General features: G+C 54.5%; 54 protein-coding genes and 1 riboswitch (2 of these 55 only partly in view). Of the genes, 26 read left to right on the top strand and 28 right to left on the bottom strand.

The annotated features are described in order from the left end of the window. Together F3J26_RS04680 and pdeD are read left to right on the top strand one after the other, a co-directional pair. A protein-coding gene (locus tag F3J26_RS04680; protein WP_166991878.1) for a nitrilase family protein crosses the window boundary here: on the top strand, nt 1-804 show its 3' portion. The gene continues 210 nt to the left of window position 1, outside the view; the window shows 804 of its 1,014 coding nt (coding positions 211-1,014); the start codon falls outside the window, past its left edge; it ends in the stop codon at nt 802-804. Nucleotides 805-1,004: 200 nt separating this feature from the next. Continuing rightward, nucleotides 1,005-2,603: a cyclic di-3',5'-guanosine monophosphate phosphodiesterase PdeD gene (pdeD, locus tag F3J26_RS04675; RefSeq protein WP_166991875.1), complete on the top strand. Its 1,599-nt coding sequence runs from the start codon at nt 1,005-1,007 to the stop codon at nt 2,601-2,603. A 1-nt stretch (nt 2,604) separates the two neighbouring features. On the opposite strand, the gene yoaE is transcribed toward pdeD, so the two are convergent. Beyond that, nucleotides 2,605-4,167: a CNNM family cation transport protein YoaE gene (gene yoaE, locus F3J26_RS04670; RefSeq protein WP_008454039.1), complete on the bottom strand. Its 1,563-nt coding sequence runs from the start codon at nt 4,165-4,167 to the stop codon at nt 2,605-2,607. Between the two features lie 474 nt (nt 4,168-4,641). Here yoaE and manX point away from each other — a divergent pair, with 474 nt between their 5' ends. From manX to mntP, 5 genes are all read left to right on the top strand, one after another. Further along, the gene (gene manX / locus F3J26_RS04665; protein ID WP_008454037.1) at nt 4,642-5,607 is read left to right on the top strand and encodes a PTS mannose transporter subunit IIAB; all 966 of its coding nucleotides are present in this window, start codon (nt 4,642-4,644) and stop codon (nt 5,605-5,607) included. A gap of 63 nt (nt 5,608-5,670) precedes the next feature. After that, complete coding sequence (locus tag F3J26_RS04660; RefSeq protein WP_008454035.1) at nt 5,671-6,471, top strand: PTS mannose/fructose/sorbose transporter subunit IIC; 801 nt, start codon at nt 5,671-5,673, stop codon at nt 6,469-6,471. Nucleotides 6,472-6,483: 12 nt separating this feature from the next. Further along, a complete protein-coding gene (locus F3J26_RS04655) occupies nt 6,484-7,335 on the top strand; it encodes a PTS mannose transporter subunit IID (protein ID WP_008454033.1) in 852 nt (283 codons plus the stop codon). A 60-nt stretch (nt 7,336-7,395) separates the two neighbouring features. Next, a complete protein-coding gene (locus F3J26_RS04650; RefSeq protein WP_166991872.1) occupies nt 7,396-7,854 on the top strand; it encodes a DUF986 family protein in 459 nt (152 codons plus the stop codon). 198 nt (nt 7,855-8,052) lie between these two features. Further along, a riboswitch (yybP-ykoY riboswitch) is annotated at nt 8,053-8,241 on the top strand. Between the two features lie 6 nt (nt 8,242-8,247). Then, nucleotides 8,248-8,820, top strand: coding sequence for a manganese efflux pump MntP (gene mntP / locus F3J26_RS04645; RefSeq protein WP_008454030.1), 573 nt, complete (start codon nt 8,248-8,250; stop codon nt 8,818-8,820). On the opposite strand, the gene rlmA is transcribed toward mntP, so the two are convergent. The 7 genes from rlmA to mgrB form a co-directional block, all read right to left on the bottom strand. Further along, nucleotides 8,821-9,624 carry a 23S rRNA (guanine(745)-N(1))-methyltransferase gene (rlmA, locus tag F3J26_RS04640; RefSeq protein WP_008454027.1) on the bottom strand — a complete coding sequence of 268 codons (804 nt, stop codon included), beginning with the start codon at nt 9,622-9,624 and terminating at the stop codon, nt 8,821-8,823. It abuts the gene before it with no gap. 55 nt (nt 9,625-9,679) lie between these two features. Beyond that, nucleotides 9,680-11,425 (bottom strand): peptidoglycan DD-transpeptidase FtsI2/PBP3(PARA), encoded by a 1,746-nt coding sequence (gene ftsI2 / locus F3J26_RS04635; RefSeq protein ID WP_166991869.1) that lies wholly within the window; start codon nt 11,423-11,425, stop codon nt 9,680-9,682. Nucleotides 11,426-11,656: 231 nt separating this feature from the next. Continuing rightward, the gene (gene cspE, locus F3J26_RS04630; protein WP_001062678.1) at nt 11,657-11,866 is read right to left on the bottom strand and encodes a transcription antiterminator/RNA stability regulator CspE; all 210 of its coding nucleotides are present in this window, start codon (nt 11,864-11,866) and stop codon (nt 11,657-11,659) included. Between the two features lie 12 nt (nt 11,867-11,878). Then, entirely contained in the window at nt 11,879-12,022 is a 144-nt protein-coding gene (locus tag F3J26_RS04625) for a DUF2627 domain-containing protein (protein ID WP_008454022.1), read from the bottom strand. A gap of 542 nt (nt 12,023-12,564) precedes the next feature. Next, entirely contained in the window at nt 12,565-13,566 is a 1,002-nt protein-coding gene (locus tag F3J26_RS04620) for an MBL fold metallo-hydrolase (protein ID WP_166991866.1), read from the bottom strand. Nucleotides 13,567-13,582: 16 nt separating this feature from the next. Next, nucleotides 13,583-13,864, bottom strand: coding sequence for a YebO family protein (locus F3J26_RS04615; RefSeq protein WP_008454018.1), 282 nt, complete (start codon nt 13,862-13,864; stop codon nt 13,583-13,585). A 54-nt stretch (nt 13,865-13,918) separates the two neighbouring features. Further along, nucleotides 13,919-14,062 carry a PhoP/PhoQ regulatory lipoprotein MgrB gene (mgrB, locus tag F3J26_RS04610; RefSeq protein ID WP_008454016.1) on the bottom strand — a complete coding sequence of 48 codons (144 nt, stop codon included), beginning with the start codon at nt 14,060-14,062 and terminating at the stop codon, nt 13,919-13,921. A 159-nt stretch (nt 14,063-14,221) separates the two neighbouring features. On the opposite strand from mgrB, the gene F3J26_RS04605 reads away from it, so the two are divergent. After that, nucleotides 14,222-14,461, top strand: a complete 240-nt coding sequence (locus tag F3J26_RS04605; RefSeq protein ID WP_008454013.1) for a YobH family protein — start codon at nt 14,222-14,224, stop codon at nt 14,459-14,461. Between the two features lie 42 nt (nt 14,462-14,503). On the opposite strand, the gene kdgR is transcribed toward F3J26_RS04605, so the two are convergent. Further along, nucleotides 14,504-15,295 (bottom strand): DNA-binding transcriptional regulator KdgR, encoded by a 792-nt coding sequence (gene kdgR / locus F3J26_RS04600; protein ID WP_008454010.1) that lies wholly within the window; start codon nt 15,293-15,295, stop codon nt 14,504-14,506. Nucleotides 15,296-15,470: 175 nt separating this feature from the next. On the opposite strand from kdgR, the gene F3J26_RS04595 reads away from it, so the two are divergent. After that, nucleotides 15,471-16,844 (top strand): DHA2 family efflux MFS transporter permease subunit, encoded by a 1,374-nt coding sequence (locus F3J26_RS04595; RefSeq protein WP_166991863.1) that lies wholly within the window; start codon nt 15,471-15,473, stop codon nt 16,842-16,844. 45 nt (nt 16,845-16,889) lie between these two features. On the opposite strand, the gene htpX is transcribed toward F3J26_RS04595, so the two are convergent. The 4 genes from htpX to msrC all read right to left on the bottom strand — a co-directional run bounded on the left by htpX (nt 16,890) and on the right by msrC (nt 21,305). After that, nucleotides 16,890-17,771 (bottom strand): protease HtpX, encoded by an 882-nt coding sequence (htpX, locus tag F3J26_RS04590; RefSeq protein ID WP_008454007.1) that lies wholly within the window; start codon nt 17,769-17,771, stop codon nt 16,890-16,892. A gap of 191 nt (nt 17,772-17,962) precedes the next feature. Next, nucleotides 17,963-20,008 carry a carboxy terminal-processing peptidase gene (gene prc, locus F3J26_RS04585; protein ID WP_008454005.1) on the bottom strand — a complete coding sequence of 682 codons (2,046 nt, stop codon included), beginning with the start codon at nt 20,006-20,008 and terminating at the stop codon, nt 17,963-17,965. A 20-nt stretch (nt 20,009-20,028) separates the two neighbouring features. Next, nucleotides 20,029-20,712, bottom strand: a complete 684-nt coding sequence (gene proQ, locus F3J26_RS04580; RefSeq protein WP_166873089.1) for an RNA chaperone ProQ — start codon at nt 20,710-20,712, stop codon at nt 20,029-20,031. A gap of 104 nt (nt 20,713-20,816) precedes the next feature. Continuing rightward, nucleotides 20,817-21,305, bottom strand: a complete 489-nt coding sequence (msrC, locus tag F3J26_RS04575) for a free L-methionine (R)-S-oxide reductase MsrC (RefSeq protein WP_166873085.1) — start codon at nt 21,303-21,305, stop codon at nt 20,817-20,819. Between the two features lie 146 nt (nt 21,306-21,451). Between msrC and yebS the strand changes: the two genes are divergently transcribed. The 5 genes from yebS to F3J26_RS04550 all read left to right on the top strand — a co-directional run bounded on the left by yebS (nt 21,452) and on the right by F3J26_RS04550 (nt 27,598). Continuing rightward, nucleotides 21,452-22,696, top strand: coding sequence for a membrane integrity lipid transport subunit YebS (gene yebS / locus F3J26_RS04570; protein WP_008453998.1), 1,245 nt, complete (start codon nt 21,452-21,454; stop codon nt 22,694-22,696). Then, complete coding sequence (locus F3J26_RS04565; RefSeq protein ID WP_166991860.1) at nt 22,665-25,298, top strand: PqiB family protein; 2,634 nt, start codon at nt 22,665-22,667, stop codon at nt 25,296-25,298. The genes yebS and F3J26_RS04565 overlap by 32 nt, the downstream gene beginning before the upstream one ends. A 76-nt stretch (nt 25,299-25,374) precedes the next feature. Then, entirely contained in the window at nt 25,375-26,823 is a 1,449-nt protein-coding gene (rsmF, locus tag F3J26_RS04560) for a 16S rRNA (cytosine(1407)-C(5))-methyltransferase RsmF (protein ID WP_166991857.1), read from the top strand. A 105-nt stretch (nt 26,824-26,928) separates the two neighbouring features. Beyond that, entirely contained in the window at nt 26,929-27,168 is a 240-nt protein-coding gene (locus F3J26_RS04555; RefSeq protein WP_008453991.1) for a YebV family protein, read from the top strand. A gap of 238 nt (nt 27,169-27,406) precedes the next feature. Next, nucleotides 27,407-27,598 carry a YdfD/YebW family protein gene (locus F3J26_RS04550; RefSeq protein ID WP_008453989.1) on the top strand — a complete coding sequence of 64 codons (192 nt, stop codon included), beginning with the start codon at nt 27,407-27,409 and terminating at the stop codon, nt 27,596-27,598. Between the two features lie 16 nt (nt 27,599-27,614). Here the strand turns inward: F3J26_RS04550 and F3J26_RS04545 are convergent, their stop codons facing one another. The 6 genes from F3J26_RS04545 to yobA form a co-directional block, all read right to left on the bottom strand. After that, a complete protein-coding gene (locus F3J26_RS04545; RefSeq protein WP_205246347.1) occupies nt 27,615-28,148 on the bottom strand; it encodes a GNAT family N-acetyltransferase in 534 nt (177 codons plus the stop codon). Between the two features lie 14 nt (nt 28,149-28,162). Then, nucleotides 28,163-29,410, bottom strand: coding sequence for an MFS transporter (locus tag F3J26_RS04540; protein WP_008453986.1), 1,248 nt, complete (start codon nt 29,408-29,410; stop codon nt 28,163-28,165). Between the two features lie 255 nt (nt 29,411-29,665). After that, nucleotides 29,666-31,162 carry a SulP family inorganic anion transporter gene (locus tag F3J26_RS04535; RefSeq protein WP_166991854.1) on the bottom strand — a complete coding sequence of 499 codons (1,497 nt, stop codon included), beginning with the start codon at nt 31,160-31,162 and terminating at the stop codon, nt 29,666-29,668. Nucleotides 31,163-31,702: 540 nt separating this feature from the next. Then, on the bottom strand, nt 31,703-32,047 hold the full coding sequence (locus tag F3J26_RS04530) for a YebY family protein (protein ID WP_008453983.1): 345 nt from the start codon (nt 32,045-32,047) through the stop codon (nt 31,703-31,705). A gap of 28 nt (nt 32,048-32,075) precedes the next feature. Then, nucleotides 32,076-32,951: a copper homeostasis membrane protein CopD gene (copD, locus tag F3J26_RS04525; protein WP_008453981.1), complete on the bottom strand. Its 876-nt coding sequence runs from the start codon at nt 32,949-32,951 to the stop codon at nt 32,076-32,078. A 5-nt stretch (nt 32,952-32,956) separates the two neighbouring features. Beyond that, complete coding sequence (yobA, locus tag F3J26_RS04520) at nt 32,957-33,331, bottom strand: CopC domain-containing protein YobA (RefSeq protein WP_166991852.1); 375 nt, start codon at nt 33,329-33,331, stop codon at nt 32,957-32,959. Nucleotides 33,332-33,472: 141 nt separating this feature from the next. On the opposite strand from yobA, the gene F3J26_RS04515 reads away from it, so the two are divergent. The 3 genes from F3J26_RS04515 (at nt 33,473) to exoX (ending at nt 35,262) form a co-directional block, all read left to right on the top strand. Beyond that, complete coding sequence (locus F3J26_RS04515; RefSeq protein ID WP_008453979.1) at nt 33,473-33,703, top strand: DNA polymerase III subunit theta; 231 nt, start codon at nt 33,473-33,475, stop codon at nt 33,701-33,703. Nucleotides 33,704-33,832: 129 nt separating this feature from the next. Next, a complete protein-coding gene (locus F3J26_RS04510; RefSeq protein WP_008453978.1) occupies nt 33,833-34,561 on the top strand; it encodes a carbon-nitrogen hydrolase family protein in 729 nt (242 codons plus the stop codon). A 29-nt stretch (nt 34,562-34,590) separates the two neighbouring features. Next, a complete protein-coding gene (exoX, locus tag F3J26_RS04505; protein WP_166991849.1) occupies nt 34,591-35,262 on the top strand; it encodes an exodeoxyribonuclease X in 672 nt (223 codons plus the stop codon). On the opposite strand, the gene ptrB is transcribed toward exoX, so the two are convergent. From ptrB to F3J26_RS04490, 3 genes are all read right to left on the bottom strand, one after another. Then, on the bottom strand, nt 35,259-37,316 hold the full coding sequence (ptrB, locus tag F3J26_RS04500) for an oligopeptidase B (protein WP_166992926.1): 2,058 nt from the start codon (nt 37,314-37,316) through the stop codon (nt 35,259-35,261). The two genes, exoX and ptrB, sit on opposite strands and share 4 nt — an antisense overlap. Before the next feature lie 124 nt (nt 37,317-37,440). Next, nucleotides 37,441-38,115 (bottom strand): tellurite resistance TerB family protein, encoded by a 675-nt coding sequence (locus tag F3J26_RS04495; RefSeq protein ID WP_008453974.1) that lies wholly within the window; start codon nt 38,113-38,115, stop codon nt 37,441-37,443. Nucleotides 38,116-38,238: 123 nt separating this feature from the next. Further along, on the bottom strand, nt 38,239-38,589 hold the full coding sequence (locus F3J26_RS04490) for a YebG family protein (protein WP_166991846.1): 351 nt from the start codon (nt 38,587-38,589) through the stop codon (nt 38,239-38,241). A gap of 136 nt (nt 38,590-38,725) precedes the next feature. On the opposite strand from F3J26_RS04490, the gene purT reads away from it, so the two are divergent. Beyond that, nucleotides 38,726-39,904 carry a formate-dependent phosphoribosylglycinamide formyltransferase gene (gene purT / locus F3J26_RS04485; protein WP_166991843.1) on the top strand — a complete coding sequence of 393 codons (1,179 nt, stop codon included), beginning with the start codon at nt 38,726-38,728 and terminating at the stop codon, nt 39,902-39,904. Nucleotides 39,905-39,969: 65 nt separating this feature from the next. On the opposite strand, the gene kdgA is transcribed toward purT, so the two are convergent. From kdgA to zwf, 3 genes are all read right to left on the bottom strand, one after another. Further along, a complete protein-coding gene (kdgA, locus tag F3J26_RS04480) occupies nt 39,970-40,611 on the bottom strand; it encodes a bifunctional 4-hydroxy-2-oxoglutarate aldolase/2-dehydro-3-deoxy-phosphogluconate aldolase (RefSeq protein WP_166991840.1) in 642 nt (213 codons plus the stop codon). Nucleotides 40,612-40,663: 52 nt separating this feature from the next. Further along, nucleotides 40,664-42,475, bottom strand: a complete 1,812-nt coding sequence (gene edd / locus F3J26_RS04475; protein ID WP_166991837.1) for a phosphogluconate dehydratase — start codon at nt 42,473-42,475, stop codon at nt 40,664-40,666. A 266-nt stretch (nt 42,476-42,741) separates the two neighbouring features. Then, nucleotides 42,742-44,217, bottom strand: coding sequence for a glucose-6-phosphate dehydrogenase (gene zwf / locus F3J26_RS04470; protein WP_008453964.1), 1,476 nt, complete (start codon nt 44,215-44,217; stop codon nt 42,742-42,744). Nucleotides 44,218-44,593: 376 nt separating this feature from the next. Here zwf and F3J26_RS04465 point away from each other — a divergent pair, with 376 nt between their 5' ends. The 8 genes from F3J26_RS04465 to msrA all read left to right on the top strand — a co-directional run bounded on the left by F3J26_RS04465 (nt 44,594) and on the right by msrA (nt 54,758). Continuing rightward, nucleotides 44,594-45,463, top strand: coding sequence for a MurR/RpiR family transcriptional regulator (locus tag F3J26_RS04465; RefSeq protein ID WP_008453963.1), 870 nt, complete (start codon nt 44,594-44,596; stop codon nt 45,461-45,463). A gap of 127 nt (nt 45,464-45,590) precedes the next feature. Continuing rightward, complete coding sequence (gene pyk, locus F3J26_RS04460) at nt 45,591-47,033, top strand: pyruvate kinase (protein WP_166991834.1); 1,443 nt, start codon at nt 45,591-45,593, stop codon at nt 47,031-47,033. Nucleotides 47,034-47,252: 219 nt separating this feature from the next. Further along, nucleotides 47,253-49,355, top strand: coding sequence for a TonB-dependent siderophore receptor (locus F3J26_RS04455; protein WP_166991830.1), 2,103 nt, complete (start codon nt 47,253-47,255; stop codon nt 49,353-49,355). Next, a complete protein-coding gene (locus tag F3J26_RS04450) occupies nt 49,346-50,326 on the top strand; it encodes an ABC transporter substrate-binding protein (RefSeq protein WP_166991827.1) in 981 nt (326 codons plus the stop codon). The genes F3J26_RS04455 and F3J26_RS04450 overlap by 10 nt, the downstream gene beginning before the upstream one ends. Then, nucleotides 50,319-51,074: a methyltransferase domain-containing protein gene (locus F3J26_RS04445; protein ID WP_166991823.1), complete on the top strand. Its 756-nt coding sequence runs from the start codon at nt 50,319-50,321 to the stop codon at nt 51,072-51,074. Before F3J26_RS04450 ends, F3J26_RS04445 begins: the two co-directional genes overlap by 8 nt. A gap of 4 nt (nt 51,075-51,078) precedes the next feature. Continuing rightward, the gene (locus F3J26_RS04440; RefSeq protein ID WP_166991820.1) at nt 51,079-52,074 is read left to right on the top strand and encodes a FecCD family ABC transporter permease; all 996 of its coding nucleotides are present in this window, start codon (nt 51,079-51,081) and stop codon (nt 52,072-52,074) included. A 188-nt stretch (nt 52,075-52,262) separates the two neighbouring features. Then, nucleotides 52,263-54,023, top strand: coding sequence for a cytochrome c biogenesis protein DipZ (locus F3J26_RS04435; RefSeq protein ID WP_286180185.1), 1,761 nt, complete (start codon nt 52,263-52,265; stop codon nt 54,021-54,023). Nucleotides 54,024-54,038: 15 nt separating this feature from the next. Then, complete coding sequence (gene msrA / locus F3J26_RS04430; RefSeq protein WP_008453950.1) at nt 54,039-54,758, top strand: peptide-methionine (S)-S-oxide reductase MsrA; 720 nt, start codon at nt 54,039-54,041, stop codon at nt 54,756-54,758. Nucleotides 54,759-54,812: 54 nt separating this feature from the next. On the opposite strand, the gene lpxM is transcribed toward msrA, so the two are convergent. The 3 genes from lpxM to znuA all read right to left on the bottom strand — a co-directional run. Beyond that, nucleotides 54,813-55,793, bottom strand: coding sequence for a lauroyl-Kdo(2)-lipid IV(A) myristoyltransferase (gene lpxM, locus F3J26_RS04425; RefSeq protein ID WP_166991817.1), 981 nt, complete (start codon nt 55,791-55,793; stop codon nt 54,813-54,815). A gap of 123 nt (nt 55,794-55,916) precedes the next feature. Further along, nucleotides 55,917-57,239 (bottom strand): murein DD-endopeptidase MepM, encoded by a 1,323-nt coding sequence (gene mepM, locus F3J26_RS04420; protein ID WP_166991814.1) that lies wholly within the window; start codon nt 57,237-57,239, stop codon nt 55,917-55,919. Nucleotides 57,240-57,254: 15 nt separating this feature from the next. Next, nucleotides 57,255-57,671, bottom strand: the end of a protein-coding gene (gene znuA / locus F3J26_RS04415; protein ID WP_166991812.1) for a zinc ABC transporter substrate-binding protein ZnuA. 528 nt of this gene lie beyond the right edge of the window; the window shows 417 of its 945 coding nt (coding positions 529-945); its start codon lies beyond the right edge, outside the window; its stop codon occupies nt 57,255-57,257.

The raw sequence follows: 57,671 nt of genomic DNA, 5'->3' as shown, positions 1-57,671 counted from the left end.
GAGAGCGCATCATTAGCCCGGGTCGCCGCACTTGCAGAAAAATACCAGATGGCTATTGGCGCCGGGTTCATTGAAAAGAGCAGCGACGAACGCCTGTATAATGCCTACGCCATCTGCATGCCGGATGGCACGCGGCATGTGCACAGGAAGCTCCACGCGTTTGAACACCCTGATATTTCCTCCGGCAACAGTTTTACTGTTTTTGACACGCCGTGGGGAGTGCGTGTCGGGGTGCTTATCTGCTGGGATAATAATCTCGTGGAAAATGCGCGCATTACGGCCTTGTTGGGCGCCGATGTTCTTATCGCTCCACACCAGACTGGAGGAACCCATTCGCGAAGTCCCTTCGGCATGAAACCTATTTCCCCCAGCCTCTGGGAAAACAGACATAACGACCCGCAAACGCTGGAGGAAGCCTTGCGCGGGGACAGCGGCCGGGGCTGGCTGATGCGCTGGCTACCTTCTCGCGCGCATGATAATGGCTTTTTCATTCTGTTCAGTAATGGCGTCGGCCTGGATAACGGAGAGGTTCGGACAGGAAATGCCATGGTTATTGATCCCTACGGCAGGATCGTTACCGAAACGGGTTCCTTTGAGGATACGATCGTGTACGCCGACCTCGATCTGGAGTTGCTGCCGATGTCTACCGGCCGCAGGTGGATCCACGGCCGTCGGCCTGAGCTGTATGGTGTCCTGGGCGAATCACAGGGCTACGAGCGAGATGCGAGGACTGCGCGATTTTCTGAAGATGTACCCGGTTTTAGCGGTGACCATCGAAGCAAGGCCGGGAATAAGGCTGAATAGGTTGCCAGATAAGAGGGGAAAAGGAGACCAATACTCCGCCTCGTAAGAGCTGACGTCAGCGGCATGAATAATATAGAACACCGCTTATGCGGTGTTTTTTTATCTTATCTTTTTTTATTTTTTTCGCGCTCTGATATCCCGCTACACTTTGATGATAACGTTACGCCTCATTGCTTGCGGCGAGAAACAGGGAAACAGGGATGCAAACGGCACAGCGGATTATTTCTGACTATCGCCGCAGGCGAGTTATTGTCTGCGCTGTACTCGCCATTTTAGTTTTAATCGTTACGCTTAGCGTCAGATATGCGGTGGAGCGAAATCTTAACGAACAACGCGTCGTCCAGTTTAATCAGCGAATCATTACCACACTCGATACTCTCCTCGCTCCGCTGAATACGGTCAGCGACGATATTATGCAGCTTATCGGGACCTCCTGCGACGACGCCCAATTAAAAATTCGTGAACACGCCGCCAAAATGCAAACGGTACGCGCCATTGGTTTAATCAAAGATGGCGTGCTGTACTGCTCCAGTATTTACGGCAGCCGCAACATGGGTATTCATCAGCTCCATACTCGCCTGCCTTCGGATGAGCCGCTGCTGTTTTTATCCCGCGACAGCTCATTGTTAAAAGGCACACCGGTGCTGATTTTCTGGCGACCGCTGCAGGGGCAGCCACACGATGGCGTCATGCAGATTATTAATATTCAGATGTTAACCAGCCTACTGCTTAAGCCGGAGCATCCCTGGGTAACGCGAGCGGTACTGAACGTCGGCGACGATCATCTTGAATACGGTGCCGGTCTGCTGGGGAAGATAGAAACAAACGGAGATGATGTATCTAAACAGACAGTATCTAAGCTTTACCCTTATTCTATTACTGCCATTGGCCCTTCTGCCGACCAGTTAACGCTGCAAAATTTACCGGCCCAGCTTCCACTGGCTTTATTACTCAGCCTGCTGGTGGGCTATATTGCCTGGCTTGCGACCGCCAACCGAATGAGCTTTTCCTGGGAGATCAACCTCGGCCTCGCCGCCCGGGAATTTGAAGTCTTCTGCCAGCCGCTGGTCAGCGCCCGAAACTTAGAGTGCGTTGGCGTAGAGCTGCTGCTGCGCTGGAATAACCCAAGACAGGGCTGGATTTCGCCTGAAGTGTTTATCCCCCTCGCGGAACAGCAGCAGCAAATTGCGCCACTCACGCGCTTTGTGCTGGATGAAACCGTGCGTCACCTGGAGATCTTCCCCAAAACGCCCGGGTTTCATATCGGCCTTAACGTTGCCCCCAGCCACTTCCACGACGGCGCAATTATTCGAGACCTGAAACGTTATTGGTTCCCGGCCACGCCTAAGCAAAAGTTGACGCTGGAACTCACCGAACGAAATGCCCTGCCCCCAATGGATCACGGCGTCGTTCGGGAGCTACACAGGCTCGGTATCGACCTCGCCATTGATGATTTCGGCACCGGCCACAGCTCGCTGGCTTATCTTGAGACGCTGAATCCCAATGTGCTGAAAATCGATAAATCCTTCACCGCCGCCATCGGGACTGATGCGGTGAACTCGACGGTGACGGACATTATTATCGCCCTTGGGCAAAGGCTGGGGATCGATTTGGTGGCTGAAGGGGTGGAAACGCAAGAGCAGGCAGAATATTTACGTCGTAACGGTGTCGATGTGCTGCAGGGCTTTTTGTACGCCAAACCTATGCCGCTGAGAGATTTCTCTCACTGGCTCGAGGGCAACACGCCGCCGCCCCCTCGCCATGAAGACCGGGCTATCCCGGCCTTCCCTATGCGCTGACTTACTCTTCTTCGTCCTCGTGTGGAGAGCGTTCTTTTTCCACACGAACTAAATCGACGCGATAATCGTTGGCTTCGACTATCTGAATACGCAGCGGCGCGACTTCGATCACGTCCCCGACTTTAGGAATATGACCATTCACCGCAATCACCAGGCCGGCGATAGAAGCAATATCTTCTTCGCTGTGCACCAAGCGATGGATGTCCAGGCGCTGCTGCAGCGCATGCAGGTCCGTTGAGCCTTTCACCAGCCAGCCGTCACCGTCACGAACGATTTCAGGCGTTTCATCCGCATCCGGGAATTCACCGGCAATCGCTTCCAGGACGTCCAGCGGCGTGACCAGGCCCTGCACCACACCAAATTCGTTGTTAACGATAACGAAGCTGCCGCGAGCACGACGCAGCACGCCAAGCAGGTTGATTGGGTCCAGCGTTTCCGGCACAACAATCGCCGGTGACTGCGCGGCAATCGCCGCCACGTCAACGCCTTCGTCCAGGGCAACCAGCAGCTCTTTCGCTCGTACTACGCCAATAATTTCATCCAGTTCGCCCCGGCACACCGGGAACAAGCTGTGCGGAGAGGCAAGCAGCTGTTCGCGGATCTCCGGCACGCTCTTCATCGCATCAACCCACGAAATCTCACCACGCGGTGTCATAATGCTGCGCAATGAGCGCGAAGCCAGCGTCAGCACGCCGTTAATCATATAGCGCTCTTCTTCCGCAAAGGATTCCGCCTCAATTGGCGTCATGGCTTTGCTGTCTTCGCTGCTTTGTACACGTTCCTGACGCTTACCACTCATCATGCGCAGAATCGCATCGGCAGTACGCGCTCGCAGAGGCTGGCGCGACTGATGACGAATAAAGTTACGACGCGCGATCTGGTTAAACAGCTCGATGATGATCGAGAAACCAATGGCCGCGTACAGGTAGCCTTTTGGAATGTGGAAACCAAAGCCTTCTGCCACCAGACTCAAACCAATCATCAACAGGAAGCTCAGGCAGAGCACCACCACCGTCGGGTGTTGGTTAACAAAGTTGGTTAGCGGTTTGGAGGCAAGCAGCATGACGCCCATCGCAATGATGACCGCAGCCATCATCACCGGCAGATGGTTGACCATCCCCACGGCGGTAATCACCGCATCCAGCGAGAAGACGGCATCCAGCACCACAATCTGCAGCACCACCACCCAGAAGCTGGCATAGCCCTTACCGTGGCCGTCATCATGCTGACGGTTTTCAAGGCGTTCGTGCAGTTCCGTGGTCGCTTTAAACAGCAGGAAGATACCGCCCACCAGCATAATCAGGTCACGGCCTGAGAAGGTGAAATCCGCGATGCTGAACAGCGGCGCAGTTAGCGTGACCAGCCACGAAATCAGCGACAGCAGTGCCAGGCGCATAATCAGCGCCAACGACAGGCCAATCAATCGAGCCTTATCCCGCTGCTTAGGCGGAAGTTTATCCGCAAGAATGGCGATAAACACCAGGTTATCAATACCCAGTACGATTTCCAGCACAACAAGCGTGAGTAAACCGGCCCAGATTTGCGGGTCCATTAACAGTTCCATGTCAGACTCCCGTTAAGGGCACAGCAAGTCGGCATTCCGTAGGTTACGGACGCAAAGCGGCTGGTTAATCGTATTTGCGGGCATAAAATGCCGCTGAGAGGGTGGGATTTAGGCATCCCGGCAGTGAAAAGACGTCGGTGACGGTCCATAGGGTGGGCTACTGCCCGCTACTCCTGAAAGTGAATCGGACGCTAACATTATCAAAGTAAACCAGGGCTTGGCAAAGATTTACCTGACTTTGCAATTTTTTTGCAACTTATGCTGACCATATTTTACAGCGTAATGCCATGAAATCACGGCAACGTTAAATTACGGATCTTCATCACATAAATTATTTTTTCACTGTCTAAAATAATTCCGGCAAATGGTTTGTTCTTTCTTGAACGTGTTATCTGAATCGATTCGCTGAAACGATCCCGATACACCACCGCACCCTTCGAGGGGTGTTGTAATGACAAAAACAGGAGGTAGCAAGTGACTATTGCTATTGTCATAGGCACACATGGCTGGGCAGCGGAACAATTGCTGAAAACCGCCGAAATGCTATTAGGCGAACAAGAGAACGTTGGCTGGATAGATTTCGTCCCGGGTGAAAATGCTGAAACCCTGATCGAGAAATATAACGCTCAGCTGGAGAAACTGGACACCAGCAAAGGCGTGCTATTCCTCGTGGATACCTGGGGTGGCAGTCCATTCAATGCGGCAAGCCGTATCGTTGTGGATAAGGAACATTACGAAGTGGTCGCCGGGGTTAATATCCCGATGCTGGTCGAAACCCTGATGTCGCGGGACGACAATCCCACCTTCGACGATCTGGTTGCCCACGCCGTTGAAACGGGCCGCGAAGGCGTGAAAGCGCTGAAAGCTAAGCCGATTGAAAAAGCCGCACCGGCCCCCGTTGCCGCCGCGCCGAAAGCCGCTGCGCCAGCCAAACCGATGGGGCCAAACGATTACATGAACATCGGTCTCGCGCGTATTGATGACCGTTTAATTCATGGCCAGGTCGCCACCCGCTGGACGAAAGAAACCAACGTTACCCGCATTATCGTCGTCAGTGATGAAGTGGCGGCAGACACCGTTCGCAAAACGCTGCTGACCCAGGTCGCACCGCCGGGCGTCACCGCCCACGTGGTGGATGTCGCAAAAATGATCCGCGTTTACAACAACCCCAAATACGCGGGTGAACGCGTCATGCTCCTGTTCACCAACCCAACCGACGTTGAGCGCATTGTTGAGGGTGGCGTAAAAATCACCTCCGTCAACATCGGCGGCATGGCTTTCCGCCAGGGCAAAACCCAGGTTAACAACGCCATTTCCGTAGATGAGAAAGATATTGAGGCCTTCAAAAAACTGAACGACCGCGGTATTGAGCTTGAAGCGCGGAAAGTGTCTACCGATCAAAAACTGAAAATGATGGATCTGATCGCGAAAGTTAAATGATTGTCATCACTAATAATATTGCTCAGATTTCACACATAAGTCATCGTCAATAGGAGAAGTACAATGGAGATTACCACTCTTCAGATTGTGCTGGTGTTTGTCGTAGCCTGTATCGCCGGTATGGAGTCGGTGCTCGATGAATTTCAGTTCCACCGTCCGCTTATCGCCTGTACGTTAATCGGTGCCGTTCTCGGCGACATGAAAACCGGCATCATCATCGGCGGTACGCTGGAAATGATCGCCCTGGGCTGGATGAATATCGGTGCCGCCGTGGCCCCGGATGCCGCCCTCGCCTCAATTATCTCAACCATCCTGGTTATCGCCGGGCACCAAAGCATCGGGGCCGGTATCGCGCTGGCTATTCCACTGGCGGCTGCGGGCCAGGTGCTGACCATTATCGTGCGTACTATTACCGTGGGCTTCCAGCACGCGGCGGATAAGGCGGCCAATAACGGCAACCTGACGGCGCTTTCCTGGATCCACGTCTCGTCCCTGTTCCTGCAGGCAATGCGTATCGCTATTCCAGCGGTTATCGTCGCCATCTCCGTAGGCACCAGTGAAGTTCAGAACATGCTGAACGCCATTCCTGAAGTGGTAACCAGCGGCCTGAACATCGCCGGCGGCATGATTGTGGTGGTCGGTTACGCGATGGTCATCAACATGATGCGCGCGGGCTACCTGATGCCGTTCTTCTACCTCGGTTTCGTTACCGCAGCGTTCACCAACTTCAACCTGGTGGCACTGGGCGTGATTGGCGCAGTGATGGCCATTCTCTACATTCAGCTCAGCCCGAAATATAACCGTAGCGCGGGTGCTCCGGCTCAGGCTGCTGCCGCGAACGATCTTGATAACGAACTGGACTAACAGGTGAGCGAAATGGTTGATTCCACTAAATTAACGACTGAGAAGAAAATCACCCAGAGTGATATCCGTGGCGTATTCCTGCGTTCTAACCTGTTCCAGGGCTCATGGAACTTCGAACGTATGCAGGCGTTAGGCTTCTGCTTCTGTATGGTGCCGGTTATCAAACGCCTGTACCCGGAAAACAACGACGCCCGTCGCCAGGCTATCAAGCGCCATCTGGAATTCTTTAACACCCACCCTTACGTTGCCGCCCCGGTACTTGGCGTCACGCTGGCAATGGAAGAGCAGCGTGCTAACGGCGCTGAAATTGATGACGGTGCGATTAACGGCATCAAAGTTGGCCTGATGGGGCCGCTGGCCGGCGTAGGCGACCCTATCTTCTGGGGTACCGTCCGCCCGGTCTTTGCTGCCCTGGGCGCCGGTATCGCCATGAGCGGTAGCCTGCTTGGCCCGCTGCTGTTCTTTATTCTGTTCAACGCGGTGCGCCTGCTGACCCGCTACTATGGCGTGGCCTATGGCTACCGTAAAGGCGTCGATATCGTTAAGGATATGGGCGGCGGCTTCCTGCAAAAACTGACGGAAGGGGCGTCTATTCTCGGCCTCTTTGTCATGGGGGCGTTAGTTAACAAATGGACGCACGTTAACATCCCGCTGGTGGTGTCAAAAATTACCGACCAGACCGGGGCCGTTAAAGTGACCACCGTGCAAACGATCCTCGACCAGCTGATGCCGGGCCTGGTACCGCTGCTGCTGACCTTTGCCTGTATGTGGCTGCTACGCAAAAAAGTCAACGCGCTGTGGATCATTATGGGCTTCTTTGTGATCGGCATTGTGGGTTACGCTATTGGCCTGCTGGGTCTGTAATTTGTTCTGACAAACGGGGGCATTCAGCCCCCGTTTTTTTTATCTTTAAGGGGAGGTTTCATGACGTTAACGGATGTCGTGCTGGTTGTGTTTATCGCGTTGCTGCTGGCTTTTGCCGTTTACGATGAGTTTGTGATGGACAAACTAAAGGGCAAAACCCTGCTCAAAATCCCCCTGCTTCGCCGTAATCGCGTGGACAGCGCCATCTTTGTCTTTCTTGTCGGCATTCTTATCTATAACAACGTGACCTCGCACGGTACCCCGCTAACCACATGGTTATTATCTGCTCTGGCGCTAATGGCCATTTATCTTTCCTGGTTCAGGCAACCGAAGATCGTCTTCAAAAGTCATGGTTTTTTCTTCGCCAATGTTTGGGTGGAATATAACCGCATTAAAGAAATGAATTTATCGGAAGATGGCGTGCTGGTGATGCAATTAGAACAGCGGCGCTTATTGATTCGCGTAAAGAATATTGATGACCTCGAAAGAATTTACAAACTAATGTTTTCAACTCAGTAAGTTACACATATAGCAATGTCTATATTGGTGGGCTATTGTTCATCAATTGAAACATAGCCTTTGCTATTTCATAAGATTTATATGGCTTTATTTTAACCTTTACATTGCATGTCTCATTAAAACGAAAATCGTTATCAATAAATGATCAGAAAAATAGAATTCAAAGATTGTTTTAATTTAAAAAAATATGTTAAGGTTGCGCCCGTCGTTGGGGAGTAGCCGATTTCTGCCACAGGCAGAAATGTACATGTCAACATACTCGTTATATCCGCTCCTGAGATTAACGTGGCATGTACGCCTCAGAGTTCTGAGTAGGCGAGACCATAGGCACGCGCCATCGTAAAGTTGGGGATGGTTTGCGTGTATATGGATATTCCCAACTGAGGCGTAACGATGAATCTCTCCGCAACAATCCTGCTTGCTTTCGGCATGTCCATGGACGCTTTCGCCGCTTCCATCGGCAAAGGTGCCACTCTGCACAAACCTAAATTCTCAGAAGCCCTCCGTACCGGTTTGATCTTTGGCGTCATTGAAGCCATTACTCCGCTTATCGGCTGGGGCCTTGGCCTGCTGGCGAGCAAAGTTGTGCTGGAATGGAACCATTGGGTGGCCTTTATTCTGCTGGTGTTCCTCGGCGGGCGTATGGTGCTGGAAGGCTTCCGCGGGGCGGCTCAGGAAGATGCGCCTAAAATTCATCGCCACGGTTTTTGGCTGCTGGTGACCACCGCGATTGCCACCAGTCTTGATGCAATGGCCGTAGGCGTTGGGCTTGCCTTCCTGCAGGTCAATATTATTCAGACTGCGCTAGCCATCGGCTGCGCTACCGCGATTATGTCCACTCTGGGGATAATGGTCGGCCGCTTTATCGGGCCTATGCTAGGCAAACGCGCCGAGATCCTCGGCGGTATCGTGCTGATAGGCATCGGCTGCCAGATCATGTACAGCCACTTCGCCCCTTTTAACTGATCAATCGCGCTGCCAGACCCGCACCACAAAGTCAGTTTCACAGCTAAATGCCGTTTCTGTTTTCAGCCCGTCCCAGACTTCGGGGCGGGCGCGCCAGGCGAACGGCGTCATTTGCAGCAGAGCGGCAGCCTCATCCCCACGCAGGTTCATCATCCAGCCAGGCTGAAGCGTCTGCTGCAGCGTAAAGCCCGGCATAGATTCAACCTCTTCACTGTGCAAGACAATATCCTGATAAATCAGCCCTTTTAGCTGCATCAAATGGCGTGGGCCAGGCGTGGCTGTCACCACTACGCCGCCACGCTTCACGACCCGGGCAAGCTCTTCGCCCTTGCAGGGAGCAAAAATGCGCACAATCGAGTCCATACTCTCGTCGGCAAACGGCAGGCGGTGGCTGGATGCTACACAAAATTTAACTTCACGGTAGCGTTTGGCGGCGTAGCGAATCGCAACTTTTGAAACGTCCAGCCCCCAGGTTTCACCCCCGTTATCTGCCACAACCGATGCAAATCCCGCCGTGTAATACCCTTCCCCACAGCCAATATCCAATAGCGCCGAGGGCGCTATCTCTTTTAACAGCTGGCAAACGGTATCGCGTAGAGGCTGATAATGTCCGGCGTCGAGGAATGCCCGGCGAGCCTGCATCATTTCCGCGCTGTCACCCGGGTCTTTCGAACGTTTATGCTGAACGGGCAGCAAATTAACGTAGCCTTCTTTGGCAATATCAAATTGATGGCCCTGAGGGCAACGATAGCTGTTCGCGCTGGCGCTGAGCACGGAATGGCAGAGTGGGCAAAGCCAGGACATAAAAAACTCCGGAAACAACAAAGGGCGCAATTTTAGCGCCCCTTTTGCCAAACCGCTACATGGCGGCGCGGTCATTCTCCATTTTGTTCAGCACCATAATGCTGTTGTCTCCGGCGGGTAGCCCGTCCGGCTCAATATTTTCCAGACGTAAAACATCCCCCATGATTTGGCTGAAAACAGGGGCAGAAACCGCACCGCCGTAGTACTTCCCGTTGGAAGGATCGTTAATCACCACCACCAGCGCATAGCGAGGATTACTGGCCGGCGCCACGCCAGCCGTGTAGGCAATGTACTGATCTATATATTTGCCATCAGGACCGATCTTTTTGGCTGTGCCCGTTTTCACCGCCACACGGTAGCCATGAACTGCTGCCTTAACGCCCCCGCCGCCGGGCAGCGCCACGCTCTCCATCATATGTTCCACTTCATGCACGATTTCTTCCGGCATCACCCTTGTCCCTTCCACCGGCGGATCAACGCGGGTGATGGACAGCGGACGGGAAATACCAAAGCTACCTATCGTGGCGTAAACGTGAGCCAGCTGCAGCGGGGTCACCATCAGGCCATAGCCAAATGCGAAAGTGGCGCGATCCAGTTCTCCCCAGCGCTGGCGCACCGGCAACAGGCCGCGGCTTTCCCCTGTCAGGCCGATTGCGGTGGGGACGCCAAAGCCAAATTTATGATAAGTGTCCCAAATATTCTGAATCGGCATCGCCAGTGAAAGACGGGACACGCCGGTATCGCTCGATTTTTGTAGCACGCCTGTCAGGGTGAGCTGCGGGTAATACCCCACGTCACGAATGTGGTGCCCGTCCAGTGTAAATGGATGAGTATCAATAACGCTGTCAGGCCGGACAATTCCCTGCTGCAGTGCGGTCATTACCACCATCGGTTTTACGGTCGAACCGGGTTCGAAGGTGTCGCTTATCGCACGGTTACGGAAATCATCGAGCTTTGCGTCATCGCGGTTGTTCGGATTGAAAGTCGGGTAATTAGCCATCGCCAGAACTTCACCGGTCTGCACATCAATGACCACCGCGGCGCCTGACTCGGCTTTGTTCCAGGACACAGCGTTGCTGAGCGCATCTTCCGTCACAGTTTGCAGCCGTTCATCGATGCTGAGCTGGATATTATGCGCGGGGCTGGCAGGGTTCTCAGTAATATTCTCGACAACATGGCCGTAACGGTCTTTACGCACCAGACGCTCACCTTCTTTACCGGTCAGCTGCTGGTTAAAGCTTTTCTCGATCCCTTCAATGCCCTGATCGTCAATGTTGGTGAAGCCGATCAGGTTTGCCCCAACCCGGCCTGCGGGATAAAAGCGGCGAGATTCATCGCGCAGCGCAATACCAGGGATATTTAGTTTGTCGATGTATTGTGCCTGCTGGGGATCCAGCTGGCGCGCAAGGTAGATAAAACGGCCGCGCTCGTTGCTGTGAATACGCGCGGCAATCTCGCTCAAAGGGACGTGCAGCGCCGAGGCCAGCGCCTGCCAGCGGCTGTTAACCAGTACGCCGCCCTTATCCATAACCGTTTTCGGATCGGCCCACACAGCCTCGACCGGCACACTGACCGCCAGCGGTTTTCCGTTGCGATCTTCGATCATCCCACGGGGCACCTCAATCGGTTCCTCGCGCAGGGAACGCATATCCTCCTGTTTAACCAGGTTATCCGGGGAGATAATTTGCAGCCAGGCAATACGTCCGAGCAGGAACACCAAACTCCCGGTGATGGCCACACACAGAAGCCCAAAACGCCACTGGATAAAATTACCGGTTAATACGGGGACACCCTTCTTCACAACTATTCCTTGAGGAGCCTAAGCGATTGAAAGATTTAACCAGATCCCAGACATTTTGCCGGGAGAACAGTGCTAAAACCTTCGCAGCTTTGCAACAAGAGGCAACAAATGATTCAATTTGTTAATAGCTTGAAAAACAGTAGATTAGCGACAGAAATGAAAAAGCCCCGTCGAAACGGGGCTTTTATCTCAATTCGGCGTTATTCGCGCCTGAGCTCTAATCCAGAAGAATTAGATGGCAGTCACGTTAACTGCAGCAGGGCCTTTCTGGCCGTCCTGGATTTCGAATTCAACGTTCTGGCCTTCAGCCAGAGTTTTGAAGCCGTTACCCTGGATTGCAGAGAAGTGTACGAATACATCTTTGCTGCCGTCTGCTGGAGTAATGAAACCAAAACCTTTAGACTCGTTGAACCACTTAACTTGACCTTTAATCTTTGCCATTTTGCAAATTCCTTAGATTGTATTCTTCGCCCGCAGGCATAACTTAGATAAAACAGAGACATTACTGCATGAGGCACTAATATAAGGCTCGGCAGAGAAGCGGTATTCAACGACAACGTGTTTACTCAGGTCTTCTTTACTGAAAATGCCACACATAAACAGAACTGTACCTCGTTTAACCCAACGTGTTATCACACACAACGTAAACAATGGCAAGCCATTTTTAAGCATGTGTCGATCTGCCGCACAGATTCAGAAAATTACACGATTACTTTGGGAAAGTAATCCGCGCTTTTTGATATATATTTTCACTGCACAAGATTGTCGCAACAGATTGTGTTTTAACAACATTCCGACAACTTCTGAACCTTAGCGTAAAGTGCACTTTTCGTCCAGACACATGAACAATAAAATCCTTTTTGAAGGATATATCTTTATGATTTTTTATGCATACCTATGCACAAATCAACCTAAAGCCAGTCATCGCGTTCAATACCCGGATTTCATCCCTGTATTTTTTATGTCCACCGAATAAAGCCTGTACAACAGGCCACGTATTCTGCACCAAAATAATGAAAGTTTAATGACACCTTGCCCCAGGATAAGGCAATAAAAACGTTTCGATGAAATTTAAAGCATGATTATCAGGCGTTAATTTAGCCAAATAGAAATAAAGCTCTCTGCACGGGCAATAATAATTAATTCTTATTTTTTGTTAGGGGCAAACTTTGACCAATACGCAGCGGTGAAAACAGATCATCGCTTTCCCCTTTCTCACGCAGGGCCGCCAGCAATTCCTGCGGTGGTTTATCGAGAGACTCATCGGCCAGTTCAAATACGCCCCAGTGGATAGGAATTGTCTCAGGCTTGCCGATTGCTTGCCATAAAGTCACCGCCTGTTGCGGATCCATATGATGATCGCCCATAAACCAGCGAGGCTCATAGGCCCCGATCGGCAATGCAGCCATGTCAAATGGACCCAGCCGTTTTGCGATCTCCGCCAGAGACGGGGTATAACCCGAATCACCGCTGAACCAGAAGCGCAAATTCCCCTGCTCCACAACCCAACCGCACCAGAGCGAACGGTTTCGCTCCCAAAACGTTCGCATACTCCAGTGCCGGGCAGGCACGGCGGTGAAAACCATGCCGCACCAGTTAAAGCTTTGCCACCAGTCCAGCTCTGTTACCTGTTCAATGCCGCGCTGGCTGAACCATGCTTTCAAGCCCAGGGGCACAAAAAAATGCACGTCGGGAAAACGCTTGATCAAGCGACGGACAGTTTTTTTGTCCAGATGGTCGTAGTGGTTATGGGAGATGAGTACCGCATCAAGTCGAGGCAACTGGTTAACGTCGAGCGGGACTTCGGTTCGCCGGGCAGGACCGGCAAAAGAAACCGGGGAAGCTCGACGGGAAAATACCGGATCGGTCAGCAAAAAATGACCATTAAGCCGCAATAACAGGCTGGCATGGCCCAGCCACCATATGCGGTCATCGCTGCCGCTCAGATCGGCCTGTTGCCACCAGCGTTTAATAAACGCGGAATAACCTTCACCGGGAGGATGCGGCAGCTTCTGCGCTTTGCGCTCCTGCCGCCACCTTTGGACGTCGCCAGGTTGCCGGACTACAGGCTCAGCGTTACAAAACCCATCAGGTAGATGGTGGGATAACTGCGGATTGTACCAGGGGTTTTTCCAGCTCATCCCACCTCCAGCCTGATTAGCGTTCCGCTACCAGACGAACAAAGTCATCGTCATTTTCTTCTTCAGCCTTCGCAGTCGGTTTGTGTTCCGGCTCGGGTTCGTTGGCTTCGCACAGGCGACGCAGCAGGGCATTTTGACGTTTCTGTAAATCGACCAGCTCTTCAAGCAGCGCAATCTGCTCGTTTGCACGGCTGCTGGAACGATTGACAAAAAACCACAGGACAAGACCGACAATCAACGTCACCAGCGAGATTGCCAGCGGCATGATACTTAAAGCACTAACACCCAGTTCGTTCATCTTACCACCTCAAAAAAAACGCATTCTACACCTGAGGCAGAGAGAGACAAATCACTACCAGGGGATAAATTTATTAATGGTACAAATGCCGCTGAAAAATTGCACATCCTGGTCGCACATCACATTTATCATTTGAGTCCATAGCAGCAGGCAGGTAACAACAATCACCAGAACGATCACCCATCTGTACTTTCTCACTACATCGCCACCTCTTGACCATAGAATTTCGCTAATTTAACACTAACCAACTAAACCATAAGTAACGTTTCCTGCTTTTTCATTTCAGAATCATCAGATTGTGACGTCAATTATTCAGAGTAAGGTTGATGCAGGATTGGATTGATGTTTGAGGTCAGTATGCGAGCGATTATTCGTACCATCATTGTTATTGCCATCATCTGGATTGGCCTGTTGCTTTCAGGCTATGGCGTTTTGATTGGCAGCAAAGAAAATGCGGCCGGACTGGGATTGCAATGCAAGTACCTGACGGCACGTAATACCGTGACAGCACAGTTTATTCATACCGACAGTGGAATTATTGGCCTGACCAACTGCCCACTGCTGCGTAAGGTCGACACGCCGATTGATAATGGTTAGATCTAAAGGGCCGCGTGTTCTGCGCGGCCCACTTTAACAAAATCAGAAAGGAGAGTGGTGATAGCCCATTTGCTCTGACAGCGCACGCGCAGCCTGATGAAGAAGACTAACGTATTCAGACAGTCCCTCATCCGAATAGCGAAGCGTTGGAAATGAAATACTCATTCCCGCAATGACAGTACCAAAACGATCAAACACCGGTACCGCCACGCAGCGAATGCCTTCTTCCTGTTCTTCGTTATCTTCGCCGTACCCCTGCTCACGCACCAGATCAAGCACCGGGAGAAGCGCTTCAGTACTGACAATAGTGCGTTCCGTGCTGCGGACATATTCTACGTCAGAGAGAATATCCAGAATCTCCTCGCGCGGTCGCCAGGCCAGCAAAACCTTGCCTATTGCTGTGCTGTACAAAGGATTCCGACGCCCTACGCGGGAATACATGCGTAAATTATAGAGCGAGTCAATTTTATGGATATAGACAATACTGCTGTCGTCCAGCGCCCCGAGGTGAATCGCCTCTTTGGTTCGCCGGGAGAGCTCTCGCATCTGTATATCTGCACTGCGGACAAGATCAACGTTCTGCAGGGCGCGGCTGCCAAGCTCAAAAAGCTTCAGCGTCAGCGCATATTTCTCTAACTCTCCTTCCTGAGAGACATAGCCCAGGGACTTCATGGTCTGCAAAAAGCGATACACGGTACTCTTGGACATCATCACGCGCTGAGAAAGTTCGGTTATCCCAATCTCTTTTTCTTCCCCAAGCGCCTGCAGGATGCCGAAAACTTTCAGCACGGAAGAGACTGCATCGGGCTGTTTGTCGGAGTCTGAGAGTGCCATACATCACCTCGGGGGTTATTGTTTTATAAAAATCAGAACTGCTTTTTAGTATATTGATGCCCCGTGAGTGTCGCAATCAAAGCCTGCTGATTCGTTACAAATCTGCGGCATCAGCGAGATTAATTAATGATAAAATCATTACCCTCCTAACGACTTCAGACAGCCTTTTCAAAGTATGGATAAATCAGTGTCCGACGGCTTGCCTACGCCCCAGCGTTATGGCGCCATTTTCACCATCGCGCTCGGCATTATGATGGCCGTGCTGGACGGCGCTATTGCTAACGTTGCCCTGCCTACCATTGCCCACGATTTGAATGCCAGCCCGGCGGAATCTATTTGGGTGGTTAACGCTTATCAAATAGCGATTATTGTCTCGCTGCTGTCGCTTTCGTTTCTCGGCGATATTTTTGGCTACCGCCGTATCTATCAATGCGGTCTGGTCCTGTTCTGCCTGACCTCACTGTTTTGTGCCGTCTCAACTTCATTGCCGATGCTCACCTTTGCCCGCGTACTGCAAGGCTTTGGCGGTGCGGCGCTGATGAGCGTAAATACCGCCTTGATACGCCTCATTTATCCTCAACGTTTTCTTGGTCGTGGGATGGGGGTCAATTCATTTATCGTTGCCGTCTCCTCCGCGGCAGGTCCCACCGTTGCCGCCGCGATTCTTTCGGTGGCCTCCTGGCAGTGGCTGTTTTTAATCAATGTGCCGATTGGCATCGTTTCGCTGATTCTGGCGCTGCGCTATTTACCTCCAAATCAGCAAAAATCCCAGGGGCAGCGTTTTGATATCCCGAGTGCGGTGATGAATGCCCTCACCTTCGGTCTGCTGATTTCAGCGATCGGTGGTTTTTCACAGGGCCAGCCGGGGTCAGTCATTATCGGTGAGCTGGTTGCGCTTGTCGTGATTGGCTATTTCTTCATCCGTCGCCAGCTTACCTTGCCGTTCCCTCTGCTGCCGGTAGACCTGCTGCGAATCCCGATTTTTTCGCTGTCTATTGGCACATCAATATGTTCGTTCGGCGCTCAAATGCTGGCGCTGGTTTCACTGCCCTTTTTCTTGCAAACCGTCCTGGGCCGCAGTGAGGTTGAAACCGGTCTGCTGTTAACGCCGTGGCCGCTGGCAACGATGGTGATGGCCCCGCTGGCCGGTTATCTTATCGAACGTGTTCATGCCGGCCTGATGGGCGCCGTAGGGCTTTTAGTGATGGCCTGCGGCCTGTTTGCTTTGGCCATGCTCCCGCACGATCCGTCCGACCTGAATATTATCTGGCGTATGGTGTTGTGTGGGGCAGGATTCGGCCTCTTCCAGTCCCCGAATAACCACACCATTATCTCCTCGGCACCCCGCCATCGCAGCGGAGGGGCAAGCGGAATGCTGGGGACAGCTCGCCTGCTCGGGCAAAGCTGTGGGGCTGCACTGGTCGCGCTAATGTTTAACTTGTTTGGTAACAGTGGAACACATGCCTCGCTGATTCTTGCAGGCATATTTGCCACCATTGCCGCCGTTGTCAGCGGGTTGCGAATGTCCCAGCCTCGGGCTCAGGCATAAAAAAAGCGTGCCACGTGGGCACGCTTTTTCACTTCAACCTTCCGGTTACTTCAGGTATTCACCGCTGCGCAGCGCTTCGATACGTTTATCCAGCGGTGGGTGCGTCATGAACAGTTCGCTCATTGACTTAGCCTTACCGTTGATGCAAAAGGCCATCATGCTGCTGGCTTCCTGCGGCTCGTAGCTGGTTTTCAGGCGCTGCAGGGCAGCAATCATCTTCTCGCGGCCCACAAGCTTCGCGGAACCCGCGTCGGCATGGAATTCACGATGGCGTGAGAACCACATGGTGATGATGCTTGCCAGAATGCCAAACACCAGTTCAAGCACCGTCGCCACCGCAAAGTAAATCAGCGGGTTGCCGTTGCTGCTTTCGTTGTCATCACGGTTCCCGGACAGGAAGCCGGAAGCGACCTGAGCGATGATACGGGAGATAAAGATAACGAAGGTGTTCACCACGCCCTGAATCAGCGTCATGGTGACCATATCGCCATTGGCGATGTGGCTGATTTCATGCGCGATAACCGCTTCCGCTTCGTCACGACTCATGTTTTGCAGCAGACCTGTGCTGACCGCAACCAGAGAGGCGTCACGGCGCGCTCCGGTGGCGAAAGCATTGATGTCTGGCGCATGGTAAATCGCAACCTGCGGCATGGCGATACCCGCCTGCTGTGACTGCCGACGCACGGTTTCCATCAACCAGTGCTCAGTTTCATTACGAGGTTGCTCAATCACCTCACCGCCTACTGAACGCAATGCCATCCATTTTGACATCAGCAGGGAAATAAAAGAGCCGCCAAAGCCAAACAGCACCGCCATGATCATCAGACCCTGAACGCTGCTCGACTGGATCCCCGTCAGGCTTAGCACCAGCCCGAAAACGACCATTACCGCAAGGTTGGTCAACAGGAAAAGCCCGATACGCATCATAATTTTCTTTTTACCTCGGTTAAAAACACGCTCTTTGCGCTCCCACACATCGTAGGGGCGCGCCGCCTATTTTCAAGCATCCGCCCCGCCCAAGTGGTTAATAATACATAACTTTACATTTTGTATGCATTTATCTTACATCACGAAGACAGGCAAAAAAATGGGCACCGCTTGGGTGCCCATCAGGGAGGTTATTTCGCCGCCGGTTGTTCAGCCGGCCTGTCTTGCTCCATACCTGCAAGATCGATGGCAATGTGTACCGTCTCGTCGAGATACGGATCGGGCTCCTGGTAGTCCTTCGGCAAATCGTCGAGTTTCTTAAGCGGCGCTTTCCCTTCCCGCTTAAAGCGATCGTTGATTCTGGCCAGACGCGTCGCGTCGTCTTCCTGATTCTCTTTTTCACGTACCGCATAATTCAGAGAAACAGCGTTACGTTTTTCCTTCAGGGCATTGAAGCGAGCAATGTCCTTCATGATGTACTGGAATTCAGGGTCTTTGGCGATGCGATCCTGATGCAGCTTCAGCAACTCAGGTTCGAACGGCGTAAGGTCACCGGTTTTCACATAGGTCGCTGCGTTGATGCTGTCCCACGGCAACGCGTTGTCTTCGAACTTCTCGCCGGTCTCAGTTTGCTCGGTCCCGGTTGGCATCATGATGTCCGGCGTCACACCTTTCCGCTGAGTGCTGCCGCCGTTGATGCGGTAGAACTTCTGAATGGTGTACTGAACAGAGCCCAGCGCAGGCCATTCCGGACGCAGCATCTGATCGTAAATGCGATTCAGCGAACGGTACTGCTGCACGGTGCCTTTCCCGAAGGTCGGCTCGCCGACAATCAGCGCGCGGCCATAATCCTGCATCGCCGCCGCAAAGATTTCAGATGCCGAGGCGCTAAAGCGGTCAACCAGCACCACCAGCGGCCCTTTGTAGTAGACCACGCCGTCGGTATCGCTATCTTCACGGACTTTACCGTTGTTGTCGCGGACCTGAACGACCGGGCCACTTGGGATAAACAGACCGGACAGGGACACCGCTTCAGTCAGCGCCCCGCCGCCGTTAGAACGCAGATCGATAATTACGCTCTTCACGTTCTGTTTTTCCAACTTCTGCAGCTGAACCTTCACATCATCAGTGAGGCCAACGTAGAAGCCAGGAATATCCAGCACGCCGACTTTGTCTTTGCCAACTGTCTTCACAGACATCTTAACCGCGCGGTCTTCGAGGCGAATACGTTCGCGGGTCAGCGTCACGGTACGCGTCTTGGTGCCTTTGCCCGCTGGCAGGATTTCAAGGCGAACTTTGCTGCCTTTTGGCCCTTTAATCAGCGCCACAACGTCGTCCAGACGCCAGCCGATCACGTCAACCATCGGTTTACCCGTTTGGCCTACGCCAACAATACGATCGCCGACGGTGATGGCCTTGCTCTTCGCCGCCGGACCACCGGCAACCATGGAGTTGATCAGCGTATAATCATCGTCCATTTGCAGCACCGCTCCGATGCCTTCTAAAGACAGGCTCATTTCGGTGTTGAACTGTTCGGTGCTGCGCGGAGAGAGATAGTTCGTATGCGGGTCAATCTCATGAGCAAACGCGGTCATCGCCAGCGAGAACACATCTTCACTGTTGCTTTGCGCCAGGCGGCGGATCGCAAACTGATAGCGCTTGGTCAGGGTTTCACGAATTTCCTGCTCGGTTTTACCGGTCAGCTTCAGGCTCAGCTCGTCGTATTTAACTTTCGCATCCCAGAGCTTATCCAGCTCATCGACGCTCGTTGGCCACGGCGCCTTGCTGCGATCCAGATTGATGGTGTCGTTACCGGTGAAATCCATCGGCTTCGCCAGCACCTTCAGGGCGTACTGGTAGCGTTCAAAACGGCGCTTCTGACCCAGATTGTAGAGGTCGTAAAAAACATCGAGCTTACCGCTACGCAGCTCGTCGCCGATCTGCCCTTTCTTCGCAGCGAACTGGGCGACGTCGCTGGCTAACAGCACGTTATGGCTGTAATCCAGCAAGTTCAGGTAGCGGTCAAAGATTTTTGCCGAGAAATTGGCATCCAGATCGAACTGGCGGTAATGCGAGCGCGTAAAACGCGAGGTCACACGCTCACTCACCGTAGCGTGCTGAGCTTCTTCCTTTAACTGAGGAATTTGGTCAGCACGGGTAATGTTGTCCAGGGCCAGGGCACTGCCTGCCACGAACAGCAGGCTGGCGATAGCCGTAAGCTTAAAGAGTTTGTTCATGCCTGAGTCAGGCCTCCGTTTCAGAACTGCAAGTGTTCTGCGCGTACGATCATTGCCATACCAGAAGTCAGCTGTACACGGACGCCATCTTTGGTAATTTCCAGTACGGTAGCATCCATTGCGTTGTTACCGGCTTTGACTTTAATGGCCTGTCCAACCTGCAGAGCAGAAATATCGGTCACCGGCGTACGACGCTCTTCACGAGGTGCCTTTGGTGCCGGTTTTTCTGCGCGAGGTTTACGCTCTGCCCCTTCTTTACGACGCGGTGCTGCCGCCGGACGAGGTTTGCGTTCGCGACGTGGAGCGTCTTCCGTTACGCCTGCGGCTGCCGCGGCTTCACGTTTCTTCGCCTGTTGCTCAGCGCGCTGGGCCTGAACGCGGGCTTTCGCTTCATCCAGCTGCTGACGTGCATGTTCAACATGCTGTTCGTCCAGCTCACCGCAAGGGTTGCCATCAAGATCGACGCGAGTCGCGCCAGCTTTGATGCCGTACAGGTAGCGCCAGCTTGACGTATAGAGACGTAACGCTGAACGAAGCTGTGTTTTGCTGAGGCTCATTTCGCCTTCAACACGAGAGACTAAATCCTGGAAGATACCAATCTTCAACGGACGAGCTTCACCTTCAGCGCTAAAACATTGAGGGAAACGCTCGGCCAAAAATGCGATAACTTCTTTACTGCTATTCAACTTAGGTTGATTTTCCATGAAATTTCCTGATTACAACGGAATTGCCAATAAGTCGCAGGCATGAACAGGCGACATTATAATGACGCCATCGCTAAATGCCACGTTATCCGTTGCTTATCATGCTATCGAGGGAAGAATTTTTTAAAATCAGTGCCGCTCAGCACGTCTGAAAGCCGCGAAATCAAGGTTTTTAAACCCATTTCGTCTTCTTCCGAAAAACGGCCATACTCGGTGCTGTCGATATCCAGGACACCAATCGTCTGGCCGTCAACCGTCAGGGGCAGCACAATTTCCGAATTGCTGGCCGCATCGCAGGCAATGTGCCCGTCGAAAGCATGCACATCCTCCACACGCTGAATCGTGCCTGTTGCGACGGCTGTGCCGCATACGCCCTTGCCGACAGGGATTCTTACGCAGGCAATTTTGCCCTGGAAGGGCCCCAGAACTAGCGTTTGGGCTTCGAGAAGGTAGAATCCTGCCCAGTTGACGCCTTCAAGGCGCTCAAAGAGCAACGCACTGGTATTCGCCAGTGTTGCAAGAAAGCTGGTTTCACCTGCCATTAACGCACTAAAATCGCGATTCAGATCCGCGTAAAATTGTTCTTTGTTCATTAAATAACCGTTATGTTGTCTTACTTTACTTTGTAGCATATTAAAATAAGCATTAAATGCACGGTGCCACAAGGTGTATCATTTTATGAATTACGATAGGCTAAATGCATCATTCAGATAACAACGCTCCCGGCTTACGACGCACAATGAAAATACACGCCATCAGTCAGGCATTGCCTCAGGCACGTTATCAGCGTTGTCCCCAATGCGATACCCTTTTCTCTCTGCCCCAGGTTAAATCAACACAAAGTGCCTACTGCCCCTGTTGTGATGCAAGAGTACATCATGGCCGTGACTGGTCATTGACGCGCCTGGGGGCGATGGCCGTGGCGATGCTGGTGCTGATGCCCGTCGCCTTTTCCGATCCGCTGCTGCGTATCTATCTCCTGGGTTCGAGTATTGATGCCAACGTTATGCAGGGCATTTGGCAGATGGCAAGCCAGGGAGACGTGCTTACCGCCGCCGTCGTGCTCTTTTGCGTGGTCGGCGCACCGGCCACGCTGGTCGCGGCTATTGCCTATCTCTGCTTTGGCAACATTCTCGGCATGAACCTTCGCCCGGTACTGCTGATGCTGGATAAGCTTAAAGAGTGGGTGATGCTGGATATCTATCTGGTGGGCATTGGCGTGGCGTGCATTAAGGTTCGCGAGTATGCGTTTATCCAGCCAGGCCCAGGGCTGATCGCTTTTATTGCGCTGGTGGTCTTGAGTCTGTTGACCATGATCCACCTGAACATTGAGCAGCTATGGGAGCGTTTTTACCCCCAGCGCCCGGCTCGTGCTTTTAATGCGCAACTGCGGGTTTGCCTCGGCTGCCATTTTACCGGCGTTCCTGACGAACGAGGCCGCTGCCCTCGCTGCCACATCCCGCTGTACCATCGCCGAAAGCAAAGCTTACAAAAATCCTGGGCAGCACTGGTTGCCTCCCTGATCTTCCTGCTTCCGGCTAACCTGCTGCCGATTTCTATTATTTACGTGAACGGGGCACGCCAGGAAGACACCATTCTTTCGGGCATCATTTCCCTGGCGCACAGCAATATCGCCGTCGCTGCCGTGGTGTTTATTGCCAGTATCCTGGTGCCGTTTACTAAAGTTATTGTATTAATTACGCTACTTATCAGTATTCATTTCAAATGCCAGCAGGGATTACGAACCCGCATTTTATTGCTGCGCTTTGTCACCTGGATTGGCCGCTGGTCTATGCTCGATCTGTTTGTCATCGCGTTGATGATGTCACTGGTTAACCGTGACCAGCTGTTAGCTTTTACGATGGGTCCCGCCGCAGTCTTCTTTGGCGCGGCGGTTATATTAACTATTCTTGCCGTCGAATGGCTGGATAGCCGACTACTTTGGGACGCACATGAGTCAGGAAACGCCCGCTTCACCGACTGAAGCGAGAATTAAAACGAAACGCCGGATTTCCCCTTTCTGGTTATTACCTGTTATTGCGTTACTGATTGCCGGCTGGCTGATCTGGACGACTTACCAGGAACGCGGCAACACCGTAACCATCGACTTCATCTCCGCCGACGGGATAGTCGCTGGCCGCACGCCCGTGCGCTACCAGGGCGTTGAAGTGGGTACCGTGCAAAACATCAGCCTGAGCGATGACCTGCGTAAAATAGAAGTCAAAGTCAGCATCAAAAGCGATATGAAGGATGCCCTGCGGGAAGACACACAATTCTGGCTGGTAACGCCGAAGGCTTCCCTCGCTGGAGTATCCGGGCTTGATGCCCTGGTAGGCGGGAACTACATCGGCATGATGCCGGGTAAAGGCGAGCCGCGTGACCATTTTACCGCCCTCGATACCCAACCCAAATATCGCCTGGATAACGGCGAGCTGATGATTCACCTCCACGCCCCGGATTTAGGCTCCCTTAACAGCGGGTCGCTGGTCTATTTCCGCAAAATTCCGGTTGGCCGCGTGTATGACTATGCCATCAATAAGAACAAGCAGGGCGTCACCGTCGACGTGCTTATCGATCGCCGCTTTACCAGCCTGGTGAAAAAAGGCAGCCGTTTCTGGAATGTGTCCGGCGTAAAAGCCGATGTTGGCCTGAGTGGGGCCAAAGTTCAGCTTGAAAGCCTGGCGGCGCTGGTCAATGGGGCCATTGCTTTCGATTCCCCTGACGATTCAGAACCGGCCAAAGCGGATGATGAATTCGGCCTTTACGAAGACCTGGCGCACAGCCAGCGCGGCGTCATCATTAACCTCGATCTCCCGAGCGGGGATGGCCTTAAAGCAGGCTCGACTAAGTTAATGTATCAGGGGCTGGAGGTGGGTTCGCTGACTAAGTTAAACCTCAATCCAGGCGGTGCCGTCACAGGGGAAATGACCGTTGACCCCGGCGTGGTTAGCCTGATGCGTAGCGGCACGCGCATCGAACTCCGTAGCCCAAAAATCTCGCTGGATAATCCAAGCATCAGCACGTTGCTCACGGGCAGCACCTTTGAACTTGTGCCGGGTGACGGCGAACCGCAGGATCGCTTCACCGTGGTCTCCAGCGATCAAACGCCGCTCCAGCAGCCGAATGTATTGACGCTTTCGCTGACGGCCCCTGAAAGCTACGGTATTGATGCCGGACAACCGATTATCCTGCACGGGATACAAATCGGCCAGGTGGTGGCGCGGGCACTGTCAGCGAAAGGCGTCACGTTCTCCGTCGCCATTGAACCGCAATACCGCCATCTGCTGCAGGGCGACAGCAAATTCGTGGTCAACAGCCGCATTGATGTGAAGCTCGGCATGGACGGAGTGGAATTCCTGGGCGCCAGTGCCAACGAATGGGTCAACGGCGGCATACGTGTGCTGCCGGGCAGCAAAGACGAGATGAAAAGCAGTTATCCGCTTTATGCCAACCTGGAAAAAGCGATTGAAAACAGCCTGAGCGACATCCCGACCACCACGCTGACGCTGACGGCCTCCAGCCTGCCAGATATCCAGACCGGCTCCGTGGTGCTGTACCGCAAATTCCAGGTGGGCGAAATCATCACCATCCGCCCTCGCGCCGAGAACTTTGATATTGATGTTCACATCAAGCCGGAATACCGCAAGCTGCTGACGCCAAACACAGTGTTTTGGGCTGAAGGTGGCGCGAAAGTTCAGCTCAACGGCAGCGGGCTAACGGTGCAGGCCTCCCCGCTCTCTCGTGCACTCAAAGGGGCCATCAGCTTTGACAACATGAGCGGTGCCAGCGTCGGACAGGTGAAAGGTGAGAAACGCGTGCTGTACGCCTCTGAAACCGCGGCAAGAGCGGTGGGCAGCCAGATAACGCTGCACACTTTCGATGCCGGAAAACTTTCCGCCGGGATGCCAATTCGCTATCTGGGCATTGATATCGGCCAGCTTGAGTCGCTGAACCTGACGCAATCCCGCAACGAAGTGGAAGCGAAAGCGGTACTTTACCCTGAGTATGTGTCTACCTTCGCACGCGCCGGTACCCGCTTCTCCGTTGTCACACCGCAGATCTCTGCCGCGGGCGTCGATCATCTTGATACCCTCCTCCAGCCTTACATCAACGTTGAACCCGGTAAAGGTGACCCCCGCCGCGACTTCGAGCTGCAGGAAGCGTCTATCACCGACTCTCGTTACTCCGACGGGCTGAACATCGTGCTGGAAGTGCCTGAAGCCGGCTCGCTGAGCATAGGCACGCCGGTTCTCTTCCGCGGGATTGAAGTCGGTACGGTAACCGGCATGACGCTCGGCAATCTCTCTGACCGCGTGATGGTGGGCCTGCGTATAAGCAAGCGTTACCAGCATTTGGTCCGGGACAACTCCGTCTTCTGGCTGGCTTCCGGCTATAGCCTGGACTTTGGCTTAACTGGCGGCGTGGTGAAAACCGGAACCTTTAATCAGTTTATTCGCGGTGGCATTGCGTTTGCGACGCCGCCGGGGATCCCGCTTTCCCCTAAAGCAGAGGCCGGGAAACACTTCCTGCTGCTGGAAAGCGAGCCGAAAGAGTGGCGTCAGTGGGGCACCGCCCTTCCGCGCTGAACCGCAACCCGGGCGGTACGTCGCCCGGGTAATTCCGTGTTAAACTGCGCCCCTTATTTTTTCAGGGGCGTTTTTCATGGCTCAATCTACTGCCGTTTATCTTCCTCAACCTTTTCTCGACGCGATTCGTGACGCACTTCCCGCTGGCCAGACGCTGGAAAGTTTTATCGAATACTGTCAGCAGCCGCTGCGCCGCAGCCTGCGCGTCAATACGCTGAAGATATCCGTGGCTGACTTTCTGACGCTCGTCGCGCCCTATCACTGGCGTTTAACGCCGGTGCCGTGGTGCGAAGAAGGCTTCTGGATTGAACGAGAAGATGAAGAAACCCTGCCGCTGGGCAGCACCGCAGAGCATTTGAGCGGCCTGTTCTATATTCAGGAAGCCAGTTCAATGCTGCCCGTAGCCGCGTTGTTTGCCGACGGCAACCAGCCGCAGCGAGTGATGGACGTCGCCGCAGCGCCAGGATCAAAAACAACCCAGATTGCCGCCCGCATGAATAATACCGGCGCAATTCTTGCCAATGAATATTCCGCCAGCCGGGTAAAAGTCCTGCATGCCAATATCAGCCGCTGTGGGATCAGTAACGTAGCGCTGACGCATTTTGATGGCCGCGTATTCGGTGCCGCTCTGCCGGAATCCTTCGACGCCATTCTGCTGGACGCCCCCTGCTCCGGTGAAGGCGTGGTGAGGAAAGATCCCGATGCACTGCGCAACTGGTCGCCTGAAAGCACGGCCGAAATTGCCGGCACACAGCGCGAATTGATTGAGAGTGCTTTTCATGCGCTCCGCCCCGGCGGGACGCTGGTCTACTCGACCTGTACGCTGAATCGCCAGGAAAACCAGGATGTCTGCCAGTGGCTGCTGGATACCTGGCCGGACGCGGTAGAAATTGCCCCCCTTGACGAGCTTTTCCCGGAAGCAGCACGCGCGCTGACGCCGGAAGGTTTCCTGCACGTGTTCCCACAGATTTACGACTGCGAAGGCTTTTTCGTTGCCCGTTTGCGCAAAACGGCCTCTATCGAACCGCAGCCGGCCCCGGGCTATAAAGTAGGGAAATTCCCCTTCGCGCCGATGAAAGGCAAAGCCGCAGCCGAACTAACCGCCGCGGCGGCAAAATCGGGCCTTATCTGGGGCGATGAGCTGAATCTATGGCAGCGCGACAAAGAGATCTGGCTGTTTCCGAGTGAGATTGAACCGCTTATCGGGAAAGTGCGTTTCTCTCGCATTGGCCTCAAGCTCGCCGAACAGCACAACAAAGGCTTCCGCTGGCAGCATGAAGCCGTGGTTTCTCTGGTCAAAAGTGACAACCCGCTTTGCTTCCCGCTGAGCGAGACCGAAGCCGAGGAGTGGTACCGTGGGCGGGATATCTATCCAGAAGTGACACCGTCACGACATGAAGTGATTGTCACTTTTCAGGGGCAGCCGCTCGGCCTGGCGCGTAAAGTTGGCTCACGCCTGAAGAACAGCTACCCAAGGGAATTAGTACGCGACGGCAAGCTTTTCGCCGCCCCGCAGGCTGGCTAAAAAAATAAGCACTTTTTGAGTTGGCAATTTGTGCTGCCTTGACTACGCTGAAATTGGAGCGACCCACTGGTCATACCACCTGCTGCGGATAACAAGGAGCCAAAGATGACAAAGACCAACGTTCGGATCGGCATCTTCGAGATCGATGATGCCGAATTACACGGTGAACAACAGGGGGATCGAACGTTAAGCATTCCCTGCAAGTCCGATCCCGACCTGTGCATGCAGCTGGATGCATGGGATGGGGCAACCTCTATTCCCGCCGTGCTGGACGGCGAACATTCCGTACTTTACCTGCAGCATTACGATCGCCAGCGCGATGCCTGGGTTATGCGCCTTGCATAATTCAAGATGAACCCGTCCCTGAGACGGGTTATATAGATGACAAACAGCCAAAAACGTGGTTTTCAGCTGTTTGGAGTAGACCAGAGAACATCATTCATTGCTTTTGTTAGACCCAAGTGCCGTTTTTACATCAATGATTTTTGCCAGCACTTTCTCCGTCCACGGGACGGATTAATTATTTCCCCCACTCCCTTGGCTCCCCTACACTTAAACCAAACGAAGCGGTTCTGAGGCGCTAATGTTTGCTTTGGTTTTATTTGTTTGTTACCTGGACGGCGGCTGTGACGATCTGGTGCTGGAAGTCTTCACCAGCGAGCAGCAGTGTCTGAGTGCGATGAGCGAGCAGCGTATGCGCCACGGCGGCTGTTACCCGGTGGAAGAGTTTATCGATGGATTCTGGCGGCCTGCCCAGGAGTACAGCGACTTCTGAGCAGGGCCAGGCGAGATTAGCGCTTGTTCGGGCGAAGGAACATGCGTATTTGCTTCCCGTGGTATTCAACGTAGTGCTGGAAAGTAAAGCCGAAGCGCTCTGCCAGACCAATAGAACGCTGATTATCGTCATCAATAATGCAGCATACTGGCTCGCTGAAATTGTCATCCGCCCAACTTAACACTGCGCTGAGCGCCTCCACCGCATAGCCTTTACCGTGTACCGCAGGAATAAGCGTCCAGCCCGCCTCCGGGTGTGCCAAAGCCGGGCTGAGATTTCGTTTAGCGTCCTGGAATCCAAACGCCCCTACGAATCGCCCACTCTGTTTTTCAAACAACGCCCAGTAACCGTAGCCCAGCGCCTGCCAGTGACCGATATAGCGCATCAATCGCGCCCAGCTCATTTCACCGTCCTGCGGTTTTCCGCCGCCGATAAACTTTACCATCTCCGGGTCAGACCAACAGGCAACCAGCGCCTCATAGTCGTCCAGCGTAAAATGGCGCAGGATAAGGCGTTCCGTTTCAAGACGTGGGGCTTCAGTAATCATCATGACTCCGCTCAGTATTACTCTTGTAGTCGTTGTTTAAGGCCTGATTTGCAGGCGTAAATGATAGCGCACAGCAGCAGGCTAAACAGCATGGTACCCAAAAACACACCCGCACCGGTCAGGGTTAGCATAACGCCGCCAATCAGCGGCCCAAGCGCTATGCCTAACGTCGTCAGGGTCGATGCTCCCAGGTACGCACCGCGGTGCTCATCCGGTGCCAGCTGATCCAGCAGAATATTCAGGTTCGGCATCAGAATGGCCTCGCCGATGCTGAAAATAACCGTCACGCTCACCCACAACAGCGCATCCGGCGTACGGACGGACCAGAACAAAAGCTGTGACAGCGCAAAGATAGCGCCCCCCAGCAAAATACGGTTAGACAAGCTAACTTGAGCCAAAAAGCGAACCAGAAAAAGCTGGGCAATAAGCACCGTACAGGCGTTCGACACCAGAATCAGCGTGATTAACTTTACGGCTGCCTCAGCGTCCAGCGTCAGTAAATAAAGCGGCACCACGGATTCATAATGTACGAAAACCACGGCGCATAACGTGCTGCACAGCAGCGCCGCAACGAACAGTTTGTCCCGGGCGATGATTAGCATAACGTCGCGTAATCTGACCCCGGGTTTATGTTCGCTGTCTTTGGCAACCAGCTTGCCTGCAGGAATAAACAATAAGGTGTAAATAAGCAGCGGCAAATAGCTCACAGCCGTGATTACGAATGTCCCTTTCTGCGAAGTCAGCCCGAAAGCAATGCCGACCAGTGGCCCGGTAACCGCCGCCACATTCACCAAATAATAGCGAATCTGCAGAGCCAGAGCGCGACGACGGCGGTCGCCCAGTAAGTCACTCATCAGCGCTCGCGTCGGCGGCTCTACCCACGCGAAACAGACGCCAACAATCATTAGCCCAATGATAAATAACGCCATTCCCGTGGCCAGCCCAAGCAGAGCATAGCCAACAAACGACAGCGCACAGCCGAGGGAAAGCACGCCCCGGCGGCCTAATTTATCCGACAGCTGCCCGCCATACATTCCCAGCACCACCGCCAGAAGCGCACTGCTGGTCATCGCCACGCCTACAGAGATGGGCGAAAGATGATAATTACGGGTCATGATCACCGTCATAAACGGCCAGGCCATAAAATAGCTAAAGCGAATCACCAGGGTAAAAAGCAGCAGCGCAATCACCGTCGACGGGAAGGTTTTGACCGTCGGCCAAAAACCGCGCGCAGCGTCCTCACGGACGGCATCGTTTGTCGTCATAAAGTATCCTGTTAATTATCGTTATAGTGGAGGCGGGGCCGCTTACGCTGAGTAAGCGGTTAAATAGTAATAAGTTATTGCGTATTGACTGGCAACGTAAATGTTACTGAAATGTTTATTTCCCCAGCTTGTCGTTTAAACCATCAGCCGGGCAGCGGAAAGTAGTGGAAAATTGTGACCTGCCGCTCAAAAAATGGAATTTCGTGCTGGGAATGATTGGGGAGAGCCGGCAGCTGAACGCCGCCGGTAGAACCGCTAAAGTTTTCCGCTCAGACGCTGATGGAAATCGGCGCTGTGGGTGTCCAGGCCAACAATTTCGACCTGCGCCTGATAACGCTGATAGCGCGTTTCAATGGCATCTAATACGGCAACGGTGGAGGCATCCCAAATTTGAGCCTGAGTCAGATCGATCACCACCCGTGCCGGGTCGTCAGCATAGTGAAAATGCTCGACCAGGTCGTTGCTGCTGGCAAAGAACAGCGGCCCACGAACCCGGTAAGTCACTTCGCTCCCGTCCGCTGCCAGCTGCCGCTCAGCACGCACCACATGTGCAATACGGCGAGCAAACAACATCATAGCGAAGATAACGCCGCCCAAAACGCCAAGCGCGAGGTTATCGGTATAAACCGTTATAGCGACGGTCGTGAGCATCACCAGCGTTTCCGGCACCGGCATTCGGCGAAGCGTAACTGGAGAGAGGCTATGCCAGTTCAGCGTTTTCACCGCCACAATCATCATGATCCCAGCCAGCACCACCATCGGAATTTTTGCCATCACTTCACTCAGCACGGTGACCAGCAGCAATAGCACCAGCGCAGCCGCCACGGTAGACAGCCGCGTACGCCCTCTTCCCAGCTCAACGTTGACAATGGTTTGCCCAATCATGGCGCAGCCCGCGATGCCGCCATAAAAACCGGCGAAGATATTCGACACGCCCAGTCCCCAGCATTCGCGCCGCTTGCTGGAAGGTGTATCGGTGAGATCGTCCACCAGCTTGGCCGTTAGCAAGGACTCCATCAAGCCAACAAAAGCGATGCTCAGCGCGCAGGGCCAGATAATGCGCAGCGTCTCAACGTTAAGCGGCACTATCAGTTCCGTTAACCCGGGCAAACCGGCCTTCATCGGCCCGCTGTCGCCTACCGTGGGCATTACCCATCCCAGGGCAATACTCAGGCCGGTCACCAGAACAATCGCCACCAGCGGCGAAGGCACAGATTTAAGCAGTCTCGGCAACATTAAAACGACGGCGAGCGTCACGACGAACAGGCCCCAAACCAGCGGCGATTTCCCCCAGACATGAGGCACCTGAGCAAAGAAAATAAGAATACCCAGCGCATTCACAAACCCGGTCATTACCGAAAGCGGGATATAGCGCATCATTCGCGCCAGCCCGCTTAGGCCGAACAGGATCTGGATCCCGCCCGCCAGCACCACCGCAGGCAGGATATAACCCACCCCATATTGATGAACCATCGGGGCAATCACCAGCGCTACCGAACCGGCCGCCGCAGTGACCATTGCCGGGCGGCCCCCCAGAATCGACATAGCAAAACAAAGCACGATCGAGGCAATCAGGCTGACCTTCGGATCCACGCCCGCGATCAGGGAAAAGGAGATCACTTCGGGGATCAGGGCCAGCGCGGTGACGACTCCAGCCAGCAGTTCACGCTGGATGAGTCGAGGGGAGCGAAGCACGGCGCGCAGGCTATTCTCATGCGCATGTTGAGCGGCAAGCTCGGTTTGATTTGTCATAGTGGGATGCAGGCTTATTGTCAGGAACGCCGCATTTCTCATGGAATGCAGTCAGTGAGGCCGAAAGTGTAGCGTTGTCGCGGCAGTGATGCGAATTTTTGTGACATACATCACTAGTCCGAAAGACTCACCGACCCGGCCCCACGTTTGCGCAACAAATAATTAACAAATTGAGCAAAAAACGCTGGACGGCAAGCTATCAAGGTGTGGTATGGTTTTAGCGCACAGGCCAGGTCGAAGCGTTATGGGAAACGCTTTACGCGCAAGCAAGCTGGCGGATTCCCAAATAAAAAAAAGACCGAACACGATTCCTGTATTCGGTCCAGGGAAATGGCTCTTGGGAGAGAGCCGTGCGCTAAAAGTTGGCATTAATGCAGGCTAAATCGCCTTGCCTCTTAAGAATAGATTACCGGCGCAGGTTTTCCAGTCCGCAACAAAAGTGGTCAGAAAAAAGGCGCAATAAAGGTGACTATTTATGCAAAAACAGCAATATCCCGTTGAGGCTATTGCTGTTTTTTTATGCCAGGAAATGCGTGTTTTTTATTCACCGCAAAGCTTTTGCGCGCGCTCAATGAAGGGTTCGAGACTCATCTTCTGGCCAGGATGCTGCGGGTCGTCCACCTGAATAACGCTGATGGGCTGCCCGCTCGTTTTACCGCTCTTGATCTGCTGCTCAGCAATGGCGTTCAGCGGGTACTGCATCAGCGTACTTGGGTTGATGGCAAACAATGCATTCCCCGCTCTGCAGCTCAACATCACCTCTTCACGGTTGAACGCCCATTTGTCTTTACCCACCTCAAACCGACTCACGGTGATAATTTGCGGGGCAGCCAGCGCAGAACTCGCGCAGGCCAGCAGCAGTAAAGTCAAAATGCTCTTTTTCATGAATCTCTCATATAACCAGTTTGCGCCGTCAGAACGGCTCCCAGGTAGCATAGATGCTGACAAGCAGCAGTATCGCCACCGATAGAATCACTTCCAGCCACGTAAGCTGAATAAATCTCCGCTGAGCATCGGCTTGAACAGCGTCGAAACGCGGCACCAGTATATAGCGGTTGATCAGCGCCAGCATAACCATCACTAGCACCAGCACAACCTTCAGCGCCAGCAATCGAACATAACCACTTTCCAGCGGCAGCGCCCAGCCGAGGATAAGCAAGCTATTCACCACGCCGGTCACCAGTACCGCAGCCACTGCAAGATGCCCGTAGCGCGAAAAACGCATCATTGCCGTAATCGCCGGAGTACGCCAGCGCGGCTTATGCGCCATATACATACAAACCAGCAAAGGCAGCAGGCCTCCCACCCACCAGGCCGCGCTCAGAAGATGAATCGCATGGTTCATCCGCTGAAAGACACCGAGCGCGCCGTCGTGCATTGCGGCATGCCCGACGCCAGCCAGCATAATTAGCTGCGCCGCGGCTAAAAGCAGCAATAACCCCGGCATTGCCCGGGGAGCGATCAGCACAGCGGCCAGCGTGGCCAGGCCCAGCAATAGCTGCCATATCCAGACGGAACCAAAGCGAGTCGTCAGCACCGCCTGCCAGACATCCGGCGAAAGAGTATCGCGCCAGCCGTCACCCATTTGCCCGGCCTGAGCCATGAATAGCAGACAGGCGCTAATGAGCGACAGCCAGACGGCTGGCCGCCACTGCGCCCTGAGGCGACGCACAAGCACGGGTTTAAACTGCTGCGGGGCAAGGAGCGAACAGCAGATGGCGCTGCCAAGCAGCACCATCAAGGCAGTGAAATGGATAAAACGCAGCGCGATGTAAAACGCCGACAGCATGGCGATTACTTCACGGAGAAGTGATAGTTACCTTTGGTTTTGTGCCCGTCGACCGACACAACATGCCAGTCCACGGAGTAATCACCCGGTTTCAGGGCTTCTTCAACCGGCACAATCAGCTGTTTGTTGTCGGTCTCAGCAACCTTCACTTTCCCGGTCTGCACGGCAGATTTCTGCGGGCCGGTCACGGTCACGCCGCTGAAGCCAGGCTCCACCCCTTCAGAGAAGCTCAGGGTCAGCGACTGCGGCGATGCTGTCACGGCGGAATCTGCTGCCGGAGACTGCTGCTTAAGGTGCGCATGTGCAAACACGGCTGGAGAAACGGCCATAGCAGTGACAAATGCCGCCACGGTTGCGATGCGGGAGGAGATGAACGCCATATTAACTATTCCTTTTTGTTATGTGTCGAGGCGGCAAGGATACCCCCGCGTTAATACCAAGTCGAGACGGGAAAAGCTATTGTTGCTTGTCATCCGGGGCGCAAAACAGTAACTTCTGCGCTGACATTGCAGGAGGATATGATGAGCTACAATCTCGCCGATTTACCCCAGGAAGAAATGGATAAAGTTAACGTCGACCTTGCCGCTGCCGGCGTGGCGTTTAAAGAGCGCTATAACATGCCCGTAGTGGCTGAAATGGTGGAACGTGAGCAACCTGAACACCTGCGGACCTGGTTCCGTGAAAAGCTGATTGCCTATCGTCTGGCCTCGGTGAATCTTTCCCGTTTGCCGTATGAACCGAAGCAAAAATAAAAAATTAAGAATTTTCTCTTTGATTCAAAACTAGTGCTACTCTCTTCCTTGTTCAGTTGACCACAAGCTTTGGCTCATCCCTCACGATTGCAGGACGCAATCGTTGGATGAAAGATTAAGGAAGAACCTATGCCACGCTGGAATGTTGCCGCTGCGCAATACGGTGCCGTTGCCGGAAGTTATCAGGCCAACATCGACCACCATCTCGATTTCATTCGCTGTGCCGCCGAAGAAGGCATCGATCTTCTGGTTTTCCCTCATCTCTCTTTATCCGGATTACGCCCGGACAACCATCCTCCGGCGTTTACCGATCCGCTGTTCGACCCGCTCAGCGAGGCTGCTCGCAGCTACCATATGACCGTGATCGTCGGCATGTCGCTCAGTGACGAGGCGCATAGCGCCGCCGGTATGGTAGGTTTTCTGCCGGATGGATCGCGTATAGCCTGTTGCAAACGTCCCGCAACGGCTATCGATGTAAATGCTCAAACCCCCGTCGCACCACTTTTGGGGCAACGTTCCCGCAATATTGCCCTGGCCGTTTGCGCCCAAAGCGATGATGAAGCCTGGCCCCGAAGCGCAGCTGATATCGGCGCCGATCTTTACGCCACCGGCGCCGCAATGACAGAACTAAGCTACCAGCAAGATGAGATGTATATGCAACGCTGGGCGCACAAATATGGACTCACCATTTTGCAGGCCAATTACGCCTGGTCCGGGGCAGAACTTCGCTCCGCTGGGCGCAGCGCATGTTGGGATAATTTAGGCCAGCTAGTCGTCAGGGCCGACCAGGGGGAATTGCTGGCGATTGGCCGCCGGGATGAGAGAGGTTGGCACGGCGAGGTCATTCCTTTACGCTAGTCGCCTGAGGCCTGTTTACGGAGACTGCGATGCTGCGCATTATTGATACGGAAACCTGCGGATTACAGGGAGGCGTAGTGGAAGTTGCGTCGGTCGATATCATCGACGGCAAGATTGTAAACCCGATGAGCGATCTTGTCCGTCCTGACCGACCAATAAGCCACCAGGCAATGGCCATCCATAAAATTACCGAAGAGATGGTGGCCGATAAACCCTGGATTGAAGACGTCATCCCCCGCTATATCGGAAGCCCCTATTACGTGGCGCACAACGCCAGTTTCGACAGCCGCATGCTGCCGGAAATGCAGGGCGACTGGATTTGCACGGTGAAGCTGGCGCGTCGCCTGTGGCCGGGCATCAAATACAGCAACATGGGCTTGTACAAATCGCTAAAGTTGCATGTGGATACACCTGCCGGGCTGCATCATCACCGCGCCCTGTTTGACTGTTATATCACCGCTGCCCTGCTGCTGAGAATTATGGATGTGTCCGGCTGGAACGCAGAAGATATGGTCACGATTACCGGGCGCCCGGCGCTGGTAACCACCATGATGTTTGGCAAATACCGGGGCAAACGCATTGCCGAAATAGCCGAAGACGACCCGGGTTATCTTCGCTGGATGCTCAACAACATCAAGGAGCTAACGCCGGATCTCCGCATGACGCTAAAACATTACCTGGCCGCCAGCGCGGCCGATTAATGCACGCGCCCTGGCAGCGTTCCCTGCGCCAGGGCAATCAGGAAAGCAAACTCCAGTGCCACGCCTTCGTAAGATTTGAAGCGCCCCGACTTGCCGCCGTGCCCGGAATCCATGTCGGTACAAAGCAGCAGCAAGGTCTCATCCCGCTTATAGTCACGTAATTTGGCAACCCACTTAGCCGGCTCCCAATACTGCACCTGCGAATCATGCAGCCCGGTGGTCACTAACAGATGGGGATAAGCCTGCTCACGAACCTGGTCGTAAGGGCTGTATTGCTTCATATAGCGGTAATATTCTTCATCCTGGGGGTTACCCCACTCTTCAAATTCCCCGGTGGTAAGCGGAATCGACTCGTCCAGCATCGTCGTTACAACGTCGACAAACGGCACCTGAGCCACCACGCCATGGAATAATTCAGGGCGCAGATTGACAGCTGCCCCCATCAGCATTCCGCCCGCGCTGCCGCCCATCCCATAAAGCAGTTTAGGATCGCCATATCCCTGCCTGAGCAGCTCGTCGCACACGTCCAGATAGTCGTTAAAGGTATTCATCTTTTTCAGGTATTTACCGTCTTCATACCATTGCTGGCCCAGTTCACCGCCGCCGCGGACATGGGCGATGGCGAAGACAAACCCCCTGTCCAGCAGACTCAAACGGCTGCTGCTAAAGTCAGCATCCATACTGCTGCCGTAAGATCCATAGCCGTAGACCAGCAGCGGGCTTTTGCCCCGGCGAAAGTGTTTCCGGTGATAAACCAGTGAGACCGGTACCAGAACGCCATCCCGCGCCGTCACCCACAGATGCTCGCTGCGGTAATGGCTAGCGTCAAAACCGGCAACCTGGGTTTGCTTGATAACCCGTCGCTCACCGCTGTCCATATCCAGCTCGAATAGGGTGTCCGGCGTTGTCATTGAAGAGTAACCGTAGCGCAGGTGGGAGGTCTCAGGCTCAGGATTGTAGCCAAGCCAGGTGACATAGGCCGGATCGTCAAAAGCGATGCCCGTGGACTCACGCGTATGGCGATTAATCTGGCGCAGGCTGGTCAATCCCTGCTGGCGCTCGGCAACCACCAGCCAGTCGCGGAACAGCGTAAAGTCTTCAAGCATGACCTGTTCCCGCGCGGCAATCAGCGTTTCCCACTGTTTTTCGTCCCGCACGGCGCTGCGGTAGAGTCCGAAATTTTTACCGTCTTTGTTGGAACGAATGTAGAACCCATGCTGGTAGTGATCGACCGTGTACTCATGATCTTTCCGGCGCGGGGCAAAAACTTGCGGCTCGGCGTCTGCCAGTTCGGCATCCAGTAACAAAGCCTCACTCGTCGTCGCGCTGGCAAGATGAATGACAACAAAATGCCGGGAGGTTGTTTTATGCACGCTGACGTAAAAAGCGTCATCTTTTTCTTCATACACCAGTTGGTCATCGGCCACCGGGTGGCCCAGCGTGTGCCGCCAGACCTGATAAGGCAGTAAGGTTTTGGGATGCTTGCGCACGTAGTAAAGCGTGACGGAGTCATTTGCCCAAACAAAACCGGTCGAGACGTTCTCCAGCAACTCCGGATACCAGTTTCCGGTTTTCAAATTGCGCAGACGGATGCCGAACTGACGGCGGGAGAGATAGTCCTCTGCCAGGGCCATCACGGCATTATCCGGCGTAATGGCCAATCCACCCATGGTGTAGAACTCGCTATGGGCGGCACGCTGGTTGGCATCCAGCAAAACGTCCCACTCGCCCCACTCTTCTCTGACCGCAGATTGCCGCTGATAAATCGCGTACTCATTCCCTTTGTCATACACCTGGCGGTAGCGATAGCCGTTCTTCACATACGGGGCGGAAACATCGCGAGGAGGAACGCGAGCGATCATCTCTTTGAGCAACTGATCCTGCAGCGCGCGCTGGCTCTCCATGATCCTTTTCCCGTAATCATTTTCCTGCTCAAGGTATTTCAGCACCTCGGGATCGGCGCGGTCATCATCCCGCAGCCAGTAATAGTTATCCGTGCGGGTATCGCCATGCAGCGTCATAGCGTGAGGTATTTTTTTGGCTTTTGGCGGCATCACTTTCATCATTTTCCGTTTAACACCCCGTAAGGGTGGCAAATTCAGCCGGGCTTGCAAGCGGAACATGAAGGATTAAAAGAAAATGCCGGGAGAAACCCGGCACAGGCTGGTTGCAGGAGGATTACACCGCGAGCGGTTGTTTTTGCTGCTGAATATCTTGCTCAATACCGGAGCGGACATCCGGCGGTATGTTTAGCGCATCGCCCAGAGCGCTCAGGTAGCTACGTTCCATAAAGTGATCGATATCGATAGCCGTGCAGCTAAGGTAATAAAGCTCCAGCGCTTCCTCCTCATTTCTCACACCTTGTGCAAGCTGGTGAGGATCTAACGGCCTGTCGATCGCCCGTTCGACGAGCGCTTTACCTTCCCCGTCGATACCGACTTCACGCAGCTGTTGCTCAATAAACTGACGCTCTTTTGCATCGATATGGCCGTCGCTTTTCGCCGCAAAAACCAGCGCGGTAATTAATCTTTCGGTACGAACATCAACCGACGAGTGCGGCTCACTCCAGCCTGTGGAAACGGGCTGGCTCTGGCGAACCCGCTCCTTGTATTTGTTCCATAACACGCTTCCGGCCACGGCGCCGCCGCCGACCAGAAGCGCACTGGTGCCGTATTTTGTTAACAGTTTGCGGGAAGATTTACTCGCCAGCAGTAACCCGGCTAATCCACCCAGCGCCCCCGGCACCAGAAGTTTACCGATCCCTTCAGAGCTATTACCGGCTGCAGGCTGTGAAGATTGAGGAGAAGTAGATTGCCCCAGGAGCGACTGAAGCTGCTGTAACCAGTTATTCATGACGGAGATCCTCTGTTGACTTAACTCGTCGAGAGTAGGCCACAGGACGTCAAGAAACGTCGGACAGCGCTAAAGATGGGAAAAGAATCGCGCCGGCTACCCGGCGCTTACAGCAGAACCGTATTACGCGGCTTTGGTGCGTTTACGTCCAGGGTGTTCGCTGACGTTGCCTTCAGCCGCTGGCGATTGTTCAAGCGCTGAGGACTCCGCGTCTGGCTCAAACTGACTTAATTCAGGCTCTGGCAGCTTGCCGTTTTTCAATACGCCCGCCAGCAGATCCTTGTTTTCCGCCATCCACATCGCCAGAGTGTCGCTCTGCCCTTCATCCAGCGCAATCGGGCTTTGCTGCAGCCAGTCGCCGAGGACTTCAGCCAGATCCAGCATTTTGTCATAAGCGTCAGCATCCTTTTTACTGGCAAAGGCCATTTTTTCTTGTCCCTCTCTCACTACAACATATTTAATCTCGACCGCCATTTTGCAGCTCCGTTTTACCTGTTTATTTATCCAGTATATCGTCATTCATTTTATCACACAAGTCGGAAAGCCGCTGCCAACGCAAACGTTTTCGTTTATACTGCAGCGGTCTTTTTCTTTGTTAAGGCTAAATCACATGTCAACGTTGGGAACCGCTCTGCGCCCGGCAGCTACGCGAGTTATGCTGCTGGGTTCCGGTGAATTGGGTAAAGAAGTGGCCATTGAATGCCAGCGCCTCGGGGTAGAAGTTATCGCCGTCGATCGCTACGCAAATGCGCCGGCAATGCACGTCGCACACCGCAGCCACGTCATTAACATGCTGGATGCCGCGGCGCTAAAAGCGCTTGTCGCCGCCGAAATGCCCGATTTTATCGTTCCTGAAATTGAAGCCATTGCCACCGATGCCCTGCTGGAGCTTGAAGCCCAGGGTCAGCGAGTGGTGCCGTGCGCCCGCGCCACCAAACTCACCATGAACCGCGAAGGGATCCGCCGCCTGGCCGCAGAAGAACTTCAGTTGCCCACTTCCAGCTATCGCTTCGCCGACAGCGAAGAAGCCTTCCAGCAGGCCGTGCATGAGATTGGTTTGCCGTGCATTGTGAAACCGGTAATGAGCTCCTCCGGCAAAGGCCAGAGCTTTATCCGCACAGCCGACCAACTGGCAAAAGCCTGGGAATACGCCCAGCTAGGTGGGCGGGCCGGTAAAGGCCGCGTTATCGTTGAAGGCGTGGTCAATTTTGATTTTGAAATCACCCTGCTGACCATCAGCGCCGTTGACGGCGTGCATTTCTGCGCGCCTATCGGGCACCGTCAGGAAGAGGGCGACTACCGTGAATCCTGGCAGCCACAGCAGATGAGCGACATCGCGCTGGCAAAATCGAAAGAAATTGCTGAAAAAGTGGTTACCGCTCTGGGCGGCCATGGCCTGTTCGGCGTGGAGCTGTTTGTCTGCGGCGATGAGGTAATTTTCAGTGAAGTCTCCCCTCGCCCGCACGACACTGGCATGGTGACGTTAATTTCACAGGATTTGTCTGAGTTTGCGCTGCACGTTCGCGCCTTCCTCGGCCTGCCTGTCGGCGAAATTCGTCAGTATGGCCCTGCCGCATCGGCGGTGATCCTGCCTGAGTTGCAAAGCGATAACGTTAAATTTAGTAACGTGGGAGCAGCGCTGGGCGGCGGTTTACAGGTTCGTCTTTTCGGTAAGCCGGAGATCGCAGGTAAACGCCGTATGGGCGTGGCGCTGGCAACCGGTAACAGCGTCGATGAGGCAGTGACAAGGGCCGTGACGTCAGCCGCTCAGGTAAAAGTTGAAGGATAAAAAAATCGCCCTCAAATGAGGGCGATTGAGTCAGTGGGCCCGCGTACTGCGGGCTTTTTTATGGCTTACAGCTTGGCGCCTTCCACCGCTTCACGGGCAAGCTGAGTGATGCGGTCGTAGTCGCCCGCTTCCAGCGCATCGGCCGGAACCAGCCAGGAACCACCGATGCACAGCACGCTTTTAAGCGCCAGGTAATCGCGGTAGTTAGCCGGAGAGATCCCCCCGGTTGGACAGAAACGCACCTGAGAGAACGGTCCTGCAATGGCCTGCAGCGCTTTAGTGCCACCGTTGGCTTCAGCCGGGAAGAATTTGAACTCTTTCAGGCCGTAGTCCATCCCCAGCATCAGTTCTGACACGGTGCTGATGCCTGGGATCAACGGAATGGTGCCTTCGGTCGCGGCTTTCAGCAGCGGCTCGGTCAGACCCGGGCTGATAGCAAACTGCGCGCCAGCTTCGGTCACTTCCGCAAGCTGCTGTGGGTTCAGCACGGTACCCGCGCCGATAATAGCTTCAGGCACTTCTTTCGCAATCGCACGAATGGCATCGATAGCACAAGCTGTACGCAGCGTGACTTCCAGCACGCGGACGCCACCGGCCACCAGCGCTTTCGCCATTGGCACCGCATGCTCCAGCTTGTTAACAACAATAACCGGCACAACCGGACCGGTTTTCAGGATCTGTTCTGCTGTAGTTTTCCAATTTTTCATCTGAGCGCCTCTTAGCCACTTTTAATCTGTTCCGGGCATTACTGCCGCGGGCTTAAAATTTAATGCAGGTTGCGCCTTGTTCAGCGCCCGAAAGCTGTTCGCGCAATGCGCCGAATAGCTCCCGACCAGTCCCTACGCGCTCGGCGCTGAGATCCGGGTGATAAGCAGTGCGCGCCGCAAGTACGGCTTCATCGACCAGCAACGTTAGCTCGCCCGTTTGGCCGTTGACGCGAATAATGTCGCCATCCTGCACCTTCGCCAGCAGCCCGCCGTCATACGCTTCCGGGGTAACATGGATTGCGGAAGGCACCTTCCCTGAGGCACCGGACAGTCTTCCATCTGTCACCAGAGCAACTTTGAAACAGCGGTCCAATAATACTCCAAGCGGCGGCATAAGTTTATGCAATTCTGGCATGCCGTTCGCTTTTGGCCCCTGATGGCGGACGACGACAACGCAATCGCGGTCCAGTTTGCCGGCTTCAAAAGCAGGCAATACGTCATGCTGACTTTCAAAAATAACCGCGGGCGCTTCAATCACCTGATTTTCTACCGGCACCGCTGAGGTTTTCATCACCGCCCGGCCCAGATTCCCGCTCAGCACTTTGGTTCCGCCGTGGCGGGAGAATGGTTTTTCCATCGTGGCAATAACGTCGCTATCCAACGGCCGGCTCGCGCCTTCACGCCAGGCAAGCCGACCATTGTCTAGCCACGGCTCCATGGTGTAGTGATGCAGGCCAAAACCGGCCACGGTGTTAACGTCTTCGTGTAGCAGGCCACCTTTCAGCAGCTCACGCAGCAGCACCGGCACACCGCCCGCCGCCTGGAAGTGGTTAATGTCGGCAGGGCCATTCGGGTAGAGGCGCGCCAGCAGCGGCACAATTTCGGAGATCTCGGAGAAGTCGTCCCAGTTAATAATGATCCCGGCAGCGCGAGCCATCGCAACAAGATGCATGGTGTGGTTCGTCGAGCCGCCGGTAGCCAGCAGTGCAACAATGCCGTTCACCACCACTTTCTCATCAATCATTTTCCCGAGAGGCATCCATTCGTTGCCGTTGCCGGTCAGGCGAGTGACCTGGCGCGCCGCTGCGTCCGTCAGCGCGTGACGCAACTCTGCATCAGGCTGAACAAACGACGACCCCGGCAACTGCATGCCCATAAACTCAACCACCATCTGGTTGGTATTCGCCGTGCCGTAGAAAGTACAGGTCCCCGGCGCGTGATAAGAGGCAGCTTCCGCTTCCAGCAGCGCGAGGCGGTCAACTTTACCTTCCGCATAAAGCTGGCGAATGCGGACTTTTTCTTTGTTCGGCAAGCCGCTGGCCATCGGACCTGATGGCACAAAGACCGCAGGGAGATGCCCAAACGACAGCGCGGCCATCGTCAGCCCCGGCACGATTTTGTCGCACACGCCAAGATAGAGCGCCCCGTCAAACATGTTATGGGAAAGGCCAACGGCGGTAGACATGGCAATCACTTCCCGGCTCAGCAGCGAAAGCTCCATACCATCCTGGCCCTGAGTCACCCCGTCGCACATCGCCGGGACACCGCCTGCAACCTGCCCCACCGCGCCCACGGAATGCAGCGCCTTACGGATTTGCTCAGGATAATGTTCATACGGCTGATGGGCGGAGAGCATGTCGTTGTAGGACGTGATGATCGCAATATTGTTACGCAGCATGCTTTTCAGCGCCGCCTTATCGTCCGGCTGGCAGGCAGCGAAACCATGCGCGAGGTTACCGCAGGCAAGTTCCGAGCGGTGAACCGTGTTGCTCCGGGCTTTCTCAATGCGTGCCAGGTAGGCTTCGCGCGTTGGGCGGGAGCGTTCGATAATACGCGATGTTACCCGTAACAAATTTGGATGCATAGAAGTTCCTCAGAAAGTGGCTGTTCTCCCGCATTGATACCGTCATGTTCAGAGCTGATGAAAGTAACTTTGTTGCCCATCGTAGCCCATCAGACTTGATGCCGGGAGCAAAAACGCTTCAGCTAGTGTAAATAAAAAAGCCCCGCGGGTGAATCCACGCGGGGCTATTATTCATAAAAAACTATGCCACTTCTGTGTTAGATCATGTTACCGGTAAAATAAGGTCCCTTTGTTAGTGACTTTTTACCGGCCATGTTCACGGCCTGTTACTCAAACTCGTTCCAGGAGTGGCCGTCACGGGTAATCATCGCCACGGAAGCCACCGGCCCCCAGGTACCGGCCTGATAAGGTTTCGGCGCATCGTTATCCGCAGCCCAGGCTTCGGTAATGGAGTCGACCCATTTCCACGCCTCTTCCACTTCATCACGACGAACAAACAGCGCCTGAATGCCCCGCATGGTTTCCAGCAGCAGACGTTCATAGGCATCTGCCAGGTGAGATTCATTGAAGGTCTCGGAGTAGCTCAGATCCAGCTTGGTGGTTTGCAGGTTATGTTTGTGCTCCAGGCCCGGGACTTTGTTCAGGATCTGAATATCCACGCCTTCATCCGGCTGCAGACGGATAGTCAGCTTGTTCTGCGGCAATTCCTGCCAGGAATCTTTAAACAGATTCAGCGCAGGGTTTTTGAAGTAAACCACGACTTCAGAACATTTGGTTGGCAGACGTTTACCGGTACGCAGGTAGAACGGCACGCCGGCCCAACGCCAGTTATCGATATCTACGCGAATAGCCACGAAGGTTTCGGTGGCGCTGGATTTGTTCGCGCCCTCTTCTTCCAGGTAACCAGGCACTTTTTTGCCCTGCGCGAAGCCTGCGGTGTACTGACCGCGCACGGTTTTATCACGCACGTTGGTGCGGTCAATGCGGCGCAGCGACTGCAGAACCTTCACTTTCTCATCGCGAATATGGTCCGCAGTCAAATCAGACGGTGGAGACATGGCAATCATGCACAGGATCTGCAGCAGGTGGTTTTGGATCATGTCGCGCATCTGCCCGGCCTGATCGAAGTAACCCCAGCGGCCTTCAATACCCACTTCTTCGGCCACGGTGATTTCTACGTGATCGATAGTGCGGTTGTCCCAGTTGTTAGCGAACAGGGAGTTAGCAAAACGCAGTGCCAGCAGGTTAAGAACGGTTTCTTTACCCAGATAGTGGTCGATGCGGTAAACCTGGCACTCTTCAAAGAACTCGCCCACCTGATCGTTGATCTGCTGGGAAGTTTCGAGGGAAGTCCCCAGCGGTTTTTCCATGACGACGCGAGCAGGCTTGGCGTTAAGCTTCGCTTTACCTAACCCTTTGCAGATAGCGCCAAAGGTGCTTGGCGGCATAGCGAAATAGTTGATGGTGACGCGATTCTGCTGGTCGAGCATTTTCCCCAGCTTGGTAAAAGCAGAGGTGTCGTTGACGTCCAGGTTACAGAAATCCAGACGACCGCTCAGTTTGTCCCACAGGCTCTCGTCAATCTTCTCTTTCATGAAGGTTTCGAGGGCTTCGCGGACAACTTTGGTGTATGCCTCTTTATCCCACTCTGCGCGGCCAACACCCAGAATACGGGTCTCCGGATGGATTTGACCTGCTTTTTCCAGCTGATACAGGGATGGCAACAGTTTCCGGCGCGCCAGGTCGCCTTTTGCACCGAAAATGACCAGGTCGCACGCCTGGGCTGTTTGCGTTACCGCCATGTTTGTCTCCTCGTTTCGGATATCCCGGCTTTTACCGGCCCTTTGGGGCCCGGATAGCATTAAGCCAGGCACGTCTTGTAATTTTATTACGCTGCAATGTACTGCTTTTGCTGAATCGAGGACAACCGTTAACCCCGGTTTGACCGCCTCAATTGCTAACTTTTCCCACAATGCCGCACTAAAGCGTCATTTACTGGCGTTTTATTGTGCGATGTAACCGTTGCCAAAGTTAGACACCGATCATGTAATGAAAAAAAACAACAACATTACCTGGGCGACTCGCCCTATCACATTTTAGCAAGAGTATATTCTTGCTAAATCGGCCCACGATTTCTTCTGTTGCTGAAATCGCTAAAACCCATGAGTGCCCGCCTTTATGAATATGCTGGAAAAAATCCAGTCACAGCTGGAACACCTTAGCAAATCGGAACGCAAAGTCGCAGAAGTGATTCTTGCTGCGCCTCAGGACGCCATTCACTCCAGCATCGCGACGCTTGCCCGCAGCGCGGACGTCAGCGAGCCCACCGTGAACCGCTTTTGCCGTCGCCTTGAAACCAAGGGCTTCCCGGATTTTAAACTGCATTTAGCTCAGAGTCTGGCGAATGGCACGCCGTATGTAAACCGGAATGTTGATGAAGATGATAGCGTCGAGTCCTATACCGGCAAGATTTTTGAATCCGCCATGGCGAGCCTTGACCGGGTTCGTCAGTCGCTGGATATGTCTGCGGTGAACCGGGCCGTGGATTTGCTTACCCAGGCAAAGAAAATTGCCTTTTTTGGACTCGGATCATCCGCCGCCGTCGCGCACGACGCTACCAACAAGTTTTTCCGCTTTAATGTCCCGGTGATTTACTCAGATGACGTTGTTATGCAACGTATGAGCTGTATGAATTGTACCGAGCAAGACGTGGTGGTGCTTATCTCTCACACCGGCCGGACTAAAAATCTGGTTGAGCTGGCGCAGTTAGCCCGTGAAAACGATGCCATTGTGCTCGCCATCACATCGGAAGGCAGCCCGCTTGCCCGTGAGGCGACGCTTTCTCTGCTGCTGGATGTGCCAGAAGATACTGACATTTATATGCCGATGGTGTCTCGTCTGGCGCAGTTGACCGTCATTGATGTGCTGGCGACGGGCTTTACTTTGCGTCGAGGGGCAAAATTCAGGGATAACTTGAAGCGAGTCAAGGAAGCGCTCAAAGAATCGCGCTTTGATAAAGAACGTCTTCTCTCAGGCGATGAACGTTAATTTTTGATAACAAAGTTGTAACTTATTAGGCTGTTCGGTTACGTTGTCATGGGTGTTCACAGCACACCCTGACCTACCGAGTTTTTGTTCACGCAACACCAAGTTGTTTCAGTCAACGGAGTAATACATGTCCAGACGGCTACGTAGAACCAAAATCGTTACCACCTTAGGCCCGGCAACCGACCGCGATAATAATTTAGAAAAAATTATTGCCGCCGGCGCTAACGTGGTGCGAATGAACTTCTCCCACGGCTCAGCTGAAGACCATCAGCTGCGTGCAGATAAAGTGCGTGAAATTGCCGCAAAACTGGGGCGCCACGTGGCGATCCTCGGCGATTTACAAGGCCCTAAAATTCGCGTATCTACCTTCAAAGAAGGCAAAGTATTCCTTAACCTGGGCGACAAATTCCTGCTGGATGCCAACCTCGGCAAAGGCGAAGGCGACAAAGAGAAAGTGGGCATCGACTATAAAGGCCTCCCGGCCGACGTTGTCCCAGGCGACATCCTGCTGCTCGACGATGGCCGCGTGCAGCTCAAAGTGCTGGAAGTCCAGGGCCTGAAAGTGTTCACCGAAGTGACCGTAGGTGGCCCGCTGTCTAACAACAAAGGGATCAACAAGCTGGGCGGGGGGCTGTCTGCAGAAGCGCTGACTGACAAAGACAAAGCCGACATTGTTACCGCGGCAAAAATTGGCGTTGATTACCTGGCCGTCTCCTTCCCACGCTGCGGCGAAGATTTGAACTATGCCCGTCGTCTGGCGCGTGATGCGGGCTGCGATGCGAAAATTGTGGCGAAAGTAGAACGCGCGGAAGCCGTTTGCGACGAAGCCGCAATGGACGACATTATTCTCGCCTCTGACGTGGTGATGGTAGCCCGCGGTGACCTGGGCGTAGAAATCGGCGACCCGGAGCTGGTTGGCATCCAGAAAACCCTGATTCGTCGTGCACGTAAGCTGAATCGTGCCGTGATCACCGCCACCCAGATGATGGAGTCGATGATCACCAACCCAATGCCAACCCGTGCGGAAGTCATGGACGTGGCAAACGCCGTACTCGACGGCACCGATGCGGTGATGCTGTCGGCAGAAACGGCGGCAGGCCAGTATCCTGCTGAAACCGTAGCGGCAATGGCGCGGGTTTGCCTGGGCGCAGAGAAAATCCCAAGCATTAACGTCTCCAAGCACCGTCTCGACGTGCAGTTCGATAACGTGGAAGAAGCCATTGCGATGTCCGCGATGTATGCCGCTAACCACCTCAAAGGGGTTACCGCCATCATTTCGATGACCGAGTCCGGGCGTACCGCGCTGATAACGTCCCGTATCAGCTCCGGCTTGCCTATTTTTGCGCTCTCTCGCCATGAGCGTACGCTGAACCTCACGTCACTCTATCGCGGCGTGACCCCGGTTTACTTTGACAGCGCAAGCGAAGGCGTCGCCGCCGCTAACGATGCGGTAAATCTCCTGCGGGATAAAGGCTACCTGATTTCTGGCGACCTGGTCATCGTGACCCAGGGCGACGTAATGAGCACCATTGGCACCACCAACACCACGCGTATCCTCTGCGTTGAGTAATTCTCGCCCGCGATAAAGCCCGACAGAGCCGCGACACACGTTCGCGGCTTTTTTATTATCTGCCCCGCTTCCCTGGCCGTAAACCCACACGCAATACAGCGTTTTAATTTCCACATCATTGTGAAATGATATGTTATAACGTAACAATTGATGGCAAGGTAGAGTCTTACGGCGCCACTTTCTGAACAGGCACGTTCATTCTGAGTCGATACATACACAATGAAAATCAAACGCCCCTTCCCGTATGCCTGCGTCGCATTGACGTTTTTTTCTTCTCCGCTTTTGGCCGCCAGCTGCCCTTCCGCTGAGTGTGAAGAAAACATCACTGTAGAAAGCCGAACGCCCGCAGAAATTCAGCCCGCAGTCGGCACGGCGTCACGCCTGGGCCTGACGGATAAAGAAATCCCCCGCTATGTGGAAACCTTTTCACAAAAAGAGATCCGCGTCCGCGGCGACCGCACGCTGGCCGAAACCGTCAGCCATGCAACCGGCATGTCCGGCGTCGCTTCCCCTACGCTCTCCAATAGCTTCTCACTGCGCGGCTTTATGCCGGTAAGCTGGCTATTGGACGGGATGGAAATGCCAGGCAGCACGCTCCAGTTGGGCAACCCGGCACACTACGGCCAGGTGGATATTTTGCACGGCCCCGGTTCCACCCTGAACGGTTTGAGCGCTACCGCCGGCAGCGTCAATCTTGTGTCACGTCAGCCCAGCTTCGTGGACACACCGGCGATGCTCAACTATCAGTTCGGCAGCTACAGCACCCAGGCATTGCAGGGCGGAGCGGGAGGTACGCTGTTGCAGGACAAAATAGCCTGGCGGCTGGATGCTTCAGGCAGCGGCGGTAACAGTCAGGTCCAGCATGAGCGCAATCGACAGTCGAGGGTCAGCGGCTCGCTGCTCTTCCGCCTGACCGACGACACCACCCTGACGCTCTACGGCGACCGGATGAACAACCGGAGCAACAATCCTTACTTCGGGACCCCATTGATTGAGGGCAAAGCACTGAAGTCACTGCGCGGCCTGAACTACAATAATCTGACCGATGCCACGATTGCCAGCCACGCAACGGCCTTGCAGGCCGTACTGGACAGCACTCTCGCTCCGGGGCTGAGCTTCAACAACCATACCTGGTATTACACCGGCTACCGCGCCTGGCACAACGTGGAACGCTATCGCTACAGCGCAGCAGCTCCGGACTTAGTGAATCGCGACTCCTGGGGCGATCTGAGCCATAAGAATACCCTGCTGGCTAACAGGTCGAGTCTGTCCCTGGACGGTCCTCTGCTGGGGTTGGATAACCGCCTGGTGGCCGGGATCGAGCTGCAAACCAGCCGCTTTGATTATCAAAAAAACGGCTTCCCCGGCTCGCAAGATGTGCCCATATTTAACCCGCCGCGTGAGCCTTTCAGTGCCGAAACCGGCGTTACCCGCACGCCCTGGAGTCGGGTCACTCAACGCCAGTCTGCGGCTTTTCTGGAAGACAGCCTGCAGTTGACCCGCAGCCTCAGCCTGCTAAGCCAGCTGCGCTTTACGAAGCTGGATATGGACTGGCGCTACTACACGCCGGCGCGCAGTGAAAGTCAGACCTACAGCTTCCTGAATTCAGGTCTCGGCCTGAACTGGGATATCACCGACAACACCGCGCTATACGTCAGCTATGCCAACGGCAAAGAGGCTGGAGGCGACATCTTTTTCTTAAGCGCCGACCAGACTCATCTGCCGCTGACGCAGTCACAGCAGTGGGAAACAGGGATCAAGAGCCAGTTCTGGGATAACAAAGTGGCCACCCGGCTTGCTCTCTACCAGCTACGTAAAAATAACCTCTTCACCCCTTCAGCTATCACGCCGGGGGAGCTTACCGCCGTGGGGCAGCAGACGTCTCGGGGAATTGAGTTTTCCACGACTATTCAGCCCAACGAGCGCTGGGAGATGGCGGGAAATCTGGCCTGGACTCACGCAAGATTTGACCGTTTTAGCGCGGGTAACCCGCCTGAAAATCTGGACGGGAATCAACCGGCTTATGTCCCGACCTGGACCGGCAATCTCGCACTTACCTGGCACCCCATAGCTCCTCTCAGCTTGCGGAGTGACCTGCGCTATGTTGGCAGCAGCTTCAATGACAATCGCAATACCCGACCGATGGACGATTACATTACCCTGGATCTGGCCGCAGAATACCGGCTGACGCCTAAAGTGACCGTGGGTACGCGGGTGCGCAACCTGACCGACACGTTTTATACCTGGCAGCGGACTTACGACGGCCAGGCGCTAATCGCGCCGTCACGCACCTGGGAAGGTTGGGTGACGGTATGGTTCTGAGAACCGTACCAGCGGCTTTAATTCTTGTGGCAGCGGGACTTCTGTTTTCCTCAGCTCTACGGGCTATTACCCTCCCTAATTGCGCTGAACCACAGCGCTTTGCTGCCGTACCGACGCGTATCGTGGTTTACGGCAATCCGGCGCTGGAAAATCTTCTGGCGCTAGGGGCGCAGGAAAAGATTGTCGGCATCGTGGGCTACGATCCAGCCCACGACCCTCAGCACCTGGCTGACGGCAACGCTCTTTCACTGCCGATCGTGGCAAAGAAGGGGCTCATTTCTGCTGAGGCGCTGCTGATGCTGCATCCTGACATGGTCTACTCCTCAAGCTGGTACTGGTTCTGGTCACCTGAAGGAGCGACCCGCGACCAAATGACATCGTGGGGGATATCGACCTGGCTTTCATCAGGCGCCTGCGGAGGTCAGCAAAGTACCCCAGGGCGAAATATCAGCTTTGATGCGCTGTTTCAGGAAATTGAGGATTTAGCGCAAATTTTACGCCGGGAAAAACAGGGCAAGACGCTTGTAGACCAAAACCGAAAGTACCTGGCAGCCCTGCGCCAGCGTGCGGGCACATTGCCCCCGGCTCGTCTCCTCTGGTGGTATTCCGGCACGGATTCACCCTACGTGGCCGGCTGCTGCGGCGCGCCGAATATGCTGAGCATGGCCAGCGGCAGTCAAAATATTTTCTCCGATCTCTCTGCGCTGTGGCCAAACGTTGCCTGGGAAGAGATAGCCCGTCGCGATCCGGACATTTTGGTGCTCGCCGATCTGCCCCGGGGCGGCCCCGGGGATAGTGCCAAAGATAAAATAGCCTTTGTCGAGCATTTCCCTCTCACCGCCGGGCTGCGCGCCGTGAAGGAAAAGAAATTCATCATCCTGTCCGGCTATGACATGGATCCCTCGATCCGCTCGCTGGACGCGCTAAACCGGCTCATTGCCTCACTTTCTACCAAGGAAAAACATGACTGACATCACATGGAACACTCTTGTCACGCTCTGGGATCGGCAGCAAAGCGCTTATATCGCCAACCGGGAAGCGCGCTTCGACGCCCTGATGGACATACTCGCCCTGCAGTTTGACGATGCCTTTTCACTGCTCGAACTCGGGTGTGGGCCGGGTTCCCTCACGAGGCGCATCCTGCAACGGTTCCCTGCTGTGCACGTTACCGCGGTGGATGTTGATCCGGTCATGCTGGCCATCGCCCGTGAAACGCTGCTTCCTTTCGGCGATCGGGTGCGTATTCTTTCGGCCGATTTGGCCACGCCTGACTGGCAGCAAAAAATGGTCGGGGCTCGCCCGGAAGCGATTGTTTCAAGCACCGCGTTACACTGGTTAATGCCCGACAGACAGCATGCTCTGCACGGTGAAATTCATAGAATGCTGGCCGATAACGGCGTGTTCCTGAATGCCGATCACCAGCGTTTTAACCCCGCGGACCTCCACAAGAAAGCGATCAGCGAGCGCCACGATGCCCAAACTCAGCAGCGGGCCTGGGCTCACGGTGCCGTGGACTGGGAGGCGTGGTTTACCCTCGCTAAAGAGATAGAGGACATCGCCAGGCTGATTCCGGCCCGGGAAGCCGTGTTCGCGGGGCGCCCGGTTCCCCCGCCGACGACGGTGGCCTTTCAGCTGGCAAGCCTGAGTCAGGCTGGTTTCAGCGAAACAGGCACGCTGTGGCAGCTTATGGACGATTACCTGATTGCCGGCTGGAAATAAGCGAGTGAAGCCGTTGCGCCTGCTGCTGTGTGCCATCGTCACTTTGCTGGGATTGATTTATAGCCTGCGCTACGGGGCAGTCACATTATCCTTAAGCGAAGTGATTCAGCTCCTGAATCCGCGTCCCGCAGAGGATCCCGTGCTGGCCCTGTATCAGAAAATCGTCTGGTCGCTGCGACTGCCCAGGGCGCTGCTGGCGATGGCCTGCGGCGGTGGGCTGGCGCTGGCTGGCGCCGTGCTACAGACATTAACCCGTAACCCGCTGGCTGACCCGTGGCTGCTCGGCATCTCTTCCGGCGCCGGTCTGGGCGCCGTGCTCATTATTGCGCTCGGCGTCCAGCCGCTGCTCATAGCCATGCCCTCCGGCGCGTTTATCGGGGCGCTGACCGCATTCGCTCTGGTTGTGCTAATGGCTGGCCGGGCCGTGACGCAGCCAGCGCGATTTATGCTATCGGGCGTGGCCGTGGGGCAGTTACTGAGCGCCTTCACCTCGCTGATTGTTTTCTGGCAAACGGACGCCACCACCTCACGTGGCTTTACCTTCTGGCTGCTTGGCGCGTTTGGTCAGGCCACCTGGCAGCAGGTCGCGATTTGCAGCGGCGCGCTGTTTGTTATCGGCACATTTTGTCTGGCGCTATCCCCGACGCTAAACGTCATGGCGCTGGGTAATGTTGCCGCTCAGGGGCTGGGCGTTAACGTAGCCGCGCTGCAAATGTGGCTCTACCTCTCCATGACGATATTAACCGCCACGATGGTCGCCTTTTGTGGGGCGATCGGCTTTGTCGGTCTGACCGTTCCACACCTGGCAAAGCTGATGTTCGGCCATCGCCACCAGTGGGTTTTACCCGCCAGCGTGTTCTTCGGCGCGCTGCTGACGCTGGCTTCCGACACGCTTGCGCGCACGCTATTTGCTCCGAGGGAACTGCCTCCTGGCGTCATCACGGCGCTGATCGGCGTGCCGGTGTTTCTTCTCGCCCTGCGCCACCGCCCACAACCCTGACCCCTCCGCCCCCAGGCCGTTTCGCACGAACAGGCTCTTGCCCTCCCGCCGCCTCGAGAGTTATCACGAAATTGTTAACTCTTGAGGAGGATTTAGTAAGTATTCTTTTTATAAAGTGCAGGCATAAATACATGAGGAGCCCCGTCTTTCCGCCCGGCTCTCCGTTCTCACTCTGATACAGGAACATCATGATGCTGGTCATTATTCTTGCTTATCTGGGCGGCCTGTTAACCATCGCCAGCCCTTGTATCCTGCCGGTACTGCCGTTTGTTTTTGCACGATCCGACCAGCCGTTTGTCCGCACAGGGCTGCCGCTTCTGGCGGGCATGGCGATAACGTTCACGTTATTCGCAACTCTGGCAGCCGTCGGCGGCGGCTGGGTCGTCGCGGCCAACCAATATGGCCGCGGCGTGGCATTAGTGTTGATGGCAGTGTTTGGTATCACGCTGCTATTCCCTCGCCTGGCTGAGCGCGTCATGCACCCTCTGGTTAACGCGGGTAACTCGCTGTCTAACCGCGTGGCTCCGGGCCAGCCAGCGGGTCCAGGCGCTTCATTTTTACTAGGTATTGCAACCGGGCTGCTTTGGGCGCCTTGCGCAGGTCCCATTCTGGGACTGGTGCTGACCGGTGCGGCCCTGCAGGGGGCAAATGTAGGCTCTACGCTGTTGCTGTTGTCTTATGCCGCAGGTGCGGCCACCTCGCTGGCGCTGGCGCTTTTGATCGGTGGCAAAGTATTCAGCGCCATGAAACGCTCTCTGGGCGTAGGGGAATGGATCCGTCGAATTCTGGGCGCAGGGATGTTACTGGGCGTCGTCGCCATTTCTTTTGGCTTAGATACCGGCGTCCTGGCCCGACTTTCTACAGCGTCAACCGGCGGCATCGAACAAGCGCTGGTGAAACGCCTCTCCCCGGACAGCACTACGGCCAATGCCCCCACGCCAGCCTCCGTGGTGAAAACGTCAGATGACGACACCATTCCAACGTTGACCGATGCTGGCGTGATGCCTTCGCTGAGCGGTGCGACGCAGTGGCTAAACTCGCCACCACTGACTGCTGAATCGCTGAAAGGCAAAGTCGTCCTCGTCGATTTCTGGACTTACTCCTGCATTAACTGCCTGCGTTCTTTACCGTATGTGAAAGCCTGGGCCGAAAAATACCGCGACCAGGGCCTGGTGGTGATTGGCGTCCACGCGCCGGAGTTCGCTTTTGAGCGTGACGTCAATAACGTGACCAAAGAAGCGAAGAAACTGGGCGTCACTTATCCCATCGCCATTGATAACGATTACAGTATCTGGCGGGCGTTCAATAACCAGTACTGGCCAGCGCACTACTTTATTGATGCCAGCGGCCATATTCGCTACGAGCACTTTGGCGAAGGCGACTATGCGCAATCTGAACGCGTTATTCAGGAGCTGCTGCGCCAGGCAGGCGCTAAAAATGTTAACAGCGGCATCAGCACCGTTTCTGCCAGCGGCGTAGAGCAGGCGGCCAGCGGCCAGAATGACATCTCTCCAGAAACCTACCTCGGCTATATGCGGGCGCAGAACTTTGCCTCTGGCGAAGTCACCGGAGATAAACCGGCAGACTACAAAAAGCCTTCCGCACTGCCGCTGGACAGCTGGGGACTCGAAGGTAACTGGACCATCGGCGGGGAGAACATCACGCTTAATCGCCCGAATGGCCGCATTGTTTACCAGTTTCATGCTCGCGATCTGCACCTCGTTCTCGGCCCTGGCACAGCAGGCAAGCCGGTGCGTTTTAAAGTCACAATCGACGACCAGGCGCCCGGCAGCGTTCACGGTTCAGATGTTGCCCCGGACGGCAGCGGCACGGTGACGGAACAGCGCCTTTACCAGCTGATTCGCCAGTCGAGCGGCAGCGGCGAACACACGTTCAGTATTGAATTTGAAGATCCGGGCGTGAACGCCTATGCCTTCACGTTCGGTTAACCGGGGAGCATTACGATGAAACCGACACTCTTTTCATCCACCAAACGCCGGGTAGCGTTGTTCAGCGCGCCTGCACTTATCGTTGCTGCACTTGTCTTTCAGAATACGGCCTGGTCCGAACCCGAACGTGCGGTGGCGATCCCTGCACCACTGCAGGATGAGTCTCCCACGGGCCAACATCTTGAAACCGCCGTCTTTGCCGGGGGGTGTTTCTGGGGCGTTCAGGGCGTCTTTCAGCATGTTAAAGGCGTGACCAGCGCAATATCTGGCTATACGGGCGGTAAAGCACGGACGGCGAATTATGAGACGGTCAGCATGGGGATGACCGGGCACGCCGAATCCGTGCAGGTTATCTTTGATCCAGCCAAAGTGACCTATGGTCAGCTATTACAGGTCTTCTTTTCCGTCGCGCACAACCCCACGGAGCTAAACCGCCAGGGGCCGGATTACGGAACGCAATACCGTTCTACCGTTTTTCCGCTCAGCGAATCACAGGCGAAGGTGGCCAAAGCGTATATCACGCAGCTTAACGCCAGCCATAGGTTTAGTGCGCCGCTGGTCACCACGATTGAAGAACATGCGCAGTTCTACCCGGCAGAGAAATATCACCAGAATTTCCTGCACGACAACCCAAGCTACCCTTACATCGCGATCAACGACATCCCGAAAGTCGAACAGCTTAAACAGCTCTTCCCGGCGCTGTGGAACAACGATCCGGTGCTGGTGAAAGGGTGAAAAAAACCGCGCCCGTGAAAGACAGTGGCGCGGTTTTCCATTACGCAATATGCGCTATTTTTTCTTTTTCGGGTACAGCTCATCCCGGCAGTAAGGCTCTATCTCGCCCTCTTTACGGGTCTTCAGGAGCTTGAGGATCCAGGTATATTGCTCCGGATGCGGGCCCACCAGCAATTCCACCTCTTCGTTCATCCGGCGGGCGATGGTATGGTCATCGGCCTCGAGCAGATCATCCATCGGCGGGCGGATAAAAATATCCAGCCGGTGAGTGTCGCTGTTATAAACCGGGAACAGCGGGATCACGCGGGCACGACACACTTTCATCAGGCGCCCAATGGCCGGGAGAGTTGCTTTGTAGGTCGCAAAGAAATCGACAAATTCGCTGTGTTCTGGGCCATGATCCTGATCGGGAAGATAGTAACCCCAATAGCCCTGGCGAACGGAACTGATAAACGGTTTGATCCCGTCGTTGCGGGCATGCATCCGACCGCCAAAGCGACGGCGCACCGTATTCCAGACATAGTCAAACAGCTGGTTGCCCTGGTTGTGGAACATCGCCGCCATTTTCTGGCCTTCAGAGGCCATCAGCATGGCCGGAATATCGACGGCCCAGCCGTGCGGCACGAGGAAAATCACGTTCTCCCCTTTCGCCCGGATCTCGTCCACTATCTCTTTGCCGTGCCAGTCCACTCGAGCCATGACCTTTTTCGGGTCACGCAGCCCCAATTCCGCCATTAGCACCATCGCCTGCGGCGCCGTGGCGAACATGCGATCGATGATTGATTCACGCTCGGCTTCCGGTAAATCCGGGAAGCAGTAAAGCAGGTTAATTTGTGCCCGGCGTCTGGCGCTTTTTCCCAGACGCCCCGCTAAGCGCCCAATTTTCCCCAGCAAAGGATCCCGGAGTCCCGGAGGAAGAAGCGCCAGCCCGACAAAAGCGCCAACGCCAAGCCATGCGCCCCAGTAACGCGGGTGCAAAAAGGCTTTTTGAAATTCAGGGATAAACTCACTGTGGTTTTTTTTTGCTTTTTCCATGCGGCTCTCAGTAGTTCGCCAGCAGTCTGGCGAGACAAATTTATCGTTATTTTAGCGGGGCTGCGGCCAGCAGACAAAAGAAAAAGCCGGTTACAAGAACCGGCTTTTCGTCAAAGGGAAAAATCAGTCGATGCGCAGCTGCGGCAGTACGTCTTTAACCTGCGCCAGGAAATCACTGCGATCGGAGCCGGTCAGGCCCTCAGAACGCGGCAGCTTGGCCGTCAGCGGGTTAACCGCCTGCTGGTTGATCCACACTTCGTAATGCAGATGCGGGCCGGTAGAACGCCCGGTATTGCCAGACAGTGCAATACGGTCACCGCGCTTCACTTTCTGTCCAGGTTTCACCAGCAGCTTCTTAAGGTGCATGTAACGGGTGGTATAAGTCCGGCCATGGCGGATAGCCACAAAGTAACCTGCGGCCCCGCTGCGCTTCGCCATTACCACTTCACCATCCCCGACAGCCAGTACAGGTGTTCCCTGTGGCATCGCAAAATCAACGCCTTTGTGCGGCGCGACGCGGCCGGTCACCGGGTTAAGACGACGAGGGTTGAAGTTAGAGGAAACGCGGAACTGCTTCACGGTTGGGAAACGCATAAAGCCTTTGGCCAGGCCCGACCCGTTACGGTCGTAAAACTTGCCGTCTTCCGCGCGGATAGCGTAATAATCTTTTCCGTCACTGCGCAGGCGCACGCCGACCAGTTGGCTCTGCTCACGCTTGCCGTCCAGCATTTCGCGGGACATCAACACGGAGAATTCATCGCCCTTCTTCAGCTTGCGGAAGTCCATCTGCCACTGCATGGCTTTGATAACAGAACTAATTTCTGCGCTAGTCAAACCGGCATCACGTGCGCTGGAAACAAAACTTGCCCCCACCGTGCCCTTCAGCACGCTGTTAACCCAATCGCCCTGCTGGGTTTCGCTGCTCATTTTGAAACCGTTATCAGTGCGATCGTAAGTGCGCGTTTCACGGCGCGACATTTCCCAGGTCAGACGCTGCAAATCGCCGTCTGCGTTAAGCGTCCAGGAAAGCTGCTGACCAATTTTCATGTTTCGCAGGTCTTTATCAGCGGAAGCGAGCTGGCTGATGTCGCCCATATCGATGCCGTACTGATTCAGAATGCTGCTTAGCGTATCGCCTGTGGAGACGACATATTCATGAACGCCCGCTTCGCCGGAGGTTTTATCATCCAGCTCATCCTGAGGCAGGGTGTCATCTTCGGCGTCCGGGGACTGGTCGAGGGGTTCGCTGGCTTCCGGCAGCAGCGAATGTATTTCGCTTTTTTGAAGTTCGATGGTCTTGATTATCGGACTGGACTGCGGATGGTAAATTGACGGTCGCCATACCGCGACCGCCAGAGTGAGAACCGTAAGCGACCCCAGCATAACGCGATGGGGCCGTGATAAATTGTCAAATGCCATGGCGACAGAGCGGGCTATCTGTTGCACGTATTCACTTCCTCGTTAATCTCCTTTCAGGCAGCTCGCATACTGGTTCGCAAGTCCGGTCATAAACTGCATATAGCTGTTTTTACCCAATGCGACTTCAATTCCCAGAGGATCTAAGGTGCCGGAGCGAACGTTAGTGCCTCTGGCAACGGCGTTAATTACCGCTGGCCTGAATTGTGGCTCAGCAAAAACGCAAACCGCTTTATGCTCAACCAACTGTGTTCTGATTTCATGTAAACGCTGCGCACCAGGCTGTATTTCAGGGTTAACGGTAAAGTGGCCAAGCGGCGTTAAACCGTACTGTTTTTCAAAGTAGCCATAGGCGTCATGAAAAACGAAATACCCTTTTCCTTTCAGCGGTGCCAGCACGGAACCCACCTGTTTATCGGCGTCGGCTAAGCCTGACTCGAAATCTTTCAGGTTGGCGTCAAG

Origin of the sequence: Enterobacter sp. Ap-867, from assembly GCF_011752855.1 — a bacterium.
In the GTDB taxonomy this organism is placed as follows: domain Bacteria; phylum Pseudomonadota; class Gammaproteobacteria; order Enterobacterales; family Enterobacteriaceae; genus Cedecea.
The sequence above is the reverse complement of the archived record's forward strand: the minus strand, read 5'-3'. Positions and strand labels throughout refer to the sequence as shown.

Bases quoted from the DNA above. Each gene is read 5' to 3' on its own strand.
- pdeD (WP_166991875.1), top strand. From the start codon at position 1,005: ATGCAAACGGCACAGCGGATTATTTCTGACTATCGCCGCAGGCGAGTT.
- yoaE (WP_008454039.1), bottom strand. From the start codon at position 4,167: ATGGAACTGTTAATGGACCCGCAAATCTGGGCCGGTTTACTCACGCTT.
- F3J26_RS04660 (WP_008454035.1), top strand. From the start codon at position 5,671: ATGGAGATTACCACTCTTCAGATTGTGCTGGTGTTTGTCGTAGCCTGT.
- F3J26_RS04655 (WP_008454033.1), top strand. From the start codon at position 6,484: ATGGTTGATTCCACTAAATTAACGACTGAGAAGAAAATCACCCAGAGT.
- F3J26_RS04650 (WP_166991872.1), top strand. From the start codon at position 7,396: ATGACGTTAACGGATGTCGTGCTGGTTGTGTTTATCGCGTTGCTGCTG.
- mntP (WP_008454030.1), top strand. From the start codon at position 8,248: ATGAATCTCTCCGCAACAATCCTGCTTGCTTTCGGCATGTCCATGGAC.
- rlmA (WP_008454027.1), bottom strand. From the start codon at position 9,624: ATGTCCTGGCTTTGCCCACTCTGCCATTCCGTGCTCAGCGCCAGCGCG.
- cspE (WP_001062678.1), bottom strand. From the start codon at position 11,866: ATGGCAAAGATTAAAGGTCAAGTTAAGTGGTTCAACGAGTCTAAAGGT.
- F3J26_RS04625 (WP_008454022.1), bottom strand. From the start codon at position 12,022: ATGTGTGGCATTTTCAGTAAAGAAGACCTGAGTAAACACGTTGTCGTT.
- F3J26_RS04620 (WP_166991866.1), bottom strand. From the start codon at position 13,566: ATGAGCTGGAAAAACCCCTGGTACAATCCGCAGTTATCCCACCATCTA.
- F3J26_RS04615 (WP_008454018.1), bottom strand. From the start codon at position 13,864: ATGAACGAACTGGGTGTTAGTGCTTTAAGTATCATGCCGCTGGCAATC.
- F3J26_RS04605 (WP_008454013.1), top strand. From the start codon at position 14,222: ATGCGAGCGATTATTCGTACCATCATTGTTATTGCCATCATCTGGATT.
- kdgR (WP_008454010.1), bottom strand. From the start codon at position 15,295: ATGGCACTCTCAGACTCCGACAAACAGCCCGATGCAGTCTCTTCCGTG.
- F3J26_RS04595 (WP_166991863.1), top strand. From the start codon at position 15,471: ATGGATAAATCAGTGTCCGACGGCTTGCCTACGCCCCAGCGTTATGGC.
- htpX (WP_008454007.1), bottom strand. From the start codon at position 17,771: ATGATGCGTATCGGGCTTTTCCTGTTGACCAACCTTGCGGTAATGGTC.
- prc (WP_008454005.1), bottom strand. From the start codon at position 20,008: ATGAACAAACTCTTTAAGCTTACGGCTATCGCCAGCCTGCTGTTCGTG.
- proQ (WP_166873089.1), bottom strand. From the start codon at position 20,712: ATGGAAAATCAACCTAAGTTGAATAGCAGTAAAGAAGTTATCGCATTT.
- msrC (WP_166873085.1), bottom strand. From the start codon at position 21,305: ATGAACAAAGAACAATTTTACGCGGATCTGAATCGCGATTTTAGTGCG.
- yebS (WP_008453998.1), top strand. From the start codon at position 21,452: ATGAAAATACACGCCATCAGTCAGGCATTGCCTCAGGCACGTTATCAG.
- F3J26_RS04565 (WP_166991860.1), top strand. From the start codon at position 22,665: ATGAGTCAGGAAACGCCCGCTTCACCGACTGAAGCGAGAATTAAAACG.
- rsmF (WP_166991857.1), top strand. From the start codon at position 25,375: ATGGCTCAATCTACTGCCGTTTATCTTCCTCAACCTTTTCTCGACGCG.
- F3J26_RS04555 (WP_008453991.1), top strand. From the start codon at position 26,929: ATGACAAAGACCAACGTTCGGATCGGCATCTTCGAGATCGATGATGCC.
- F3J26_RS04550 (WP_008453989.1), top strand. From the start codon at position 27,407: ATGTTTGCTTTGGTTTTATTTGTTTGTTACCTGGACGGCGGCTGTGAC.
- F3J26_RS04545 (WP_205246347.1), bottom strand. From the start codon at position 28,148: ATGATGATTACTGAAGCCCCACGTCTTGAAACGGAACGCCTTATCCTG.
- F3J26_RS04540 (WP_008453986.1), bottom strand. From the start codon at position 29,410: ATGACGACAAACGATGCCGTCCGTGAGGACGCTGCGCGCGGTTTTTGG.
- F3J26_RS04535 (WP_166991854.1), bottom strand. From the start codon at position 31,162: ATGACAAATCAAACCGAGCTTGCCGCTCAACATGCGCATGAGAATAGC.
- F3J26_RS04530 (WP_008453983.1), bottom strand. From the start codon at position 32,047: ATGAAAAAGAGCATTTTGACTTTACTGCTGCTGGCCTGCGCGAGTTCT.
- copD (WP_008453981.1), bottom strand. From the start codon at position 32,951: ATGCTGTCGGCGTTTTACATCGCGCTGCGTTTTATCCATTTCACTGCC.
- yobA (WP_166991852.1), bottom strand. From the start codon at position 33,331: ATGGCGTTCATCTCCTCCCGCATCGCAACCGTGGCGGCATTTGTCACT.
- F3J26_RS04515 (WP_008453979.1), top strand. From the start codon at position 33,473: ATGAGCTACAATCTCGCCGATTTACCCCAGGAAGAAATGGATAAAGTT.
- F3J26_RS04510 (WP_008453978.1), top strand. From the start codon at position 33,833: ATGCCACGCTGGAATGTTGCCGCTGCGCAATACGGTGCCGTTGCCGGA.
- exoX (WP_166991849.1), top strand. From the start codon at position 34,591: ATGCTGCGCATTATTGATACGGAAACCTGCGGATTACAGGGAGGCGTA.
- ptrB (WP_166992926.1), bottom strand. From the start codon at position 37,316: ATGCCGCCAAAAGCCAAAAAAATACCTCACGCTATGACGCTGCATGGC.
- F3J26_RS04495 (WP_008453974.1), bottom strand. From the start codon at position 38,115: ATGAATAACTGGTTACAGCAGCTTCAGTCGCTCCTGGGGCAATCTACT.
- F3J26_RS04490 (WP_166991846.1), bottom strand. From the start codon at position 38,589: ATGGCGGTCGAGATTAAATATGTTGTAGTGAGAGAGGGACAAGAAAAA.
- purT (WP_166991843.1), top strand. From the start codon at position 38,726: ATGTCAACGTTGGGAACCGCTCTGCGCCCGGCAGCTACGCGAGTTATG.
- kdgA (WP_166991840.1), bottom strand. From the start codon at position 40,611: ATGAAAAATTGGAAAACTACAGCAGAACAGATCCTGAAAACCGGTCCG.
- edd (WP_166991837.1), bottom strand. From the start codon at position 42,475: ATGCATCCAAATTTGTTACGGGTAACATCGCGTATTATCGAACGCTCC.
- zwf (WP_008453964.1), bottom strand. From the start codon at position 44,217: ATGGCGGTAACGCAAACAGCCCAGGCGTGCGACCTGGTCATTTTCGGT.
- F3J26_RS04465 (WP_008453963.1), top strand. From the start codon at position 44,594: ATGAATATGCTGGAAAAAATCCAGTCACAGCTGGAACACCTTAGCAAA.
- pyk (WP_166991834.1), top strand. From the start codon at position 45,591: ATGTCCAGACGGCTACGTAGAACCAAAATCGTTACCACCTTAGGCCCG.
- F3J26_RS04455 (WP_166991830.1), top strand. From the start codon at position 47,253: ATGAAAATCAAACGCCCCTTCCCGTATGCCTGCGTCGCATTGACGTTT.
- F3J26_RS04450 (WP_166991827.1), top strand. From the start codon at position 49,346: ATGGTTCTGAGAACCGTACCAGCGGCTTTAATTCTTGTGGCAGCGGGA.
- F3J26_RS04445 (WP_166991823.1), top strand. From the start codon at position 50,319: ATGACTGACATCACATGGAACACTCTTGTCACGCTCTGGGATCGGCAG.
- F3J26_RS04435 (WP_286180185.1), top strand. From the start codon at position 52,263: ATGATGCTGGTCATTATTCTTGCTTATCTGGGCGGCCTGTTAACCATC.
- msrA (WP_008453950.1), top strand. From the start codon at position 54,039: ATGAAACCGACACTCTTTTCATCCACCAAACGCCGGGTAGCGTTGTTC.
- lpxM (WP_166991817.1), bottom strand. From the start codon at position 55,793: ATGGAAAAAGCAAAAAAAAACCACAGTGAGTTTATCCCTGAATTTCAA.